The following is a 54,574-nucleotide window of genomic DNA, read 5'->3' on the forward strand; positions in this document are numbered from 1 at the left end:
GCACGAGGCGGTGGGCGTGCTCTCGCGGGAGGGCGTTCCCGACGGCACGGTCCTGCAGGTGGTGCGGCCCGGCTACGGGGACGGCGAACAGTTGCTGCGGCCCGCGCTGGTCGTGGTGGCCAAGGGGGCATGATGCCCCCCGACCGGGACTTCTACGAGATCCTCGGCGTGCGGCGGGGGGCGAGCCAGGAGGACATCCAGCGCGCCTACCGCAAGCTGGCGCGGGCCAACCACCCCGACGTCAACAAGGACCCGTCCGCCGAGGACCGTTTCAAGGAGGTCTCCGAGGCCTACAGCGTGCTGTCCGACCCCGGGACCCGGCGCCGCTACGACGCGTTCGGGCCGGAGTTCCGCCAGGTGCCCGACGACGTGGACCCGGAGACGTGGGCACGCGCCGGGAGACGCGCGGCGGGCGCGGGCCGGGGCGGGGCCGGTGCCCGGGGCGGGGGCGCGGGTTTCGGCGGCTTCCAGGAGGGGGTCGACCTCGACGACCTCCTCGAAGGGCTGTTCTCCGGCAGGAGAGGCCGGTCCGGCGCGAACTGGGGGCCGATACCCGGCGCCGACCAGGAGGCCGAGATCGTCCTGACCGTGGAGGAGGCCTACCGGGGCGGGCCTCGCTCCGTCACCGTCGGTTCGCGCGGGCTGCGGATCGACATCCCGCCGGGCGTCGTCGACGGGCAGCGCATCAGGCTGGCCGGGCAGGGCGGCCGGGGCGGCGACGGGGCGCCCGCGGGCGACCTCTACCTGATCGTCAGGATCGCCGCGCATCCCCGATACCGGATCGAGGGACGCGACCTCCACGTCCTGCTCCCGGTCACCCCGTGGGAGGCGGCGCTCGGCGCCCCCGTCGTGGTCGACACCCCCGGGGGCGAGGCCAAGGTCAAGGTGCCGCCGGGGACGTCCGGCGGCAGGCGGCTGAGGCTGCGCGGCCGGGGGATGCCCGGCCGCGGCGACAAGGCCGGTGACCTGTACGCCGAGGTGCGGATCATGGTCCCGGACCGGCTGTCGGAGGAGGAGCGGCGGCTGTTCGAGCAGCTCGCCGCGGTCTCCGCGTTCGACCCGAGGAGGCGGCGATGACCCACCCGTTCCCGGAGCGCGGAACGCCCCGTCCGGACCCGCGCCCCGCCCGTCCGCCGGCGGACCCGGCGGACGGAGAACGCGCAGGGCCCGCCTCCGGCGAGGGCGCGGCCTCCCGCCGGCGGGAGGCCCGGGGAGAGACCCGGCGGGAGGTTCGGGAGGAGACCTCGCGGGAGACGGCCAGGGCCTACCAGCTGGCCAGGCCCGAGCGCCTGGATCTGGAGACGTTCGCCAGGGCGACGGGAACCCACCCCGAGCTGGTGCGGCGCCTCGTCGTGCTGGGCGTGCTCGACGCCTGGACCGACGCCTCCGGGCACCTGTGGCTCCCGCCCTCCCAGGTGCTCGCCATGGCGCGCGTCCGGCGGCTGAGGGCCGGGTTCTCGATCAACTACGCGGCGATCGGCCTCGTACTGGACCTGCTGGACCGCATCGCCGACCTGGAGGCCGCTCAGCGCGGTCGTTCCCGACCCATCGGAGGCTCGCCGTGGACATGAACCGGCTGACACAGAAGTCGCAGGAGGCGCTGCACGACGCGCAGACCAAGGCCCTGCGTTTCGGGCACACCGAGGTGGACGGCGAGCACCTGCTGCTGGCGCTGCTCGACCAGCCGGAGGGGCTGACACTCCGCCTGCTCTCGTACGCGAACGTCGACACCGACCGGCTCAGGACCGAGCTGGAGGCGGAGCTGGGCCGGCGCCCCCGGGTGAGCGGCCCCGGCGTCTCTCCCGGCCAGGTCTACGTGACGCAGCGGCTCTCGCGCCTGCTGGAGACGGCCAAGCGGGAGGCCGACCGGCTGAAGGACGAGTACGTGTCGGTGGAGCACCTGCTCATCGCCCTGATCGAGGAGGGCAGCTCGGCCTCCGCCGGGCGGCTGCTGCACGAGCAGGGGCTGTCCAGGGACGGCTTCCTCAAGGCGCTCACCGCGATCCGCGGCAACCAGCGGGTGACGTCCGCGATGCCCGAGGTGGCGTACGAGGCGCTGGAGAAGTACGGGCGCGACCTGGTGGCGGACGCCCTCTCGGGCAGGCTCGACCCGGTCGTCGGGCGCGACGCCGAGATCCGCCGCGTCATCCAGATCCTGTCCCGCAAGACCAAGAACAACCCGGTCCTCGTCGGCGACCCCGGGGTGGGCAAGACCGCCATCGTGGAGGGCCTCGCCCTGCGGATCAGCCACGGGGACGTGCCGGAGGGGCTCAGGGGCAAGACGGTCTTCAGCCTCGACATGGGCTCGCTGGTGGCCGGGGCCAAGTACCGGGGGGAGTTCGAGGAGCGGCTCAAGGCGGTGCTCAACGAGGTCAAGGCCGCCGAGGGGCGGATCCTGCTCTTCGTCGACGAGATGCACACCGTGGTGGGCGCCGGAGCCGCCGAGGGCGCCATGGACGCGGGCAACATGCTCAAGCCCATGCTGGCCCGCGGCGAGCTGCACATGATCGGGGCGACGACCCTCGTCGAGTACCGCAAGCACGTCGAGAAGGACGCCGCCCTGGAGCGCCGGTTCCAGCCGGTGATGGTCGACGAGCCGTCGGTCGAGGACGCCGTGTCCATCCTGCGCGGCCTGCGCGAGCGCCTGGAGATCTTCCACGGGGTGAAGATCCAGGACAGCGCGCTGGTGGCGGCCGTCGTGCTGAGCCACCGCTACATCTCCGACCGCTTCCTGCCGGACAAGGCCATCGACCTGGTGGACGAGGCGTGCGCGATGCTCCGTACGGAGATCGACTCGATGCCCGCCGAGCTCGACGAGCTCACCCGCAGGGTGATGCGCCTGGAGATCGAGGAGGCCGCGCTCGCCAAGGAGGAGGACTCCGCGAGCGGGACCCGGCTGGAGGAACTGCGCAGGGAGCTCGCCGACCTGCACGCCGAGACCGACGCCATGCGGGCGCAGTGGGAGGCCGAGCGGCACGCCCTGCGCGCCGTCCAGGCCCTGCGCGCGGAGATGGAGCAGGTACGCGCGGACGCCGAGCGGGCCGAGCGCGGCTACGACCTCAACCGCGCCGCGGAGCTGCGGCACGGCAGGCTGCCCGAGCTGCTGCGGCGGCTGGAGTCCGAGGAGGAGCGGCTGTCCGCCAAGCAGGGCACGTCGCGCCTGCTGCGCGAGGTCGTCACCGACGAGGAGATCTCGATGATCGTCTCCCGGTGGACGGGCATCCCGGTGAGCCGGCTGCGCGAGGGCGAGCGCGAGAAGCTCCTGCGGCTCGACCAGATCCTGCACGAGCGGGTGATCGGCCAGGACGAGGCGGTACGGCTGGTGGCCGACGCCGTCATCCGGGCGCGCTCCGGCATCAAGGACCCGCGTCGCCCGATCGGGTCGTTCGTCTTCCTGGGACCGACGGGCGTCGGCAAGACGGAGCTGGCCAAGGCGCTCGCGGAGGCGCTCTTCGACACCGAGGACAACATGATCCGCATCGACATGAGCGAGTACCAGGAGCGGCACACGGTCAGCCGCCTCGTCGGCGCGCCCCCCGGCTACGTCGGGTACGAGGAGGGCGGCCAGCTGACCGAGGCCGTGCGGCGCAAGCCGTACTCCGTTGTGCTCTTCGACGAGGTGGAGAAGGCGCACGCCGACGTCTTCAACACGCTGCTGCAGGTGCTCGACGACGGCAGGCTCACCGACGCGCAGGGCAGGACCGTCGACTTCCGCAACACCGTCCTGATCATGACCTCCAACCTCGGCTCCGTGTACCTCCTCGACGGCGTCACGTCGAGCGGGGAGATCAAGCCCGAGGCGCAGCAGCAGGTCATGGCCGAGCTGCGCGCCCACTTCCGCCCCGAGTTCCTCAACCGCGTCGACGACATCGTGATCTTCAAGCCGCTCACCCCCGAGGAGATCGAGCGCATCGTCGGCCTGATGTTCGTCGAGCTGCGCAACCGCCTCGACCAGCGGGGCATCCGGCTGGAGGTCACCGAGGCGGCGCTGCGGCACATCGCCGAGCGGGGCTACGACCCCGTGTACGGCGCCCGCCCGCTGCGCCGGTTCATCGCCAGGGAGGTCGAGACGCGCATCGGCCGCGCGCTCCTGTCGGGAGAGGCGGAGGAGGGAGCCGTGGTCCGGGTGGACCTCGCCGGGGACGAGCTCGCCGTCACCTACGGATGAGAAGGGCCGGTCATGTCACCAAATATCGTGCGATGCCGGGACTGTGGGAAGAAGGAGCGGACGCCGGCGGGTGCCGCGCCGCGCGCGTGGGCGGAGGGCGCGATCACGCCGGTGGGTGAGAGGAGCGGCTGAGGTGACTCCTCCGCTCCCTGAAGGGAGCGGCTTCTCGCTAGGCCGCTTGCGCGACGTCGCGAAGGGCAAGCCCTGCCCTCAAGATGTTGATCGCCGCGTTCACGTCGGCATGCGCGGTGTGCCCGCACGCCGTACAGGCGAACTCGGCTTGGGTGACGCGGTTCTCCTGCGCGCAGTGCCCACATCGGGCGCACGTGCGGGAGGTGTTGGCGGGGTTCACCGCGACCAGCTCTCGACCGGCGCTTTCAGCCTTGTCCGCGAGGACTCGCAGGAACACTCCCCAACCCGCGTCCAGGATGCTCCGGTTGAGGCCGGATTTCTGTGCCACGTTGGTGCCGGGCGCTTCGAGCGTGCCGGACGCCGAGCGGGTCATGTTCGCGATCCGCAGGTCCTCGTGCACGATGACGTCGTAGTCGCGGACCAGCCTGAGCGTGGCTTTGTGCGCGCCGTCCAGGCGCTGCCGCCGGACCTTGGCATGCAGGGCGGCGAGCCGCGCCACCGCTTTACGTCGCCGCTTGGAGCCGCGCTTCTTGCGAGCCAGGTCTTGCTGGGCGGCGGCCAGCAGCTCGGCGGACGCGGTCAGGTGACGCGGGTTGGCCAGGTGCTCGCCGTCGCTGGTGATGACCAGCGAGGCGACGCCCATGTCCAGGCCGACGACCGCGCCCGCCGGAGGCAGGGTCTGGGCGGGCACGTCGTCGCACGACAGCACGAGGTACCAACGCGAGCCCTCCCGCTTGACACCGATCGTCTTCGCCCGGCCCTTGACCGGCCGGTGCTGGTGGACGCGGACGTGGCCGATGCCTTGAAGGCGGACGAACGTCACGGTGGGGTGCTCGGGCTGGGAGTCCCACCGGCAGCCGTCGCCGTCCTTCGGCCAGGTCACCGTGTCGAACCAGCCGCGCCCCTTGAAACGCGGGAAGCCCGGTGTGCGCCCGGCCTTGAGGCGAGCGAAGAACGCGGCGAACGCCGTGTCCAGGCGGCGCAGGGTGACCTGCTGGGAGGAGAACGACCACCGGCCCTGACCGTCGGCGTCGGCGGCGCGGATGTGCTTGAGGTCGGCCGACTGGACGCCGTAGGTGATGCTCACGCCCGCCCTGCGGTAGGCGGTGCGGCGGTGCTCCAGCGCGGCGTTGTACAACTGCCGGTGGTCCTCAAGGCATGCGGTGAGCGCCACCGTCTGCTTGACGGTGGGACGGAGCAGGAACTTGTAGGACCTACGCACGGCCCTGTCCCTTGGGTATGCGCTCGTACTGAGTCTCGATGGAGCGCTGCACCGTCTCGGCGGACACCGCGCCAACCGTGATCACGAAGTACGACCGCGACCACAGTGTGGGCAGTTGGGAGCGCAGGTGCGCAAACTCGGCGCGCAGGTGGTGGGAGGTGAAGCCCTTGAACTGGTTGGCCACGTACGACGGAGAGTTTTTCGGGTGCGGCTTGACGAACAGGCGCACGTGGTCGGGCATCACCTCAAGCGCCAGGATCTGCCGGCCGTGCTCGTCGACCTTGGCGTGGATCAACTCTTCCAGGCGGGTCTTCACCCGACCGTCCAGAACCGGGCGGCGGTACTTCGGGCACCACACGACGTGGTATCCGAGGTCGTACGCCGCGCCGGGGGAGGTGCGCACCTGACGAGTCACACGATTGTTATAACAGTGCCGCACATCTGCTGTGGCGACGAACGGAGAACTCTGATGCGCAAGTCAGACGGGTCGCTGCACGCTCGGGCCTTGGCGGCCCTCCCGCTCCCGATTCCCCCGTCGCCTAAAGGCGACGGTCCCCTCGGGAGGAACTGATGGACGCGCTCACCGAAACTTCGGACCACCAGGGGGCGTTTCCCCGCCTGGACGAGGCGCAGATCGCCACGCTCGCGGCCCACGGTGTCCGCAGGCCGGTCCTGACGGGTGCGCTTCTGATCAAGGAGGGTGAGGAGCACCCGGAGTTCGTCGTCATCCTCACGGGCAAGGCGGCCGTCGTCGAGGACGAGCGGGTCCTGTGGATCCACGGGCCGGGCCGCTTCCTGGGCGAGCTCGGGGTGATCACCGGCCGGAGGGCGTGCCTGACGTCGGTGGTCTGCGAGGCGGGCGAGGTCTGGCGGTCCCCGTCGAGCGGCTGAAGAGGACCGTTCCCGCCCGGCCGGGCCTCAGGCAGGATCTCGGAGGGGGCGCCGGTGGCCGTTCTCCTCCGCCGCGAGCCTGGCCAGCTCGACCCGCGAGCGGATGCCCAGCTTGCGGAAGACCTGCCGCAGGTGGAAGGCGACGGTGTGCTCGCTGATGAACATCTGCTCGGCGGCGTGCCGGTTCGTCAGCCCCTGGGAGACCAGGTCGCAGACGGCCTGCTCGGTGCCGGTCAGGCTGGCCCACCCCGACACGGGACGGTCGGTCCTGGCCCAGTGGCGGCGTCGCTCGCCCAGCAGCCGCAGCCTGCCACGTACCCGCGCCGCGTCCCGGGCGGCCTCCACGGCCCCGTAGCAGGCCAGCGCGGTCTTCAGGTTCTCCACGGCCAGGTCCCGGCAGCCGTCGCCCGCGCCGAGCAGCACGCCGAGATCCTCCGCGGCCGACCCCCTGGCCCAGGGGTCGGCGTGCCCGGCCACCGCGCGGCCCAGCGCCTCGGAGTCACCTTCCCGCAGCCCTCGCGCGTGGTCGGCGGACGCCGACGGGCCGGGCAGGGCGGGGTTGCGCCAGGCGATGTCCTCGGCCGCGCCGACCACGGCGTCGGCCCTGCGCCGGTCGTCCACCGCCATCGCCACCCGCACCAGCCACGCCGCCGACGTGGGCTCGCCGGTCAGCGCCCCGATGTGCCGGGGCAGCGCGTCGTAGATCCCGCCGAGCGAGCTCATACCGCCCGCCGCGCCGTCGCGCGCCTCGCTGATCCGCCCGGCCGCCAGTTCCGACCGCAGCCGGGTGCACGGCGGTATGCCGGGTGCCGACCTGACCAGGTCCCTCTCCATGTACCTGACGGCTCCCGGCAGGTCGCCCGACCGCAGCGACGCGGTGCCGAGCACCGACAGGGCCGAGGAGGCCAGGAGCGGGGCGTCCAGGGTCCCGGCGGCGGCCAGGCCGGCCTCCCCATGCTCGATCGCGCCGCCGAGCCGGCCCGCGGCCAGGGCCAGCCGGGCGCGCAGGACGGGGATCTCGGCGGCCCAGGCGGGCTCGCCCTCGGCGTCGGCCTCCTCGGCTGCGCTCTCCGTCGCCGATTCCGCCTCGTCCAGCAGCCACAGGTCGATCAGCATCGAGGCCAGCACCGCCCTCGGCTGCCGGCGCCGGCCGCGGGCCGGTCGCTCCACGGCCTCGCGCGCCAGGTCCAGCCCCCGCGAGAGCGCGCCCTCGTCCCAGGCGAGCAGGGCCAGGTCCACGAGCCTCCCCGTCCCGCCGGCGCCGCCGCGGGGCGCGAGGGGCCCGCGGGCCACGGCGGCGCGCTCGACCTGTTCCCGCAGGGCCCGCCGTACCGGCGCCGGCACCTCGTCGACGATCGACCGCCACACCAGCTCGTGCCGGAACGTCAGCTCGTCGCGGGTGGCCACGAGCACCCCGGCCGCCAGCGCCTCCTCCAGCGGGGGAAGCAGCGCGGCCGGGGTCTCACCGAGCATCTCGGCCACGTACGCCGGGGTGAACGAGCGTCCGAGCACCGCGACGGCCTCCAGCAGGTACCGGGTCCTGGTGCCGAGCTCGTCCAGGCGCCGCCGGACGGCGGTGTGCAGGCGCCGGGGCAGCACCGCCCCGGCGGGGGTGATCCCGGCCAGCCGGGCGACGCCGTCCTCGACCAGGATGGCGTCCTCCTCGCGCAGCCCGGTGAGAAGCTCGGCGAGCAGGAGCGGGTTGCCGCCGGCCTGGGCGGCCAGCGCCGTCAGCCCCTCCCCGGGGGCCGCGCCCAGGATGTCGGCGGAGACCTCGGCCACCGCCCCCTCGTCGAGGGGACACAGGACGATCCGGGTGGCCCCCTCCTCCTCCAGCAGGTCGAACAGCCGTCCCGCCTCGCCGCGTCCCGGGGTGTCGCGGCAGGCCAGCAGCCACGCCACGGGGTACGAGGCCAGCCGCGAGGGCATCGTCCGCAGGGCCATCACCGTGGCGGGATCGGCCCACTGGAGATCGTCCAGCACCACCAGCAACGGCCCCGAGGCCAGCCTCCGCTCCAGCGAGGTCCGGACCTGTTCGGCCAGCCACAGCAGCAGCCCCGGCCCGTCGGGGAAGGCGCTCCTGGTCACGGGCATCGAGGCCGTCGGCGACCCCTCGAGCGCGGCCAGCAGCGGTCCCAGCGGGGTCAGCCGTCCCAGCTCGTCGGCCCGCCCGCTCGCCACCGCCGTGCCCCGCGCGGTCGCGACGCTCGCGGCCTCGGCGAGCAGCAGTGACTTGCCCGTCCCCGGTTCGCCCTCGACGAGCATGACACTCCCGGTCGCGGACGTGACGCCTCCCAGCAGGGCGAGGACCGCCGCCCACTCATCTTTCCGGCCGCGCATAGTCTTGTCTCGGATCTGGGGTCATACGGCGGGCTTCCTGAGCAGTGAATACGCATATGACATCCCCAAGGGACGAATCATCACGCGTCGGGCACTGTCGCGCGCCGGTGGTTTGGGACAGATTTGACCTCGGTGATCCCCGCCGTCACCCACCCCGCGGGCGTGCTCTCCTCGCCCGGCCGGCGCTCGGTGAGCGTGACCTCCTCGCCCGGTCAGCGCTCGATGAGCGTGACCTCCAGGGAGTAGTGCGAGGCGCGGTAGACGTGGGAGCCGTGCTCGACGGCCCTGCCCTGGTCGTCGTAGGTGGTGCGGACCATCGTGAGCAGCGGGGCCCCGCGCCGCTCGCCAAGCAGCCTCGCCTCGGCCGCCGTGGCCGCCCGCGCCCCCATACGCTGGTTCGCCACGCGCATCCGCACCCCCGCGGCGCGGAGCATCTCGTACAGCCCGCGCTCCTGGAGGCCCTCGGCGGTCAGCGGCGCGAGCCCGGAGGGCAGCCAGTTGTGCAGCAGGGCCAGCGGCTCCCCTGCGGCGTAGCGGATCCGCTCCAGGCGGAGCATCTCGGTGCCGGGCGCGACGCCGAGGACGGCGGCGACCTCCTCCTCCACCGGGGCCGGCCCCAGGACCAGCACCCTGGTGGCCGGCTCCTGGCCGGCCCTGCGCAGGTCGTCGTAGAGGCTGGTCAGCTCGACGGAACGCTTGACCTGGCCGTGCACCACCTGGGTGCCGACGCCCCGCTTACGCACCAGCAGGCCCTTGTCGACCAGATACTGGATCGCCTGGCGGACGGTCGGACGCGACAGGCCCAGCCGGTCGGCGAGCAGGATCTCGTTGTCGAGCCGCGACCCCGGGGGCAGTTCGCCGCGGCGGATGGCCTCGGAGATCTGCTCGGCCACCTGGAAGTAGAGCGGGACCGGGCTGGACCGGTCGAGATCGATGGCGAGCTGCGCCGTCATTCGCCCTCCCGGTTGACACGCCGCGCCGTCAGGCTAGCGGACATCAGAATGTCTTGACAAAAACCGGCCAGGGTCCGTCGAGGTGCCCGGCGGACGCGTGCGGGGCCGGTGTCCTCGTACAGGATGGGAGGCGGTCCGCGCACCGGGTTCGTGTCACCGGGCTCGCCTCGCCGGGCTCGTATCACCGGGTTCGTACCATCGGGTTCGTACCACCGGGCTCGCGTCACCGGGTTCACGCGCCGGATTCGCGTCAATGGAGGAAGCATGGATCAGAGCACCGCAGCAGATCTCTCCGCCGTCGCGGTCGAGGCCGCCCGCGCGGTGGGCGACCGGCTCCGCGAGGCGTTCAGGTCGCGTCCCGCGGTCGAGACCAAGAGCGACTTCCACGATCCGGTGACCGAGCACGACCACGCCGCGGAGGCGACCATCCGGGAGGTCATCGAGAGGCGCGTCCCGGGAAGCACGATCATCGGGGAGGAGGGCGGCAGCATGGGCTCCGGCGAGATCCGCTGGTACGTCGACCCGATCGACGGGACCGCGAACTTCGCCGCCGGGCTGCCGTTCTTCTGCGTGTCGATCGCCGCCGCCGTCGGGGGCGAGGTGGTCGCCGGGGTGGTGTACGACCCGGTGCGCGACGACGAGTTCCGGGCCGACCTGGGCGGGGCCTGGTGCAACGGCGTGCGGCTGCGCAGCTCCGGTGCCACGCGCGACCGGGAGGGGGTGCTGCTGACCAGCTATCCCACCCCCCGGGAGCTGGCCGAGGTCGGGGAGGAGGCGCTGCGCAGGTTCGGCAGGATGGTGGAGGCGTTCGCCTCCACGCGCCGTCCCGGCAGCACCGCGCTCAAGCTGGCGCACGTCGCGGGAGGGTGGGCGGACGTCGCCTACGGCAGTAGGGTCAGTCCGTGGGACATGGCGGCGGGGTCGCTGCTGATCCGCCAGGCGGGTGGCGTCTTCATCCCGCTGGACGGATCGGTCTTCGAGCCCGGCGGCTACCTCGCCCATGTCGGAGGCTTCGACCTGGCGGGGTCGGTCATGAGCGACCTGCTCCTCCGCGGCCGCCCGGCCTGAGCGCCGGTGGGCGGGCGGGGGCACGGACGTGCCGGCACGGGAGACTCTCGCGCGGGCGGGTTCCGCGTGTCGGCCACCACATTACCTATTGATCCTGTAGGAAATACAGGTAAAATGATTGTCTCGCCGTACGAAGGAGCCGCCATGAGCCTGGAGCCGGAGGCCGAGAGCCCGCTGGCCACCGCGGTCGGGGCCGCGCGCTGGATTCGTTCGGCGGCGGTGGACGACGAGCGGGGGCGTCACTGGCGGGCCAACCCCGATCCCCGGGGCCGGGCCGCCATGCCCGACCACCCCCTGTCGCTGTACTCGGGGGCGGCCGGGATCATCCTGTTCTTCCTGGAGCTCGCCGCGGCCACCGGCGACGACGGCTATCTGGACGACGCCAGGGCCGGGGCCCGCTACCTCGCCGCCACCTGGCGGGAGCAGGCGGACCTCTCCCTCCACCACGGCCTGGCCGGAGTGATGTTCGCCCTGGCCGAGGCCGGATGGGCCACCGGCGACGGGGCCTTCGAGGTCGAGGCCGCCGCCGTCGCCGACCGCATCGTGCGCAGCGCCCGCCCCATCGACGACGGCCTGGGCTGGACCGGCGACCCCGCGCAGCGAGGCGACGGCGGGATCATCCTCGGCCTGCTGCACGCCGCGGGCATCCTGGGGGTGCCCGCCTACCAGGAGGTCGCCGTCGAGGCAGGCGCCCGCATCGCCACGCTCGTCGTCCCCGGCCACCGCTTCGGCGAGGGCGCCTGCGCGGACCTGCCGCTGGACGCGGTCACCCCGGGCTTCCTGTCCGGCACCGCAGGGACAGCCTTCCTGCTGGCCCGCCTGTACGGCGTGACCGGCGAGAGCGACTTCCTCGGCGCCTCCCGCAGGGGGGCCGACTTCGTCCGCGCGGTCAGCGCCGTCACCGAGCGGTGCGCGCTGGTGCCGCACCACATCCCGCAGGGCCGCGACCTGCACTACCTGGGCTTCTGCTCCGGCTCGGCCGGGGTCGCCCGGATGTTCTACGAACTGCACCGGGTGTCGGGCGACGCCGGAGACCTCGAGTGGGCCGAGCGGCTGGCCAGGGGGATCGTCCGCAGTGGCGCCCCCGCCAGCCAGAGCGGCGGATCCTGGAACTCGGCCTGCCAGTGCTGCGGCACCGCCGGTCTGGTGGAGCTGTTCGTCGGGCTCTGGGCGGCGACCGGCCACCGCCGGCACCTGGAGTTCGCCCGCACGCTGGGGGAGAACCTGATCGGCCGGGCCACCGGCCACGACGGCAGGGGCACCCGCTGGTACCAGGCCTACCGGCGGCTGCGCCCCTGGGAGGTGACCGCCGACACCGGCTACATGGTCGGCGCGGCGGGGATCGGGGCCGCCCTCCTGCACCTGGACGCCACCGCCCGCCCGCAGGAGGCCCGGCGGCTCGTCCTGCCCCCGGACAACCCGTTCCCCGCCATCCCGCTGCCGAGCGCGACGCTCCGCCGGTCCTGACGGTCGTGAAAGGCACGTCCCCGCACCCTGTACGGTCGGGCATCGAGGCCTCCATCGGGCCCGGCGCCACGGACACGTCTCCCGGCGCCGCCCCGGCACTCCGGACCGTGTCATCCCCCGATACGCCCGATCGTGCCGATCCGGTCGTGGAGGGGCGGCGGCCGCCGGTGCCTCTCGCGCCGGAGGAACGAAGGACGATGCGCCCTTTGGCCGTCAAGGGGTGTCAAAGCTCGTGATGATGATTGGTGATTCTCCGTGAGTGCTACCCAAGGCTTGCCTAATCTCGGTGTCGTGACAATCGAGGATTTCCTTCCCGACCCCGACCGTTCCACCGTCGCGATCGAACCGGCGCAGCCGGGTGCCGGCCACTGGGCCGGTGCCCCGAGCGCCGTGGCGAGCGACGGCCTGATCTATCTCGCCTACCGGCTGCGCCGCCCCCTCGGCGAGGGCCGAGGCTACGCCGTCGCCGTCGCCCGCTCCACCGACGGCGAGCGGTTCGAGACCCTGCTCACGATCGGCAGGGAGGAGATGGACACCGAGTCGCTGGAGCGGCCCACCCTGATCCGCACGCCCGAGGGGCGCTGGAGGCTCTACCTCAGCTGCGCCACCTACGACACCAAGCACTGGCGGGTCGAGGTGCTGGAGGCCGACGACCCGTCCGGCTTCCGGGCCTCGCAGCGGCAGGTCGTGCTGCCCGGCGACCCGAAGACCGGCGTCAAGGACCCGGTGATCGTGCTGCGGGACGACGTGTGGCACCTGTGGGCCTCCTGCCACCCGCTGGACGAGGCCGACGAGGCCGACCAGATGGTGACCGACTACGCCACCAGCGCCGACGGCCTCGAGTGGACCTGGCAGGGCACCGCGCTCAGTGGCCGTCCCGGCACCTGGGACTCCCGGGGCGCGCGGGTGGCGGCGGTCCGCTTCCTCGGCGACAGGGTGGTGGCCTTCTACGACGGCAGGGCCACCGCGTCGGAGAACTACGAGGAGAAGACCGGTGTCGCGGCCGGCACCGACCCGGCGGAGCTGACCCCGCTCGGCACCGAGCCCGTCGCGGTCTCGCCGTACGCGGGCGGCGGCCTGCGTTACCTGGACATCGTGGACCTGCCGGGCGGCGGGCGGCGGCTCTACTACGAGTACACCCGCGCGGACGGGGCGCACGAGCTCCGCACCGAACTGCGCTGATCACGTCACGTGGCCGCCCCGGCGCCGGCCACGGTACGGTCGCTCCCGGCCCGGCCCGGCCCGGCCCGTCCGTGTCCGGGGCCGGCCCGTCCGCGCCCGGGATCGGCTCGCCGGTCCCGGGAGATCGTTCGGTGGCGCCTGGAATCGCTCCGCTAGCTCTGGGGGCGGCCGTTGCGCGCCTGACGCTGGCCGTTGGGGCGGACGCCCACCAGCCCGCCGGAGCGCTCGCGGGGACGAAGCCAGTCGCTGAAGTCCTCTCCGGTCACCTGCTGCAGCAGTGCCACGTCCTCGGTGAAGTAGGAGATCAGCTTCTCCCGCTGATCCCAGGTCAGCGGCTGGCGGGAGCGGGCCCGCTCCTGCAGCCTGCGCTCCAGCGGGTCGGTCAGCGCCACGCTCATCCGCGCCGGCAGGAACTGCCCCACGGACGATCCCACGCGCAGCGCCCGCGACAGCACCCGGTGTCCGCGGGTCGGCTCCGGGTGGGCGGTCACGTTCTCCCGGGGGACCTCAGTGACCACGCCGGTCTCCACCCCGAGGAAACGGAAGATCCGATCGAGGGTTTCGGCGGGGCGGTCGACCAGGTCGCGGTAGCGGTAGACGAGCACCTGCTCGCGAGGGAAGAGGGTGAACAGGTGTTCGAGCTGTTCACCGTACTTGCCGAGCCCGCGATAGTGCCAGAACGGGGCCCAGCCCGCCCTGATCCGCCGCTCCTCCTCGGCGCAGGCCCGCACCACGTCGCCGATCGGTTCCAGCCCGGCCGACCACAGGTGCGTCCAGTTGGAGTGGGCGCGCTCCACCGGGTCGCGCAGCACCACGATGAGCCTGGCGTCGGGGATGGCGGCCCTGATGCGCCGCTGCGCCGCCAGATCGTAGAGATAGAACGGGGTCGACTCGCCGGTGAGCGTTCCCGGCGGTGCCGCGTCGAACAGGGCCTCGTAGTCCTCGCGTCTCCAGACGTGTTCGCGGTAGGTCTGCGCGTCGCCCGGTCCTCCCTTGGTCGGTGGAGGGCCGTCGCTGAGGAAGAACTTGGGTTCCTTCACCGGGGACATGAACAATCCCGGGTGCCTGGCCAGCGCGGCGTGCAGGGCGGTGGTCCCGGACTTGGGAGCACCGATCGTGAGGAAATTCGGCAGGGGCATCGTTATTACCCTTAATCCCTACTATGATTATTGGTAAATATAGCCCCTTCTCCGGCGAAGGCAAGCGCCCTGCCGTGTGATCGCCGTGATCCAAAAGGGCTTCCCGGTTGCGGGGATTCCAGTCGTCGGCGCCTATCTCCAGGTCGTGGATGCGAAGGGTGTTGTCCCGTTCAGTGAACGCTGAGTTCTTTTCCGCTATTTCATCGCTGGGGAAGAGTTTTGTCGCGTTATGAATAAACAGGATACTCGCGCCGTATTTCAGATTCGAGCCTCCCGCGTACCTTCGCCCTCGCTCTCCCGCGCCCTGCGGTGTGACGGCACGGTCTCCCGCCCGTACCGCCGTCAGGCGGCCTCCCGCGATGCCGTGACATGCCGCGACACGCCGTTGACATGCCATGACGTGCCCGTGCCGTGCCGGGGTGGGCGGCGCGGACGCCCCGGCGGGCCGCGCGGCGGGCCGTGCCGGCCCGCCGCGCCGACGAGCGGTGAAAGCCCCGGCCGTGGCGGGCGCGAATGTCATGGTACGAAGGGGAATCCCGGCGGGTGCGCGCCGTCGCCGCGATTTCATAAGTCCTAATGTCACGACAAATCATTGACATGTAGGTAATGCGTTGGTTACAAACCAGGGGCGGGGGAGATCCGGCGAGGCGACGCGCGGAGGTACCGATGAAGTGGACGACAGGGCTGGTCGCGGTGGCCGTGCTGGGCATCTCCGCCCTGACCGGCTGTTCGGCGGGGCAGGCCGGGGAACAGCCCTCCGGAGAGACGGCGGGCGCGGCGAGCGGCCCCGCCCCGGCGGCCGGCGGCGGCACCTTCGCCGTCGTCACCCACGCGAGCGCCGGGGACGCCTTCTGGGACGTGGTCAAGAACGGCGCCGAGGCGGCCGGGAAACGGTACGGCGTCACCGTGACCTACCAGGGCGACGGCGACCCGGCCAGGCAGTCACAGCTCATCGACCAGGCCGTCAGCCAGAAGGTCGACGGCCTGGTGGTCTCCATGGCCAACCCGGACGCCCTGAAGGAGTCCGTCGGCAAGGCCGTGACCGCCGGGATCCCGGTGATCACCATCAACTCCGGCGGCGACGTCTCCCGCGAGTTCGGCGCGATCACCCACGTCGGCCAGTCGGAGGACGTGGCGGGCCGGGGCGCGGGGGAGAAGCTCAAGGCCGAGGGGGTCACCAAGCTGCTCTGCGTGATCCACGAGGCCGGGAACGTCGGGCTGGACCAGCGCTGCAACGGCGCGACCCAGGGACTGGGCGGCACCGTCGAGCGGCTCCAGGTGGACGTGGGCAACCTCGCCGACGCCACCTCCAAGATCAAGGCGAGGCTCCAGTCGGACACCTCCCTCAACGGCGTCCTCACCCTGAACCCCGCGGTGGCCGTCGCCGCCCGCGACGCCATCGCCGACGGCGGCTCGAAGGCGAAGCTCGGCACCTTCGACCTGTCGGCCGACGTGGTCGCCGCCATCGAGGACGGCGAGATCCTGTTCGCGGTCGACCAGCAGCAGTACCTGCAGGGCTGGCTGCCGATCACGTTCCTGACCCTCAACAAGGAGAACCTCAACACCGTCGGCGGAGGGCTCCCGGTCAACACCGGTCCCGGCTTCGTCACCAGGGACAACGCCGCGAAGGTGGCCGAGCTGGCCGAGAGCGGCACCCGGTGACGGTGGCGGACGAGCGGCTGGCCGGGACCGGGGTCGCCCGCAGGCTGCTGATCAGGCCGGAACTCGGCGCGGTCGTCGGCGCCCTCGTGGTCTTCGCGTTCTTCGCGGGGCAGTCGGAGGTCTTCCGCTCGGTCGAGGGCATGGCCAACTGGCTGGACCCGGCCTCAACCCTCGGGATCATGGCGGTGGCGATCGCGCTGCTGATGATCGGCGGCGAGTTCGACCTGTCGGCCGGCGTGCTCACCGGCACCGTCGGCCTGGTCACGGTGATCCTCGCCACCCGCTACGACCTGCCGGTGTGGGCGGCGATGCTCGCAGCCCTGGCGGTGGCGCTGCTCGTCGGCTTCCTCAACGGCCTGGTCGTGGTCCGCACCGGGCTGCCCAGCTTCATCGTCACCCTCGCCACCTTCCTGATGCTCCAGGGCGTCAACCTGGGCGTCACCAAGGCCCTCACCGGGACCGTGCAGGTCGGCGGCCTGCGCCGGGCCGAGGGATACGAGGAGGTGAGGGCGGTGCTCGCCGGGACGATCCCGGTCGGCGGGACCGATTTCCGGGTGGCGATCCTGTGGTGGCTGGCCGTCACCGCCCTGGCCACCTGGGTGCTCACCAGGACCAGGGCCGGAAACTGGATCTTCGCGGTGGGCGGTGACGAGCGGGCCGCCCGCGCGGTCGGGGTCCCCGCGGAACGGACGAAGATCGCGCTCTTCATGACCACCGCCGCGGCCGCCTGGCTGGTCGGCTCGATCATGGCGCTGCGCTTCACCTCGGTGCAGGCGGGCTCCGGCGTCGGCCAGGAATTCGTCTACATCATCGCGGCGGTCATCGGGGGCTGCCTGCTGACCGGCGGCTACGGCTCCGCGATCGGCGCCGCCGTGGGCGCGGTGATCTTCGGTATGGCGGACAAGGGCATCGTCTTCGCCGGCTGGGACGCCGACTGGTTCACGTTCTTCCTCGGCGCCATGCTGCTGCTGGCCACGCTCGCCAACCGGTTCGTCCGCCGGTACGCGGAGGAGGTGAAGCGGTGACGGGAGACGAGACCGTGACGGATCGTGAGGCGGTGACGGGCCGTGCGGCGGCGACGGGAGACGGGACCGTGACGGGAGACGAGACCGTGACGGAGGGCGGAACGGACGCCCCGCCTCTGCTGGAGGTCCGCGACGTGGGCAAGACGTTCGGCGGCGTGATCGCGCTGCGGGACGTCTCCATGCGGGTGCGCGCCGGGGAGGTGAGCTGCGTCCTCGGCGACAACGGCGCGGGCAAGTCCACGCTGATCAAGATCCTCTCCGGCATGCACGCCCCCGACTCCGGCTCGTACCTGGTGGACGGCGCCCCCGCCGCCTTCGCCAGTCCCCGTGACGCGCTCGACAAGGGCATCGCCACCGTCTACCAGGACCTGGCGATGATCCCGTTGATGTCGGTCTGGCGGAACTTCTTCCTCGGCTCCGAGCCCGTGCTCGGCCGGGGGCCGCTGCGCCGCTTCGACGTGGCGGGGGCGAAGCGGACGGTCCGCGAGGAACTGCGTTCCATGGGCATCGACATCCGCGACGTCGACCAGCCCGTCGGCACCCTGTCCGGTGGCGAGCGCCAGTCCGTGGCCATCGCCCGCGCGGTCCACTTCGGCGCCCGCGTCCTCATCCTGGACGAGCCCACCTCCGCGCTGGGCGTCAAGCAGGCCGGCGTCGTGCTGCGCTACATCGCCCAGGCGCGCGACCGGGGCCTGGGCGTGGTCTTCATCACCCACAACCCGCACCACGCCTACCCGATCGGCGACCGCTTCCTGCTGCTGAACCGGGGGGCGAGCCTCGGCGAGTACGCCAAGGCGGACATCACCCCCGAGGAGCTCACCTCCCTGATGGCGGGGGGCGCCGAGCTGGAGCGGCTCGCCCACGAGCTGAGCCGGGGCGACCCTCCGGCCGGGCCGGCGGCACCGCCGCCCCGGTGAGCCGGGGCGGACCGGGCGGACCGCACCGCCACCCCGGCCAACCGCGCGCCGGTGGAGCCGGGCGAGCCGCTCAGAAGTCGAAGGACTCCACGTGGATGCGGCGGCCGGGGACGCCCGCGCGGCGCAGGGCGTGGCGTGCCGCGACCGTCATCCCTGCGGGGCCGCACAGGTAGACGTCGTGGACGGCCAGGCCGGGGATGAGGGTTCGCAGGGCGCGCCCGGTCAGCGGCACGCTCCGCCCGCCGGACGATCCGGTCAGCTCGTCCACGGTGTAGTGGATCGTGGCGCCGCGCGCGGCGGCGATGGCGTCCAGCTCGTGGCGGAGGATCAGCTCCTCGTCGCGGCGCGCCATGTAGACCAGGGTCACCTCGCCGGGCAGCGTCTCGAAGAGCGCGCGCAGCGGGCTGATGCCCACGCCGCCGCCCACCAGCAGCACCTGGGGCCTGCGGCGCCGCGCGGCGGTGAGAGCGCCGTAGGGACCTTCGGCCCACACCCGGGTGCCGGGCCGCAGCCCGGCCAGCGCGCGGCTGTGGTCCCCGACGCCCTTGACGGTGATCCGCAGGAATCGGGCGTTGGCGGGTGCCGACAGCGAGTAGGGGTTGGCCGTCCACCACATGCCGGGGGCGAGGAACCGCCACCGGAAGAACTGGCCGGGTTCCGCCCCCAGCTCGTCCAGGTGTTCGCCGGTCAGGTAGACCGACACCACGGAGGACGACTCCCGGCGCACCTCGGCGACCCGGAGCCCGTGGCGCAGGGCGCGGTGGACGGGGGTGAGGAAGCGGTACCAGACCAGCAGGGCGGCGACGGACACGTACAGCGCGTACCAGAACAGGCTCATGACGACGCCGCCGGCGAAGTCCGGGCCGGTGAGCTGGTGACCGAACCCGAGGAAGACGGCCCCGTAGGTGACGAAGTGCAGGTAGTGCCAGGTCTCGTACCGCATCCGGCGCCGCATCTCGCGCACCGAGACGACCGCGACGCCGACCAGCAGCAGGAGGGCGATCGTCGCCTCCAGCATGGCCGGGCCGTCCAGGACCAGCCCCGCGACCGCCTCCGGCGCGCCCGCGCCGGACCGTGCCACGTGGGCCGCGACGGCGAACAGCATGTGGGCCACCGACAGGACGACGGTGTGACGGCCGCCCGTCGCGTGCCAGCGGGCCAGCCGGTCGGTCCCGACCCCGCGGTCCAGCGCGGGAACGCGGGCCATCAGCCCCAGCAGGACGGCGCAGGCGTAGCCAGCGAGCAGGCCGGTGAGCCTGCCCGCCCAGGCCAGTGCCCCGGTGAGCCCGGAGACCGAGGTCAGGTCGGACCAGCACGTCGCGGTCGCCGCGACGGCTCCCGCGTAGATCAGGGCGAGGACCAGGGACGGCCGCGCCCGGCGCGCGGGCGGGCGGGCGGGGACCCTGCGCCGCCGGGTACGCGTGCCGGCGTGCGGGCGCGTACCGGAGTCGGGGGCGGCGCCTCTCACGGCTCCAGCCGGGTGAGCTGGCCGCCGTGGGTTCTCTCCAGGGCGGCGGCGAGCGCCTTGGTCTCCTGGTCGGCGCCTGATTTCTGCTCGCTCTTCGCGACCAGGACGGACTGCGTGAGGTACTCGCGCGCGTCCTTGGTGAAGAGCCGGTCGAACGCGGCGCCGTCGGCCCGCTTCAGGGCCGCGAAGTCGTCGGGAATCACCATGCCCGGGATGTCATGCCCCTCGTGCTCGTTGCTCTCCGGCACCCCGGACCGCCGCAGCAGGTCGCGCAGTTTCCGGAGTGTCGTACGGCGATCGGCGACGTGCTCCTCGGCGAACCGCTCGAGCCTCGGATCGGAGGTCTTGCCGGGAGCCAGTTCCAGCAGGCGTACCGCCTGCTCGGTCATCGGGATCATCAGCTGCAGCCACGCGATGTCCGTGCGGTTGAAGGAGCCCGACGCGCTTCCGGTCGGTGTGGGGAGCGCGGCGGGTCCGCTTCGCGCCGGCGGGTGGTTCGCGGCCGAATGGGTCTGGGGCTCGGCGGCGACACATCGCGAGACCAGCAGGACGGTGAGCACGACGAGTACCGACGCACCGATCGTGGACGCCTTCATGCCGCTCCTTCGCTCGCCGTTCCCGTGGTGAGGCGAGGCCCGGTATGCCGGGCCTCGCCCCGTTCAGGTCAGACGGTACGCTTCCGCCCGAAGACGGTCACCTGCCGTCTCAGGGGGTGCCGTCGGCGCCGCACTCGACGATCGGGCGGATGCGGTCGCGCACGCGCCGCTCCGTCTCGGCCCCGGGCCAGGCGTTGAAGAAGCCGGCGTGCATGGTGGAACCGGGGCCCGACGAGAGCCGGAACCCGGCCGGGTCGCCGCTGACCGGGTAGCGCAGCGCCTGGCGCCCGTCGATCGCGCCGGGGCGGACAGGTCGCTCTGCTCCAGCCGTGCGCGCCTGCCCCGCGCTGAGCAGGACATACAGTCCTGAAGCGGTGTCACCGCGCGTCTCCCCGATGCCATCGTCGCGAGCCTCCTTCGCCGTCACGCCCGGCGCCGGGCGTGTTCTGCTCCTGCACAGGAGACCGGCGGGGGGACGGGCGACAACACAAACGTGAAAAAAGACGCGAAGAAAAATTTTCGTTGTCCGCCTGACCTGCCGCCGGTCTCCATGGCGGGGGCTCATCGGTCTTCCGCTATGAGGAGTTATGGAGACAATCGTCCCTGCCCCGCGCCCGGCGTTGCGCGGGGACGACGAACCGTGGACGGCGACAGGAAGCGGAGTGCGATGCTCGGAACCGGTAGGGGCGGACCCGACTCGGCGATGGTGGCCGCCGCGCGCGACGGAGACCAGCAGGCGCTGGACGCCCTGGTGGCCGATTCCCTCCCGCTCGTCTACAACATCGTCGGCCGGGCGCTGAACGGCCACTCCGACGTCGACGACGTGGTCCAAGAGACGTTTCTCCGGGTCGTCCGCGCCCTGCCCGACCTGCGCGATCCGCAGGCGTACCGGTCCTGGCTGGTGGCCATCGCCGTTCGCCAGGTGCGCGACCACGAGCAGGACCGCAGGACCACCCAGCACCGCAGGGCCGACCTCGACACCGCCGAGGAGATGCCCGACCCCGCCTCCGACTTCGCCGCCGTGACCATCCTGCGGCTCGGCCTCACCGACCAGCGCCGCGAGGTCGCCGAGGCCACCCGCTGGCTGGACGGCGACGACCAGGCGCTCCTCGCCCTGTGGTGGCTGGAGGAGACCGGCGAGCTCGATCGCGCCGACCTCGCCGGAGCCCTCGGCCTGTCGGGGCGCCACGCCGCCGTACGCGTCCAGCGGATGAAGGAGCAGGTCCAGACGGCGCGCACCATCGTGCGGGCGCTGCGCGCCGAGTCCGGATGCCCCGAGCTGCGGGCCCTCACCGCGAACTGGAACGGCACCCCCAGCCCGCTGTGGCGCAAGCGCTTCGCCCGGCACATCCGTGACTGCGCCCTCTGCCAGGGGCGCACGGCGGGCCTGCTGCCCATCGACCGCCTGCTCAGCGGGCTGCCGCTGCTGCCCCTGCCCGTCGGCTTCGCCCTGCACCATCTCCAGGCCGTTCCCCCCGCCGTCGAGGCGGTGGCGCACGCCACGACCTGGGGGGCGTCCCACGGTGCGCACGCCCTCGAGACGACGCGGCCGGGCCTGCTGTCCTCGCTGCCCCCGGCCCCGATCACGATCGGCGGCGCGGCGGCCGTCGTCGTCACGGGCGTCCTGATCTTCGGGCAGCTCACCGCCCCCGCGCCCGAGCCCGCCCCGCCGCTGGCCGTGCCCGCGCAGACGGCCTCGCCGTCGCCTTCACCGTCGCGGACGCCCTCGGCGCGCGCCACGCCCAAGCCCTCGCCGTCTCCCACCCCCAGCCGCAGGCAGGCCTCCCGCACGCCCACCCCCACGCCGGCCCGGACGCCGCCCGCCTCCGTCGCGAGCTCTCCCAGGAAGGGCGTGGGCGTGTGGAAGATGCCCGGCCTCAGCACGGCCTTCGCGAAGTCCGGCGCGAGCTGGTACTACACCTGGTCCACGAGCCGCGAGGGGATCACCGGCCCCAGGGCCGACGGGTTCGTCCCGATGATCTGGGGAAAGGGCAGCGTCACCCCGGAGAACCTCGCCCAGGCCAGGAGCGCCGGACCCTACCTGCTCGCCTTCAACGAGCCCGACCTGCCCCAGCAGGCCAACATGAGCGTGGAGGAGGCGCTGTCGCTCTGGCCGAAACTCATGTCCGCGGGCCGCGTGCTCAGCAGCCCCTCCGTCGCGTTCGGCGCCGACACCCCGGGCGGCTGGCTGGACCGCTTCATGGCCGGCGCCAAGGAGCGGGACTACCGCGTCGACTTCATCGCGCTGCACTGGTACGGGGCGGACTTCCGCACCCAGCCCGCGGTGAGCCAGCTCAAGTCGTACGTCCAGGCCGTGTACAAGCGCTACCGCAAGCCGATCTGGCTCACCGAGTACGCCCTCATCGACTTCTCGAACGGCACCCGCTACGCGAGTGACGCCCAGCAGGCCGCGTTCGTCACCGCCTCCACCAAGATGCTGGCCTCCCTGCCGTACGTGCGGCGCTACGCCTGGTTCGGCCTGCCCTCCTCCGACACCGAGCCCAACAGCGGGCTGTTCCGCCACGACGGGACCGTCACCCGCGCGGGCCGCGCCTTCCAGGCGGCCCGCTGACCGCCCTGTCCGGGGGCGGCCGGCGGGTGGATAGCCTTGCCGGGTGCCCGACCCGTACCTGACTCCGCAGGACACCACGGAACACGAGATCGAGATCAAGCGCTCCCGGTTCCTGTGCGCGGTCGGCCCGGCCTCCTCGGAGGAGGCGGCGAGGGAGTTCGTCGCCACGCGCAGGCGGCTGTACGGTGACGCCACGCACAACTGCTCGGCGTACGTGATCGGCGGCGACCGCCTGGTCCAGCGGGCCGACGACGACGGCGAGCCCGGCGGCACCGCCGGGACCCCGATGCTGGAGACCCTGCTGCGCCGGGGCGTCGCCGACGCGGTGGCGGTGGTCACCCGCTACTTCGGCGGGGTGAAGCTCGGCGCCGGGGGCCTGGTCCGGGCGTACGGCTCGTCGGTCGGCAAGACGCTGGACCTCACGCCGCTGGTCGAGATGGTGCCCGCCAGGGTGATGACCGTGACCGTGGACCACGTCAGGGCCGGGCGGCTGGAGAACGACCTGCGCGCCTCGCCGTACGAGGTCAGGGAGGTCGTCTACGGCGAGGAGGTCGGCTTCCGTGTCGCGGTGCGCGAACGGGACCTGCCCGCCTTCCCCGGCTGGGTCGCCACGCTGACCGCCGGACGCGCCGGGATCGAGCCGGGCGAGGCGATCCACCTCGGAGGCGCCTGACCCGCGCCTGATCCGCGCCGGGCTCTCGCCGGGTTCCTGCCTGACCCGTGCCCGGCCCGCGCCGTGACCCGCGCCGGGTTCGGGTGCGAACCTGAGATCCTTCCCCGGGAGGATCCCGGATACGCGCCGGCCCCGGGGGCGGCGAATGTGGGATGGGTCACACTCGGCGAGGGGCGAGGGCGCCGATCGGCGGCCACGGCCGCCCGTCCCCGGGCCGTGACGGGCCCGGCGGGCGGCACCGCCATCCCCGTCCCGACCGCTCGACACCTCGCTGACGTGCGGGAATCTCGGAAAACGCCCGGCCGTCACGGCCGCGCCGCGGGCGGCTGTGGTTTTCCGCAGCCGCGCTCTGCGGCGCGTGCCAGGCGAGGCGGGGAGCGTTCCGCATCCACACCGTACGCGGCTCTCCGTAGCCTTGTCCCTATGAGTTCACCGAATGTCGACGGGATCGCCGGATGGGCGATCAACCTTATGGAAACCCTGGGTGCGCCCGGGGCGGGGCTGGCGATCGCACTCGAGAACCTGTTCCCGCCCCTGCCCAGCGAGGTGATCCTGCCGTTGGCCGGGTTCACCGCGAGCAAGGGGAACATGGGGCTGTTCGACGCCGTGCTCTGGACGACCCTGGGATCGGTGGTCGGCGCGCTGGCGCTGTACGCGGTCGGAGCCCTGCTGGGCAGGGAACGCGTGGTGTTCATCGCCTCCAAGCTGCCGCTGGTCAGCGTCTCCGACATCGAGAAGACCGAGGCGTGGTTCGCCAGGCACGGCAGGAAGACCGTCTTCTTCGGCCGGATGATCCCCATCTTCCGCAGCCTCATCTCGATCCCCGCGGGGGTCGAGCGCATGCCGATCCTGGTCTTCACCCTCCTCACCACCCTGGGCAGCCTCATCTGGAACACGGCCTTCGTGATGGCGGGGTTCCTGCTGGGTGAGCAGTGGGATCTGGTCGAGCGCTACATGGGGGTGGTGTCGAAGGCGGTGCTGGGCATCGTGATCCTCGCCGTGGTGGTCTTCATCGTGGTGAGGTTGTCCGACCGGCGCAAGGGCAGGCACCACGCGTAGCCGTGGACGCGCCGAAGGGCCTGCCGGGTCGCGGCGGGGTTCGCGCCGGGTCTCCTTCCCCGGCCGTTACCCCTCCTGCCCCGGCGGGCCCTTTCCCGTTCGTGACACGCCCGCCGGGCGACCGGTCCGGCGGCGCGGCCTCACCCGCCGATCTGGTCGGCGTAGTCGCGGGCGAACTGGGTGAACGTCCTGCCCGGACGGCCCGTCACGGCGGTGTACGTGGGCGTGGTGTAGTCGCCCCAGCCCGCGTCGTAGGCCTTCAGGTACTCCTGGGTGACCTCCGCGTCCCACTCCTTCATCCCGGCCTTCAGCAGCACGGGATAGGCGTCGTCAGGGTCCAGCGGCCGGTAGGTGAGCGGCCTGCCGTACACCTCCGACAGCGTGGCCGTCATGTCCCGCAGCCTGATCGTCTCCGGTCCCGTGAGCGTGTAGGTTTCCCCGTGGTGGGGTGCGGGGTCACGGAGCACGGCGGCGGCGAAGTCGGCGATGTCCCGCACGTCGATCATGCCGATCCGGCCCTCCCCGGGAGCGCCGTAGAAGGTGTCGCCGTCGACCGAGCCGAGAATGTTCTGCATGAAGTACGCCGGGCGGATGACGGTCCAGCCGAGGCCGGAGGCCGAGAGCTCGATGTCCGACAGGACGTGCAGCCGGCCGTTGCGGGTCGGGGCGTCGTGCCCCGCGCCGATGGCCGACATGCGGACGACGTGCCGCACGCCCGCCTTCTTTGCCGCCGAGAGCGCGTTGCCGCTGGCGTGCGTGGAGTCCGGGCCCATCGCGGTCAGCAGCCACACCGTGTCCACGCCCGCGAAGGCCTGGCCCAGCGTGTCCGGGTGGTGGAGGTCGCCGACCGCCACCTCGGCGCCTGACGGCGCCTTGGCCCTGTCGCGTACCAGCACCCGCAGGTCCGCCGTGCCCCGCAGTGAGCGCAGTACCTCCGTGGAGACGGTGCCGTTGGCACCGGTGATCAGGATGGTCATCGTGATGTCCCCTCTTCCGTGGAAACGAGTTCGTCGATCAGGGCGAAGAAGGCCTGGATTCCCGGCAGGTTGCCGCCCTTGGCGCGGGAGGCCGCGAAGTCGGCCGGCGAGCGCCACTCCACGATGTCCAGCCATTCGCCGCCGGGCAGTTGGACGAGCCTGGCGCCCAGAAACCCGTCCCGGTCGGCCTGGAAGTCCGCGATCATCCCGTCACGGGCGGCCAGAAGGTCCCTCGCGTGCTCCGGGGAGACGCGGAACCTGGTGATTTCCACTGTCGTCGTCACACCACGACAATATGGTCAAAATCAGTGACAGTCAAAATTAGTGACTAAATGGGAGGCGTGCGGTGTCGAGGAGCGAGCGCAAGCGGGAGCTGCCCGACCTGGGGATCCTGTCCAGCCGGACGCTGTTCAGCCTGCAGAAGGAGCTGTTCTCCCGGCTGGCGGAGATGGGGCACGCGCAGGTCAGGCCGCGGCACGGGGCCGTGCTGGCCTACCTGGACGTGGAGGGCAGCCGGGCGTCCGACCTGGCCGCGCAGTCGGGCCAGCACAAGCAGGTGATCGGCAACCTGGTGGACGAGCTGGTGGCGCTCGGGTATGTGGAGCGGCGGCCGGATCCCGCCGACCGCAGGGCCAAGCTCGTCGTGCCCACCGAGCTGGGCCTCGATCACATGGTGAAGTCGGACGCCGTCCTCGTGGAGATGGAGGCCGAGCACGCGCGGGCGGTCGGAGAGGAGGCGTACGCGGAGTTCAAGCGCGTCTTCCGGTTGGTCGCCGAGCGTCAGGCCGGGGCGAAGTGATCGTGGCCGGCCCTGCGGCGGGCCGGGTCTAACGGGGGCGTCACCGGGTGGTGCGGGGGAAGCCTCGGAAACGCACACAAATCGGTATCGTGCTACCGTATCGCCATGCCGATCGCATGACGGTCGGCTCGAACAGAACGCAGGGCGGTCGACCGTGGATCACGGATCGCATGCCGGGCAACCCCACATATGTGCCGGGCGGCGGACGACCGCCTCCGACGCGCCTGCGGCCATCGGCACCCGGTTCGCACCGGCTGCGCACAACAAGATCGGAAAGACATCCCCATGCCCCTCCGTTCACGTCCCTCGTTGCTCTCATCCGTCGAAGGGCCCGTCCTCTTCCCGGAGGACGACGGTTTCGCCGACGAGGCGTCGGTGTTCAACATGGCCGTCGCCCATCGCCCGAGCGTGATCATCGGTGCCACCGGCGTCGCGGACGTCCAGGCGGCGGTGCGCTTCGCCGCGGAGCAGGATCTCCCCGTCGCGGTCCTCAACACCGGGCACGGTCCCTCCGTGTCCGTTCCCGGGGAAGCCGTCATGATCACCACGCGTCGCATGACGGAGGTGCGCATCGACGGCGCGGCGAAGGCCGCCCGGGTCGAAGCCGGCGTCCGCTGGGGTCAGGTGGTGCAGGAGGCCGCCAAGGTCGGGCTCGCGCCCCTCGCCGGTTCCTCGCCGCAGGTCGGTGTCGTCGGTTACACGCTCGGCGGCGGGGTGAGCGTCGCGTTGGGGCGGGCCTTCGGCTACGCGGCCGACCATGTTCTGGCGATCGACGTCGTGACCGCGGACGGCCTGCTCCGTCATGTCACGCCGCAGTCCGACGCGGAGTTGTTCTTCGCCCTGCGCGGCGGGAAAGGCAACTTCGGCGTCGTCACCGCGATGGAGTTCGGCCTGTTCCCCGTAACGGAACTGTACGCCGGAGCGCTGCAGTTCCCGGGTGAGAACGCTCGCGCCGTGCTGCAGGCCTACCAGCGGTTCACCGCCGCGGCGCCCGACGACATGACCTCGTCGATCGTCTTCCTGCGTGCGCCCGACCTGCCGTTCATTCCCGAGTTCATGCGCGGAAAGCTCACCGTCTCCGTACGGATCTCCTACCTGGGCTCGGCGGACGACGGTGAGACACTGGTCGCCCCGTTGCGGGCGGCCGCGCCGGTACTCGCCGACACCGTGACCGTGATGCCCGCCGCGAACATCGCCGCCATCACCGATGACCCGGCCGAACCGGGCGCCGCCGTGGAGCACTTCACCGTGCTCGACGCACTGCCCCCCTCGGCCATGGAGGCGATCCTGGAGGTCGTCGGAACGGATTCCGGCACGCCTGTCACCATGGTCAACCTGACCCATCTCGGTGGCGCGTTCGCGAAGGCTCCGGAGCGGGCCAACGCGGTGGGACGGCGCGACGCCGCTTTCGCCGCGTTCACGTTGGCAGCGGTCGCGCCCGGCGATGTGAAGGACAGCGAGAACGTGGGCCTGGAACTGATCGACAGGCTCGTCGCGTCCGGAGGCGGCCGGAAGCACCCCGTTTACCTCTCGCCGGCCGACGCCTCCGTCGAGAGCGTGCGGCTGGCGTATGACGAGCCGACCTACGAGCGGCTGCAGGCGGCGAAGACCATGTACGACCCGCGCAACGTGTTCCGCCACAACCACAACATCCCGCCCCTGGCGTAGTCGCGGGACACCGTGCGCCTTTGTTTCCCCGCCGCTGTTTCCCCGCCGCGCGGCGGCGTCCGCCGCGATCGACCGGTCGCGCCGGCTCCGGCCGCACGGGCGGGGTGGCACCAGGGCATCGCCGCCCCGGATGCGAAGTTCCGGGGCGGCGATGCCGGACGTGCACACCTTTTGCATTGCGGGAATGACTCGCAACCGTCCGGACGCGCCTCTCCATGGTTTGACCACCACCAGGCATGAACGTATGGTACGGCCATGCCTATAGCGAACCGGAAAAGGCGTGCGGGCGGGGAGAAACGAACTCTCGTCCTGGATGCGGTAATGAATGTGCTCGCCGAACGCGGCTATGAAAACACCCGCTTCGCCGACGTGTCGGCTGCCAGCGGTGTCGCGATCAGCACGCTGCAGAATTACTTCGGTTCGCGTGAGGACATGGTCATCGAGGCCATGGGGCTCTCCGTCGATCGGGAGGTGGCGGCCCTGGAAGCGGCGGCCGCCGCCGAACGCGATCCGTGGGAGCGACTGGTCGCCATGATCGATCGGAGCCTGAACAATTCCGATCGCACGCGGCGGATGCTCGTCGAATTCTGGCGGTCTGCCATGCGGGACGACGAACTTCGCGCCTACAGCACGGAGGTGCAGCAGCGCTACCGGGCGCCCTTCCTGGCCGCCGTGAGGGAAGGCGGTGAGCAGGGCGAGTTCACTCTCGTCCATGGACCCGACGACGTGACGGACTTCCTGATCTCCGCTCTGATCGGAGTCATCGTCTTCAGGGTCCTGCGCCATCCCGCGCCGCCGGCTCCCGCCGACTTCCGTGGCGTTCTGCTGTCCCAGCTCCGCCTGATGCTGGGACTCCACGGTGCGAGCCCCGCGGCTCGCCGGTGAGAAACGCCGCGCGGGCGTCGGCCGCCCCCGGCGGGGGCAGGGGCGACGACGCGCCCGGGGCGGGATCACCGGCTCACGCGAGAACGAAAGGAATTAACGTTCCCGCGTGAACGACCGGAAGTTCTTCATCCCGTTATGACTGTTCTCGTACGGGCGGACATCGCTGTGGATCCGGCGTGTCATTGACGGTGACCGGCTCGCCGGAAATCACCGACACGACAGTTGTGAATTCCCGCAGTATCGTCCCGTCCTCATTTGATCGGCGATATGCCCATGGCAACGAATCGAGCGAGCATGAAGTGGACGGCGGGCTTCCGCACCGCGGTGATCAGTCCCTACGGGCGGATCCGGTTCACCGAACCACGCGGTTTCGCGGACCAGACGGTGCGTCAGGTGCTGCACATGGCCGGCGGAGGAGAGCTTCTCCGCGTGCGCCTGACGAACCGCTACGGCCGCGCCCCCCTGACCATCGCCGCCGCGGCGGCCGCCACCGAGCGCGGGCGGGTCGGCCTCACCGTCGACGGCGCCGCGAGGCTCACCATCCCGCCGGGAGAGGAGATCGTCAGCGATCCGGTGGATCTGTCCATCGCCTCCGGCGACGACCTGTTCCTCAGCCTCTATCTCCCCGAGGAGACGGGTCCGGCCACCTATTCCCACATGCCCATGGAGACCGCTCACATAGCCGGCGGCGACCACGTCACGTCTCCCGCGCCGCCCGAGGGCGAGCGGGCGGAAGCCAGGTTCTACGTCTCGGGCGTGGACGTGCTCACCCCGGACGACACCGCGATCGCCGTGGCGTTCGGAGACTCATGGTTCGAAGGCGTCGGCTCCACGACCGGCGCGAACAACCGCTCCGTGGACTTCCTCAACCGGCGCCTGAAGCGAGGATGGGTCGTCAACCACGGCATCGCCGGAAACCGCCTTCTGAGGGACGAGGTCGGCGAGCACGCGCTGGCGCGCTTCGACCGCGACGTTCTCCCGGTTCCCGGCCTGACCCACGTCCTGGTGCACTTCGGCATCAACGACCTCGTCCTCCCCGGCATGACCGGCGAGCCTCCCGCCACCTCCGAGGCGCTCATCGAGGGTTTCAGGACCCTGGCCCACCGCGCTCACCAGGCCGGCCTGAAGATCCTCGCCGCCACCATCGGCCCCTTCGCGGGCGCCCACCCTGGGATCAGCACCCCCGCGGGCCTCGCCGCTCGACGCGAGGTGAACGACTGGATCCGTACCACCGGCACCTTCGACGCCGTCTTCGACGTGGCCCGAGCCGTCGGGAACCCCGAGGACCCCGACCACATCCACCCCGCCCTGGACAGCGGCGACGGCATGCACCTCAACGACGAGGGCGCTCGGGTCATGGCCGACGCCGTGGACCTGGAAACCCTCGTCCTGTAGAGACCTCGTCCTTCGCCCGCCTTCGCCACCGGCGTGTTCCGGCCGCCCCCGGATCAGGGTGACGCCGATCCGGCGCGCCGCCGGTAGCGAGAGCGGGCCAGGTCGTGGGCCGTGCGGAGCAGTTCCCGGACCGCCGTTTCCGTCCGCGGCCCCGGGTTCACCACGGCCAGCCAGCCCAGCGTGCCGTACACGGGGTGCGCCATCACGGAGTCGGCCTCGCCCGGGTCGGCCTCGTCCGTGACCGCGTCGCGCGGCTGCCGGCCCGTCCAGCCGGCGAAGGCGTCCTTTCCGGCGAAGACGTTCAGGCGGAAGACGCCGGGACGGTTCAGCCGCGACAGCTCGTCGCCAGGGTAGTCCTTCGTCACGATCGTCGCGAAGGGCTGGGTCGCCTTCGGGACCTCGCCGTCGGGCGCGTAGTAGAAGAACGTGTCGCCCCAGCTGATCTCGGGTGAACCGTCGCCGCGGGCTGGCCGGAGGATCAGGATCCCGTCGAGGCCGGCGAGGAATTCGATGATCTCGTCGATACTCATGTGTTGTAGCGTGTCATTCACGTGCTTGTGGAGACTTTGCCCCGAACACGCCGAGGTGGACGGGTGGGAAGTCGCAAATCAGGAAATATGCGGACGATCGATGTCGCGCGGCATGCCGGGTGCTCCGTCCAGCAGGTGCGCAATCTCGAGCGCGACGGGGTGCTGCCTCCGGCGACGCGCACCGGCACGGGGTACCGGATCTACGACGAGGCGCATCTGCGTTCCGCGATGGCCTATCGGGCCCTCACGGCCGGCGCGGGGCCGGTCGAAGCCAAGAGGATCATGCGCGCGGCGCACGCGTATCCCGCCTCGGACCTGCTCGCCCTGCTCGACGCGGCACACGCCCGGCTCGACACCGAGCGGCGGGAACTCGAGCTGGCCCGGGAGGCCGCCGCGACGATCTCCGGGGAGTCGATCGGCGACGTACGCCCCTCGGACGTGATGAGCGTCTCCGAGCTCGCCGGCGCGCTCGGTGTGCGCCCCTCGACGTTGCGGCACTGGGACGCGGAGGGTCTCGTCGTGCCCCGGCGAACCTCCCCGGGGGGACCGCGACGGTACTTCCCGGACGATGTCCGGGACGCGCGGATCGTCCACCAGCTGCGCCTGGCCGGCCATCGCGTCGCCTCGCTCCGGGCTCTGATGCCGGAGCTGCGAGGCGCCCGCCGCTGGGACGAGGTGATGGCCACGCTGGCCGCCAGGGACGCGAGCGTCGACGCCCGGTCGAGAGCCCTCCTCGACGGTGCCGCCGCACTCGGCACCCTGCTCCCGCCGGCGGGCTGAGAGCCGCACTCGGTGCCCTGCTCCCGCCGGTGGGCTGAGACCCGTGCCCGTGCGTCCCCGCGGCTTCCGGCAGGGTGTGGTTTTCCGCAGCCCCGAAACGGCCACGTACCCCATTCCGGTCATGTCCCGATCGTTTGTAGCCTCTGGGGCATGTCAGATGGGCCGGTTGGACCGATGGAAGGCCGCGGGGCGCCGGGGGCGGGGCCGGTGATCGCGCCGGTGCCCCCGGCCGTCCCGGTGTTCGCGGGCGCCGGGCCGATCGAGCGGCACGAGGGCGGCATGCGTCCCGTCGCTGAGGGGCTGCGGCTGCTGTGCGCGGTGGTGCTCGGGGCGGTCACCGCCCTGCTCGGCGTGGTGTTCCTGCCGCTCGCGCTGCCGTTCGCCGGTCGCCCGGCCGTGCGGGGGGCGGCCCGGAGGCTGGCCGTGCTCGAAGCCCGCCGCCTGCGTCTCGATCCCGCCGCCCTCGGACTCGACGCGGATCGCCCGGACGGGCGGGAGTCGCGCTACCTGGCGGCCAGGGTGCCGGTGGGCGTGCTCGGCGGCCTGGTCGTCGCCCTGCTCGTCATCGGGGCCGGGGTGGCCGTCGTCCTCGTCTGGTCCTGGGGGAGGGGCCTGCCGGTCGACGGCATGACGCCGAGCGTGCCACTGCTCGCCTACGCCTTCCTGGCCGGTCTCGTCCTGCTGTTCCTGGACCTGTCGGGCCTGGTGGGGGTGTACGCGCTGGAGCGGCGGCTGGCCGTACGCATGCTCGGACCCGACCCCACCGAGGCGCTGCGGCGCCGCATCGCCGAGCTGGCCGAGAGCCGCGCGGGCGCGCTGGCGGCCGTCGACTCCGAGCGGCGCAGGATCGAGCGGGACCTGCACGACGGGCTGCAGCAACGGCTGGTGGCGCTGTCCATGCTGGTCGGGCGGGCGCGCAGAGGACGCTCCGAACTGCTCGCGCAGGCGCACGAGGAGGCGCAGCAGGCGCTGGCCGAGCTCCGCGAGGTGGCCTGGCGGGTCTACCCGTCGGGACTGGACGCCTTCGGGCTCGCCAACGCGCTGGCCGGGGTGGCCGAGCGCTCCGGCGTCCCGGTCAAGGTCGTCTGCGAGCTGTCCGCACGGCCGCCGACGGCGGTGGAGACGGCGTCGTACTTCGTCGTCAGCGAGGCGGTGACCAACGCGGCCAAGCACGCCCGCGCCACCACGATCACCGTCGAGGTTCGCGAACGCGACACGATGGTCGTCGTGCGGATACAGGACGACGGCGTGGGCGGGGCGAGCGCGGCGGGCGGCGGGTTGTCGGGGCTGGCGCGGCGGGTGGCCGCGCTGGACGGCCGCTTCGGCGTCGACAGCCCGCCCGGCGGGCCCACCGTGATCACCGCGGAGCTTCCGTGCGGGTGATCCTGGCCGAGGACTCGACCCTGCTGCGTGAGGGGCTGGTCCGGCTGTTGCTGGAGGAGGGCCACGAGGTGCCGGCCGCGGTCGGCGACGGCGAGGCGCTCGTCGCCGCGGTCGCCGAGCACCGGCCCGACGTGGTGGTCGCCGACGTGCGGATGCCTCCGACCCACACCGACGAGGGGCTGCGGGCGGTGCTGGAGATCCGGCGCCGCCACCCGGGGACGCGCGTGCTGGTCCTGTCGCAGTACGTCGAGAAGCGCTACGCCACCGAGCTGATGACCGGTGACGTGGACGGGGTGGGCTACCTGCTCAAGGACCGGGTGGCCCAGGTCGCCGACTTCCTCGACGCGCTCGACCGCGTCGGCGCCGGGGGAGCGGCCTTCGACCCGGAGGTGGTACGGCAGCTGTTGGCCAGGACCACCCACGCCGACCCGCTGAGCCGCCTCACCTCCCGCGGGCGCGAGATGCTCGACCACATGGCGCAGGGCCTGACCAACGCCTCCACCGCCGAGCGGCTGCACGTCTCCCAGAGCGCTGTCGAGAAACACGTCAACGCGATCTTCGACAAGCTCGGCCTGCTGCACGTCACCGGCTACAGCCGCCGCGTCCTGGCGGTGCTGCGCTATCTCGGCTCCTGAGCTCGACTTCCGACCTCCGGCGGGGCGGCACGGCCCGCGAGGCCCGGCGACCTCGGGTTCCCCACCGCCACGACAAGGTCCGCGGTGCGCTCGGGCCCCCGCCGAACGTGCGAACGCCCGGCCCAAGGTGCGTTTCAGGGCGCTCCGCGACGTCGGCGAGTGCCCCTGGAAGATCGGTGGCATCGTCGACGCGGCGCTCGTACGGGCCGTCGCTCCTTGGTCAGGCGACCCTGATGTCTATCTGCGGGGAGCGCTTCGGGTCCATCCAGCGCAGCAGCCGCAGCAGTTCGTCGACCGGCAGGCTGACGCAGCCACTGGTGGGCCCGCCGTTGCTGACGTGGAGGAAGATCGCGCTACCCAGGTGAGGTGTGCGGTTCTCGGTGTTGTAGGCGATCACGGCGCCGTAGTCGTAGGCCGGGGGGTTCATCATGTCCTCGGGAGTGGTCCCCGGATCGGCGTGGCGGGCGTCCACCCATGTGTTGTAGAGGGGACTGGCGGAATCGTCGTTCCACTTGTCGTGGGAGAGCGCCTGCCGGTAAGGGAATCTCACACCGGGATCGGGGTTGACCCCGAACATGAAGTCGAACCCGTACGTGCCGGACGGGGTGCGCCCGTCGCCCTCCCGCTTCTGGCCCGGCGGGGCGATGCCGCTCTCCCCGACGTTCGCCGTCCACGGCCCGTACGCCTTCACCCAGCGGCCGTTCTCCGCGGTGTAGGCGACCAGCGTGGCGGTGCTCCTCTGGTAGGCGTCGGCCGTCACGGTGATGAGCTGCCGTCCCGGCGACGGGGGTGGCAGGGCGGCGGCCGTGGAGGCGGAGGCGGCACGGGCACCGAAAAACCCGCCGAAGGCCATGACGAGTGCGAGCAGAGCGGCGCTCACGAGGGAGGCCGTTCTCAAGCTTGCGGGCGCTCGCCGGTCAACGTTGTCCATACGTGCAGGTTAGCCAGGTGAGAGGCGTGCTCGGTATGGCTAAGGGCCAGGTCACAGCCTTGCTCATGGTAGATTCCTGGCTCGCGTCGGACGTTCTCGGCCACGTCGCGCGGTGACGTCGGCCCCGGCTCATATCCGGCCAGGGCTCACCGTCCGGCGGTCCCGCGCCGTCGAACCGGCCGCCGGCGGCTCCCACCGTGGCACGGCATCGGGAGATCTCAGCGCGAAGGCGTCATCGTCCGTTCTGGGAGAAGTGCTGGTAGTCCTTCGCGGTCGACCATGATCCGCCCCAGCCCCAGCCGATCTTCTCGAACGCGCGAACTACGTCGTCACCGGGGTTGATGACTCCTGGCCGATCCAGGGGACGCCGGACGTAGCCCTTCGCGTTCGGGGGATCGACGGTGCCGCCCGGATAAGGATGGATGTAGGGATTCTCTCGGGTGTTGACATCGATCGCCAGGCCGTAGGCGTGTTGCGACCAGTTGCCGGTGGTCCCGACGCGCCGGCAGTTGAAGGCCGAGGTGTTGTCCGCCGCCATGGAGGCGTCGTCGCTGCCCTTGTAGACCTCCACCGGCTGCATCCGCCGAATGGGAAAGCGCTGACCGTACAGCTTCCTGAAGACCGAGACGACCTGGTCGGCCACCGATTTGTTGATCACCATCTTTCCCGTGTGGGGTCTGCCGTCGAAGCCCCAGTAGGTCATGCTGATCATCCTGAGGTCGCCGGGTTGCACCGGGCATCCCCGACGCCAGGAATACCGGAGCTGGTCCGGGGACACCGGCGTCACCGTGGCGGTGAACGCCTGTGAGGTGTCCGGGGCAGGAGTCACCGGCGGGGACGCCGCGACCGTCACCGCGGCGACGCCGGTCACGCTGAGTAGAGCGAGTGCCGTCGCGGCCGACGTGTGGCGTGGAATGAATGCCATCTCCCCAGATTAGAACCCTCAATCTGCCTGCTCTCATCGATACCCCGCCCTGACGAGGTGCCGGGAACCCGCATGGACGCGCCGACCGGCTGTTCCACGTACGGTGCCTGGTCGCTCAGGCCGATCTCGATGCGCCGCCGCAGGGCGGGATGGACGGGGTGGTCACCCAGGCCGGTGGGGGCCACCCGGCGCACCTCCCGCGCTTCGCGGGGGCTCGGCCGGGAGCACGCTCCGGGCCGACTCCGGCGCCGTTCCGTCAAGGGCAGATGCCCCGGTGTCCCCGATCTCCGCATCCCAGGATCTCAAGACCAGCCCAGCGACGTCGCCATCCCCCGAGTCGACCCCGACCACGGTCGCCGGGTGTTGTCAGCGAGGCGCTTCGGAGAGGTGCGACGCGCGTACCACTTGTCAGGGACTCCCCGCCCTCTTAAGCTGTCAGGGATATCCTGACACACGGGGAGGCGCTGTGACACCGTCCGACACCCTGGCCGAGCTCGCTCGGTGTTCCTTCTGCAGCAAGCCGGACACCGAGGTGGACAAGCTGGTCGCCGGCGCCGGGGTGTACATCTGCAACGAATGCGTGGCCCTCTCCGCGTCGATCATCGAGGGGGGCCTCGGCAGCCCGGCAAGGCCGCGCGTGCCCACCTGGGAGTCGTTGACGGACGGGGAGATGCTGAGCCACATTCCGCGCGTCGCCGCGCACATCGACCAGGCCGAGGCCGACCTGCGCTCGTGGGTGCACGAACTGCGGCGGCGCGGCGTCACCTGGGTCAGGATCGGTGAGGCGCTCGGGGTCACCCGCCAGTCCGCCTGGGAGCGGTTCTCCGGCGAGGAGTGACACGGACCTGGGTGACCGCCTGCGTCTCGTGGTCCTCCACCGGACCTGATGCCGGATTCCGCCTCCGGTTCCCGGCCGCCGGACAGATCCCCGATCTCCGGTCGATCACCCGCTCCCGCCGCCACCCGATGCGGCGGGACCCAGAGGGCAGGGGCAGGACATGGCTGGTAGGGAATGGGTTTCACCTGAGGTTTGGTACGCCTCGTTGTCGACGGCGTATGCCGCCACGGGAGGATTGATCACCAACGCGGCGGACCGGATTCTTCTGGTCAAGCCCAATTACCGGCCGTTCTGGCTCTTTCCCGGTGGAGCGCTCGACGCCGACGAGTTTCCCCACGAAGGGTGCGCCCGCGAGATCCGCGAAGAGCTGGGAGTGAATCTCAAGGTGGGTTCGCTGCTGGTCGTCGACTGGGTCCCGGCCCGAGACGATCGGCCCCGCCCGCTCATGTACTTCCTGTTCGACTGCGGAGTCCTTGACGAGGATCGAATCAGCCTGCAGCACGACGAGCTCGACGAGTACAGGTTCGTCTCGGTCGAGGACGGCCTCACGATGGTGGACCATGCCGCCGCACCTCGGCTCACAGCCGCTCTTCGGGCGCGCCGGAGCGGACACGCCGAATATCTGCCGGCACCGGTCCTGGATGACGGTGCGCCGTCATGCCGTCGCCGTTCCCCGGCCGCCGACCCGTCGCGGAGCGGCGATCACCCGGCGGCCGAGGCGGTGGCGCCGGGCGCGGCCGGCCTCGACGATCGCACCTGCCTGCGCGTGCGGAAGCTCGTCCAACGGGCCGGCGAGCAGGACGGGTGAGGCCGACGGCGCCGTCGCGTACGAAACGGCGCGTCGGCCGGTGCCCCTCAGGGCCGGAGCGGGTCCTTGTCGGCGGGGGAGAGGTCGCTCGGCCAGAGCCGGTAGACGTTGAGGCGCGTCTCGTAGTACTTGTCCGTCTCCCCGACCCACTGCATGCCGATGCGCTTGGCCGTTCCCGCGCCGCGGTCGTTGTTCACCCGGACGACCGCGACGAGCTCGTGGGCGCCGATGGAGAACGCCCACGCGGCCAGGGCGCGGCCGGCCTCGGTGGCGTAGCCCTTCCCCCAGGCGTCGGGGGCGAGCTGCCAGCCGATCTCGATGTCCTCCTCGTCGGGCGGCAGGTATCGCAGGGAGAGGCCGCCGACGACCCGCTGGTCGGAGTTGCGGACGATCGCCCAGCGGCCCAGCGGGGGCGTGAGGGCGCTGCGGCTGCGGGTCCAGGACTCCAGCGTGGCGCGCATCGCCTGCTCGCCTTCGAGCTGCGTCATCGTCGGGGACAGCCACCGGGTGACCTCCGGGACGCCGTAGATGTCGAGGGCCTCAGCGGCGTCGTCGGGACTCCAGTCACGCACCGTGAGGCGGGCGGTGGTCAGTAGTGCCATGTTTTCCTCTCCCTGACGAATTGGCCGGCCGTGCGGCGACGAGAGGACGCCGAGCTTGAGAAAATATCTGTTTCTTGCCGGAAATGTCCGATGTATTGCCCTTGTGAGGGTACGCCCATTCGCCGGGTGGTCACCAGACCACACGGAAACTGCCTGGTCGACGGCGCGTCAGCCCGGAGGGTCAGCCCTCCAGGGCGTACTGCATCACGCGGAGCTTGGCCTGGGCCTCCGCGAGCTCGGAGGCGGGGTCGGAGTCGCCCATGATGCCGCAGCCGGCGAACAGGCGGGCTCTGGAGCCCTCGATCTGGGCGCAGCGCAGCGCGATGCCCCACTCTCCGTCACCACGCGCGTCGATCCAGCCGACCGGCCCGGCGTACCCGGCCCGGTCCATGCCCTCCAGCTCCCGGATGACGCCGAGTGCCGCCCCGGTGGGGGTGCCGCCGACGGCGGCGGTCGGGTGCATGGCCGCCACCACGTCCAGGACCGAGGCCCCGTCCGACAGGCGCCCGCTCACCGGGCTGGCCAGGTGCTGGACGTTGGAGAGCACCAGGAGCTCAGGCTCCTCGGGGATCTTCAGCTCGGCGCAGAGCGGGTCGAGCGCCTCGCGCACCGACGCGACCGCGCAGGCGTGCTCGTGGCGGTTCTTCTCCGAGGTGAACAGGGCCGTGCCGCGCGCCACGTCGTCGGCCTGGTCGGCGCCCCGCGCGATCGTGCCGGCCAGCACCAGGGACTCGACGGTCTCCCCGGTACGCCGGACCAGCAGTTCGGGGGTGGCGCCGACCAGTCCGGCGCAGGAGAAGGTGTAGCACTCCGGATAGCGGTCGGCCAGGCGGGCCAGCAGCAGCCGGACGTCGATCGGCCGCTCCGCGACGGCGGTCAGGTCGCGGGCCAGCACGGTCTTCTCCAGGTGGCCCGACCTGATCCGCCGGACGGCCCTGGCCACGGCGTGCTCCCACTCGGGCGCGGTCAGGCTGCCGTCGCCGTACCGGATCCTGCCCGGGGTGCGGAGCGGGGTGACCGCGTCGAGCCGCCGTTCGCCGACGGTGGTCAGCCAGGCGCGGCCGTCGCGGCGGGCGAGGATGGTCTGGGGGACGACGAGGACCGAGCCGCGGGCCTCCGGGTCGAAGGTGAACGAGCCGAAGGCGACGGGGCCCGAGCCGGGCGCCACCACGTCGTCGTCGACGTGCGCCTCGCCGAAGAGATCCGAGAGCCGGTCACGGGCCCAGTCGAAACGCCGGGGGCCGGGCGGCACGGCCAGACGGATGGCCTCACCCCAGGCGACCAGGCCCTCCCCGTGCCTGACCCAGGCGTAGGGGGCGGTCTCCGGCAGTCGTGCGAACAGGTCACCGGGGTCGTCGACGGGGGTGGTCGTCACCACGAGAGGACGGGTTGATCCGAGCGCTACACTCACCCCCGCCACTCTATGCGTGAAACTGAACGTGTTCGACGGCGGTTCTCCCGGCAGCACACCCGCCACGCCGTGTCAAGAAAACCAAGGTACTCGGTCAACGGGCCGTACTGTCCTGGCCTGCGGTGATACATCCGAAGCAGACGCGATCTCTCAGCGGAGGTGTCATGCTTCGCACGACTGTGACAGCACTCACAGGGCTGAGCGCCCTCACGACCGCCTGGCTGGCCCCCGCCGGAGCCGTCCAGGCGGCGCAACCCTGGCGGCCGGTGGTCATGGCCGCGCTCGGCGACTCCATCAGCGCCGGGTTCAACGCCTGCGGCTGGTACCTCACCTGCACCTCGCGCTCCTGGTCCACCGGTGACCACCAGAGCGTCCGGAGCCAGTACGTGAGGCTGCGCGCCCTGGACGCGGCCGTCGCCGGGCACAACGTGAACCTCGCCGTCCCCGGCTCCACCAGCGCCGACCTCGCAGGGCAGATGGCCCGCGCGGTCGGCAGGCGCGCCGACTACGTGACGGTGCTGATCGGCGCCCAGGACGCCTGCGTGTCCGAGGAGCGGCGGATGACCCCGGTGGCCGTCTACGAGCGGCGGGTGGCCGAGGCCCTGGCGCTGTTCCGGGCCGGGCGGCCCGGCGGCCGGGTGTTCGTGGCGAGCATTCCCGACATCAAGCGGCTGTGGCAGATCGGCAAGGGCAACCCGGTGGCGCGCGGGTTCTGGGCGGTGGGCCGGATCTGCCCCACCATGCTGGCGCGGCCCACCTCGACCTCGGCGGCCGACCGGGCGCGCCGCGACCGCGTGCGCGCCCGGGTGGCCGCCTACAACGTCGCGCTCGCCAGGGTCTGCGCGGCGTACGGCCCCGCCTGCCGTTTCGACGGCAACGAGGTGTTCAGGCAGCGGTTCACGGTCGGCCACCTCAGCAAGTGGGACTTCTTCCACCCCAACGCCGCGGGCCAGAAGCTGATCGCGGAGAAGACCTACGCGATGATGCGCGACTGGCTCACCGAGGACGCCTCCGACCCCGACCCCGCTCCCGCGCCCGTTCTCTGACCTCACCCGGTCCTGGCCCTCGCGCCCGGCCCTTCACTCTCTGTGACCACTGTCTTCGCTGTTCGCCACCGCGTACGGCGACACCGATGGGACGGTCCCGCGCGGTCGCCACCGCGCGGGGCCGGCGGGACGCCGTGCCCGCGCGGTGCGGAGGTCACGCCTCCGGTCCCTGGGGCCGGAAGACGGCCCGCACGCAACCGTCCTGCTTGTCTTTGAAGAGCCGGTAGCCGCGAGGCCCCTCGTCGAGGCTCATCGGGTGAGTCTGCAGGTGGGCCGCGTCGATCTCGCCCTTGGCCATGCGCTCCAGCAGCATCGGGATGTAGCGCTGGCCGTGCTGTTGCCCGCTGCGCAGGGTGAGCGCCTTGTTCATCACGGCGCCCATGGGGAACTTGTCGACGAAACCGAGATAGACGCCCAGTACCGCGACCGTGCCGCCCTTGCGGCAGGCGTGGATCGCCTGCCGCAGCGGGATGCCGCGGTCGGTCTGCAACCGCAGGGCCTGCTTGGCCCGGTCGTAGGCGTACTGGGCGCCGGTGCCGTGCCCTTCCATGCCGACCGCCTCGATGCACACGTCGGGACCGCGGCCCCCGGTGAGTTCCTTGAGCGTGCCGAGGAGATCGGTGCGCTCGTAGTCGATCGTCTCGGCGCCGGCGTGGCGCTCGGCCATGACCAGCCGTTCGGGGAAGCGGTCGATGCCGATGACCCGCTCGGCACCCATCAGCGCGGCGGCGCGCATGGCCATCTGGCCGACGCCGCCGCACCCCCACACGGCCACCACGTCGCCGGGGCCGACCCCGCCGATGTCGGCCCCCATCCAGCCGGTGGGCACCGCGTCGGAGGCGAACACCGCGTTGGAGTCGCTCACCCCCTCCGGCACCACGAAGGCGTTGACGTCGACGAAGGGCACTCGCACGTACTCGGCGTGGCTGCCGGCGTACCCGCCCAGGGCGTGGGAGTAGGCAAAGATGCCCGCGCCCGAGTGACCGATCAAGTTCTCCAGGAACCCGGGATTGGGGTTGCTGTTGTCGCACAGCGAGTACATCTCCTGGCGGCAGTAGTGGCAGCCGCCGCACCCGATGATCGAGCACACCACCACCCGCTCGCCGACCCGGCGCTCGCGCACGTCGGGCCCGACCTCCACGATCTCCCCGACGAACTCGTGGCCGAGGACGTCGCCGGCCATCATCGTCGGCACGTAGCCGTCGAGCAGGTGCAGGTCGGAGCCGCAGGTGGCGCTGGCGATCACCTTGACCACCGCGTCGCGGCGGTTGAGCAGCCCGGGATCGGGGACGTCCTCGACGGACACCTCGTTGACGCCCGTCCAGCAGATGGCCTTCACCGGATTCCCCCTCGCATCAGTCGCTTGGCGAGGGGCAGCCCGAACCGGCCCGTCGCCGTCCTGCGGCCCTCGGTCTGGCCCTCGACGCGCAACACCTCGCCGGTCTCGATCCGTTGTTTGACCGCGCGCAGCCGCTCCCGATGATCGGCTCGCGAGGAACGTACGGCCGCCTCGGTCCCGCGCCCGCCCGGAGCGGCGGTCAGGCGCATCTCGCACTCCTCGGCCAGGCGCTTCAGCTCCTCCGGACGGTCGGGCCCGCTCAGGAGGGCGGAGGGACGGTCGATCGTGAGCGCGTACCACTCGGTGGGATTCGGTGACGGCGGGCGAGTCAGCACCCGTCCGGCCGCGGCGGCGGCGACGCCGGCGGCTGTGACCGCCAGCCCTTTGAACAGGAGATTCATGTCCGCGAACTCCTTTCTCCGGAAGGAAAAGGATCTTCCGGTGAGGCCCTCATCGGCGGGCGGGAGGTGAGGAGGCGTCCGGCCGGAGCGGGTCCGGCGGAGACGTCGTCAGTGGCCGGTTGGCGAGACCGCTCGGCGCGCCGGACAGATCCCGGCCGGTGAAGGTTCTTCCACGCACGAAAGTCCCTCGCTCACGACCACCGTGACGGTGCCGCCACGGAAATGGCCGGTTACCCGGTATGGGGGCGAGTACTCGGGAAAGGGGCAACGAATCCGCCGGAGTCGCCCCGAGGAGGGTCAATGTGACACGGGCGGCGCGTCACGCCCCTGCCGGGAGCCCGCGTACGCCTCCTGCCGCAGGCGGCGCAACCAGCCGGCCATGCGGAGCGCGGGATGGCCGTTCACGACCGGGTCGAAGGCCACATCCGGCATCCCGGGGCCGTCGTGGACGGTCAGCGTCGCCAACCTCCAGGGCCGTCTCCCGGCGGGGGCGGCAAGGAGATGGAAGGTGAACGGCCCGCGAGCCGGCGACCGGCGCAGGCGCCGCGGCTCGGCGGGCAGGGCGGGACCGGCCGGGGCGGCGACCAGGCGCACCCTCCCGCGCGGGTGACGGTAGGCCGCGAGAGTGGAGTACGGACCGGCGGTGAAGCTCGTGCGCGGCCACAGCAGCCGGTCCGCTCCCGGCCACCGGCCGCAGGTGGACAGCAGGAGGTCCAGGTTTCGCCCGTCGCCCGCGCCACCGGGAATCCGCAGCGCCAGCCCGAGGACGTCGGGCAGCGGCCAGGGAAGGGACATGGCCCTGGAGAGCCGGGTCGTCACCTCGGTGCGTCCTGGTTCGTCGAACACGCCGATCCCCAGCGGCCGGCGAGAAGGGGCGTCGACGGTCAGGACGCCGGGCAGGACCGCGCCGTCCGGGTGCAGGGCCCTGCCGCCGCGCCCACGGGCCACCGCTCGGAAGAGTCGTCGCGCCACCCCGCCAGAGATCAGAACAGAATTCGGTGAAGGCATGCCGGGTCCCTTCCCGGCATCGGCACCCTGACGCGCCGAGAGGCCGCCGGAGGCGCGGATCGTGGCTCGCCACGGGACGGGGAGCGGTGTAGGGCGGAATTTCCCGGGTAACACCGGGCAAGTCCGGGTCATCGGCTTCGGGGGAGGCGTCATGGACGCGCAGGGCACGCGCGGGCGCCCGTTCCCCTTGGCGGACGGTCGGGCGACGTTTCCTCCGACCGGTGCGCCACGTCCCGTCCCAGGCCGGACGACCGAGCACTGCTCACGAACCACCCCCTCCGAAGGCCGCTCCCGGCGGAACGCCGGACGAACGGGGAAAGGACGCACCCATGGCACTCGTCGATCGAGATCACGTCCGCGAACTGCTGGAGTCGCCGGAACCCGACACGACGCTGATCCTCGTTGATGGCACGTGCCGGGTGGTCCCCGCGGACCAGGTCGAGGGCCTGACCGTCATCAGCCGGCGCGAACTGCAGGACCAGTTCGCCGGCGAGGAGATGAGCGGGGAGATGAGCGGGGAGCGGCTTGATCAGCTGGCCCAGCGGCTGGACACCGTCGTCCGTGATCTCGGGGCCTGACCGGCGCCCCGCGAACGCGGCCTCAGGAGGAAACCGCTCGGAGGCTCGCCGAGGATGAGCAGCGACACCGTCCGGCCGGTTCCGCGCCGGTCGTTCAGAGCCAGCCGTTGTGCCGGGCGGCGCGGGCGGCCTCGATGCGGTTGCGGGTGCCGGTCTTGCCGATCGCGGCGGACAGGTAGTTGCGCACCGTGCTCTCCGACAGGTGCAGCCGCCGGGAGATGTCGGAGATCGTCGCGCCGTCGACCGCCGCGGCCAGCACGTCCCGCTCGCGATCGGTCAGCGGGCTGGCACCGGCGCTCAGCGCGGCGGCGGCCAGCGCGGGGTCGATCACCTTCTCGCCCGCCAGGGCCCGGCGGATCGCCGCGGCGAGCTCCTCCACGGGGCCGTCCTTGACCAGGAACCCCGCGGCGCCCGCCTCCATCGCCCGCCGCAGGTAGCCGGGCCTGCCGAACGTGGTCAGGATCAGCACCCGGCAACCCGGCAGCCGGTCCCGCAGCTCGGCCGCGGCGTCCAGGCCGCTGCTCCCGGGCATCTCGATGTCCAGCAGGGCGACGTCGGGGCGCGCGGTGAGCGCGGCGGGCACGACCTCGTCGCCCCGGGTGACCGTGGCGACGACCTCGAGGTCGTCCTCCAGGTCGAGGAGCAGGGCCAGCGCGCTGCGCATCATGCCCTGGTCCTCCGCCAGCAGCACTCTGATCATGGGAGCGTCAGGAGCGGTCATGGGAGCGTCACCCTCAGCAGGAAGCCGTCGCGGTCGCGGGTCTCCAGGGTCCCGCCGAGGGCGACGACCCGCTCGGTCAGGCCGCGCAGGCCGTTGCCGAAGGGGCTCCCGCCACGCCCCCGCCCGTCGTCGCGGATCTCCAGCATCGTTCCCTCCAGGGTGATCTCGCAGGTGCGGGCGGCGCTGTGGCGGACCACGTTGGTCACCCCCTCCCGCACGGCCCAGCCCAGCAGGGCGTCGGCCTCCGGGGCCGGCCGCTCCCCGGTGACGGTGACGGTGGCGGCGATGCCCGCGTCGGCCAGAACCGTACGCGCCGAGGCCAGCTCGGCGGCCAGCCCCCGGCCACGGTAACCGGTGACCGCGGCCCGCACCTCGGTCAGCGCCTTCCTGCCGACGGCTTCGATGTCGGCGGCCTGCCGCGCCGCCGCCTCGCCGTCGCGGGGGGCCAGCCGCCGTACGGCCTCGGCCTTGACCACCATCACCGACAGGGTGTGCCCGAGCAGGTCGTGCAGGTCGCGGGAGAACCGCAGCCGCTCCTCGGCCACCGCGGCGCGGGCCAGCTCCTCGCGGGTCTCCTGGAGCTCGGCGATCACGGAGAACAGCTTCAGGACGATGCTGACCACCAGGCCGCCGGTGGTCGTCCCCCAGGTGGCCAGGGAGATGCTCGCCCAGCTCGCCCCCGCGCGCCACATCACCACGACCAGCGCGAGCGTCAGGGCCGTGAGGAGGAGGTAGACGGACCTCCCGCGCAGCACGGCCCCGCAGGCGATGGTCATCAGCGGCGCGAGGTAGAACCAGTTGTGCGCGAACCCCGCCAGCAGCAGGAAGGCCACCACCAGCAGCCCGGCCAGCACCACGGCCGCCGCGCGCCGCCGGTCGCGGAAGGACAACCGGATGCACAGCACGTACAGGACGGCGAAGGCGGCGATCCCCAGCGCGGCGGGCGGCACCGGCCGCACCTGCCCCGCCACGAGGTCGCTGATCGGGGGGTAGACGAGCAGCAGCCACGGGTAGAAGGCGAGCTCTCCCGGCCCTCCCCGCCTGGCCCTCCCCGGTCCTCCTCGCCCGGCCGTCCCCGGCTCTCCCGGTTTTACCGTTCCAGGTCCTCCCCGGCCCGCCGCCTCCGGCGCCTCGGGTCCCCTCTGCCTCACCCGTCGCGCCTCTCGCGGTCCTTCCGGCTTCCCGCTCACCCGGCCACTCCTATCACGCGGCTCACCCCACGCGCCCGGACCGGCGGTAGCCGTGCACCGCCAGGATCCCGAAGGCGACCAGCCAGCCGGTCAGCATCAGCGCCGTGCCCACCTCGGGTGCCTCCCCGAAGGCGACCTTCCGCGACAGGTCGGCGTAGCCGAAGCTCGGCGTCCACTCCGCGACGGCCCGCAACCAGGAGGGGAAGGCCTCGGCGGGCAGCCACAGCCCTCCGATGACGGCCATCGACATGTTGGCCGCGATGTTGAGCACGGCGGCGGTCTGGCCGCTGAACAGGTAGCCGAAGGCCAGGCCGAGCAGGGTGAAGGGCAGCGAGCCGGCCCAGAGCAGGAGCACGATCGAGATCCACTGCCAGGTCTCCATCCGTACCCCGTTGAGCAGCGCCGCCGACAGGGACACACCGATGATCACGGGCAGTACCACGAGCATGCCGGTGGCCGCCTTGCCCGCGACCACCCGTGCCGGGGCCAGCGGAGTGATCCGCAGCTGCCGCAGCCAGCCCGCCGACCTGTCCTCGGCGATGCCGCCGCCGTTGTTGAGAGCCGAGCCGATCGCGCCGAAGGCGGCCATGTTGACCATCACGTAGAGGGCGGCCAGGACGCGGTCGTCGCCCGTCACGCCGAGGTTGGTGAAGAGGAGGTACATCGTCACGGGCATCGCGAAACCCATGATCACGTATCCCGGGTCGCGGAGGGTCCTGGTGAACTCCAGGCGGATGTAGCCGAGCATCACGCCTCCACCTCCGTCATCCCCGGTGCCCGCCGCGATGCCTGTCCCGGTGCCTGTCCCGGTGCCGGTCCGGATGTCGGTCCCGGTGTCGGCCTCGGCGCCGGTCCGGGTGTCAGCTCTGTCAGCGCGATGAAGGCGTCCTCGAGCGCGGCGGGGACGACCTCGAGGTCTCGTACGGCTCCCGCCGCCGCCAGCGCCACGACGGTGGCGTCGGCGTCGCGGGTACGCAGGTGGGCCCGCCCACCCCGGATCTCGGCCGAGACGACCCCGGGCAGGCGTTCCAGCGAGGCGGCCTCCCCGGTGGCGGTGACGCTGACCGTGGACAGCGCGACCAGGCGCTTGATCTCCCTGCTGGTACCGTCGGCCGCGATCCGGCCCCGGTCGATCACCACCACCCGGTCGGCGTACTCGTCGGCCTCCTCCAGGTAGTGGGTGGAGAACAGGATCGTCTTGCCGCGCGCGGCGAAGGCGCGCATGCTCTCCCAGAACTCCCGCCTGGCCCGCACGTCCAGCGCCGAGGTCGGCTCGTCCAGCAACATCAGGTCGGGGTCCCCGGCCAGTGCCAGCGCGAAGCGGACCCGTTGCGCCTGGCCGCCCGACAGCCGCTCCATCCTGCGGCCGGCCAGCCCTTCCAGCCCGGCGGTCGCCAGGACCTCCTCCAGCGGGAGCGGCGACCGGTAGGTCCCGGAGACGAAACCGACCAGCTCGCGGACCGTGGTCCGGGGAACGAGGCCGCCCTCCTGGGGCATCGCCGCCAGCCGCCCGCTCCGGACCGCGTTCTCGGGGGAGTCCCCGAAGACGCGCACCGTCCCGGAGCCGGGGGCCAGCAGCCCGAGCAGCAGCCCGATCGTGGTCGATTTCCCCGCGCCGTTGGGACCGAGCAGGGCGACGGTCTGCCCGGCGGGGATGTCGAGGCTGAGCCCGTCCACGGCGCGCACCGCCCCGAAACATTTGGTCACGTCCCTGAGGGACACCGCGTCGTTCACGTCGTTCGTCATGGTGAAGACGCTACGGAGAGCGCGTTATCCGGGGCAGATCCATCGATCCGGAACCACCAGTGACAAATGTCCTCCCGGAGCCCCGCGGTGCCCCGGCCCCTCAGCCCCCCAGCGCGGCCAGCGCGGCGGCGGTCTCCTCCGGCCTGGAGACCATCGGCCAGTGCCCGGTCGGCACCTCGGCGAAGCTCCACTCGGGCCCGGCGAGCGCGGCGAAGTAGGGGTGACCGGAGGCGATCATGGCGTGCACCCGCTCCAACGGGAACGAGCAGGTGACGAGCGTCTTGGGCAGCGCGGACGCGCCGCCCTTGAGCACCAGCGGCTGGGTCATCGTCCCGTACGGCTGCGGGGTCGCGCGGGAGGCGAGCCATTCACGCTCGGCCTCGCCCAGTCCCTCCAGGCCGGCCCCGGCCTCCTCCTGCTCCTCCCAGGAGGGCAACGGGTAGCGCACCCCGTCGCCCCGCTCGGCGACCCGCCTCTCGATGAACGCCCGCCACCCGGGCTCGTGGAGGTCCAGATGGGTCGTTCCGTCGGCCGTCGGCCCGCTCTCGACGTAGACGATCCGGGCGACGCGCTCGGGGATCCGGTCGGCCGCGCCGGTGACCGGGCCGCCGGCCCCGCTGTGGGCGACGAGGATCACCTCGGTCAGGTCCGCGAAGACGACGGTGTTGACGATGTCCTGGATGTGGGTCTCCAGGTCGACCTCGGGGCCCGCCAGGTGAACCCTGTCGCCGAGGCCGGTGAGCGTGACCGGGTGGACGTCGTGCCCGGCCTCGCGCAGCGGTCCGGTGACCTTCTCCCAGGCCCACGCGCCGAGCCAGAAACCGGGGACCAGGACGTACGTGCTCATCGTGTCTCTCCTCTGTTCGCCTGGCCTCACCCTAGAATCGAATCCGGACAGTATCGGTCCTGATTTTGAGGGGAATCCAGATGACCGCCGCCCGGGTGCTCGCGCTACTGGAGTTGCTGCAGGCCGTCCCCGGCCTGACCGGCCCGGATCTCGCCGCGAGGCTGGAGGTGGACGAGCGCACGGTCCGCCGCTACGCGGTGAGGCTGTCGGAGCTCGGGGTGCCGGTCCAGGCCGAACGGGGCCGCCACGGCGGTTACCGGCTGCTGCCCGGCTACAAGCTCCCGCCGCTCATGCTCACCGACGACGAGGCCACCGCCGTGGTGCTGGGGCTGCTGGCCGGGCGGCGGACCGGGCTGGCGGTGGGGGAGGCCGCGACCGAGAGCGCGCTGGCCAAGATCCAGCGGGTGCTTCCGCGCCCGTTGCGCGAGCGCGTCGACGCGGTGTCGGAGACGCTGGGCCACACCGGGAGGGCGGTGTCGAAGGTGAGCACCCCGAGGGCGGGACCGCTGCTCACCCTCGCCGACGCCGCCCGGCGCCGGGTCACCGTCCGGCTGGCCTACCGCTCCTGGCGCGGCGACGCCTCCGAGCGCGACCTGGACCCGTACGGCATCGTCTTCCACTCCGGCCGCTGGTACGTCGCCGGGCTCGACCACGGCAGCGGGGAGATCAGGACGTTCCGGGTGGACCGGGTGGCGGGCGCCGTGCGCACCGAGCGGGGCTTCCAGGTGCCCGACGGCTTCGACCCGGTGGCCCACGTGGTCGGGTCGCTGTCGGCGGTGCCCTACAGGCACGAGGTCAGGGTGCTGCTGGAGACCACCCTGGAGGAGGCCGCCGCGCGGATTCCGGCCTCCACGGCGACGCTGTCCGAGACCTCCGGCGGGGTGTCGCTGGACACCAGGGCCGAGCGGCTGGACGGGATGGCGCAGATGCTCGCCGGGCTCGGCTGGCCGTTCGTCGTGATCACTCCCGCCGAGCTGCGCGACGAGGTCAGGGCACTGGCCGCCCGCCTCGTCGCCTCCGCCGACGGCACCCCGCCCTGACCCCGGCCCTCGCCGGTTATCTCGGTCATCTCGGTCATCTCGGCCGCAAGGTCAAAGCGGGCGCCTGGCCGCCGACAGCCACGCGCGGGTCCTGCGCCTCCCGGTCACGGCGAGTCGTGAACAGCCGAACGCGGGCCGCGTGCCCGCCGATTCCGCCGATCGAACGGTGAAGAACCGCGCCTATCCTGTCCACATGCCGATCACGGACGAGGAACTGGCCGTCGCGGCAGCGCGATCGGGAGCCGCTGTCTTGGGAGCCATGTACGGTGCGTCGCTGAAGCGCTTCGAGAAATCCGCGGATGACTTCGCCACATCCGCTGACCTCGAAGCGGAGAGCGCCATCGTCGACGTCATTCGCGCGGCCCGGCCGGACGACGCCGTGACGGGCGAGGAGGGCGAAGGAAGAGGTCCCAGGTTCGAGTCCTGGTAGTCCTACCCAGCTCAGAGGTCGTTTCCCGGGCCGGGAAGTGGCCTTTTGATCTTCCGGGCGACCATGCTGCCTTGACCTCAATGGGGAAGATCATGTCCATCGCCTCGGCTCCATCGAGCGGCACCGGCCGAAGTCGCCTGCGGTGAACCTTCTGCGTCACACGGTGATGCTCTAACGAGCGGTCGAGAGCGCGTCGAGTCGTTCCAGTGTCGCTGTCATGCTGACGATCCACGCCCTGCCGTTGTCCATGTTCTTTCGGGTCTTTTCGGGGACACGGGAGCAGTCGTAGGTGTGCGTCACGGTTGTGGCGTTGGCTCCATCTGGAGTCAGGGTGAACCCCCATCGATGGCCCCAGCGTGCGGACGAGCTTTCAGGAAGGGAGTCGGGGTGGCCGAGCCCCGCTTCCGGTTCCCAGGCCAGGCGTCGGTTCGTCTCGTACTCAACTATGTGGTTGATCATCTCGTAGTCACCGAGCTCCCGATAGTGCATCTTCATCGTGAACAGGTCTCCGACGCCGGAGACGACCTGAGGGGAAACAGCGCCGCGCAACATGCCGGAGCCATCGAGATCGATGTGTTTGGCGGGGTCCGTCAGGATGTCGAAGATCCGGGACGCAGGCGCTGGGATTCGCCGTGACACCGAAACCGGTTCGATTTCACTCTCTGTCATCGCAATGTCCTCTGCATCGTGTTTGACTTATATAAGTTGGTCCTGAAATAGTTATCGAGCACATGTTCTAGGTTTTCGGCGAGTGTGGTGCCGGAGCCGCCGGTGAGCAGGTCGTCCCCGTCGCCGGGGGCATCCTCTTCTCTCACACCCCTGCCAGGAGTTCACCCGATGTCGCAGAAGATCACTACTTTCCTGATGTTCCAGGGCACCGCCGAGGAGGCGGTGACCTTCTACACCTCGTTGTTCGACGACGCCGAGATCCTCGCCATCGCCCGCTACGGTCCCGAGGGGCCAGGCGCGGAGGGCAGCGTGCAGCACGCCACGTTCACGCTGGCGGGCCGGGAGCACATGGCCATCGACAGCAACGTGCCGCACGCCTTCGGCTTCACCCCGTCGATCTCGCTGTACGTGCAGTGCGAGTCGGAGGCGGAGATCGAGCGCCTGTACGCGGCGCTGTCGGAGAACGGCCAGCCGCTGATGCCGCTCGGCTCCTACGGCTTCAGCAAGCGCTTCGGCTGGACCAACGACCGCTTCGGCGTCTCCTGGCAGCTGAACCTCGCCTGATCCCCGCACCGCGGTGACGGATCCCCCGCCGGACGGATCCCCGCCCCCGCCGGGGGGATCCGTCACATGCGAGCACGTGGCCATGCGTTCTCATGCGTTCTCATGCGTTCTCGTACGTGCTCACGGCGTCGTCGCTCAGTTCTCCTTCGGGACCTCGTTCTCCCGCAGGACCTCACGCAGCCTGGGGGCGAATTCGTCGGGGTCGTCGGCGAAGGCGATGTGGCCGCCGGGGAAGTACGTCGGCTTCGTGCCGAGCGCCGCGGCGAGTGCGGTCGACGCGTGGTCGCAGAGCTGGCCTGCCGACTCCTCCCCGATACCGACCACGATGGAGACCGGCCCGGCACGCAGGGCGGCGATGTCGGGCTCCCAGCGGGTGGTCGCGCGCATCTCGTGCAGGAACCAGAAGCGCTCGTCCGCGGCCTCCTGCGGATCGGGCTCGGCCGGCGCCTCCGCGGGACCGCCCGCCGGCTCCTCGGACTCGGGCATCGGGATGTTGGCGTTGATCATGAACTTGGCCCAGGCGCCCGCGACGTCGCCGGAGACGTAGGTGGCGATGATGTCCTCGACCGCGGCGTCGCGCTCCTCGGGATCGTCGAGCAGGCGGTTCAGCGGGGGCTCGTGCGCGATCACGATGCGCACCTGCTCGGGGTGGGCGAGCGCGAGCGCGGTGACGGCGCCGCCGCTGGAACCGAAGACCGCGGCCGGACCGGCGTCGAGGCGGGTCAGGAGCCGGGAGAGGTCGTCGGCGCGCATCTGCGGGGTCGAGTCCTGGCCGGGTTCGTCGAGGGAACTGCGGTTGACGCCCCGGGGGTCGGTGGTGAGCACGGTGTGGTCGTCGGCGAGCAGGCCGGCCAGCGGCGCGAAGTGCGCGGCGTGCATCGGGGCGCCGACGAGCACCACGAGGGGCCCCTGGCCCCGTACCTCGTAGTAGAGCGTGGCGCCGGGGACCTTGAGGTAATCGGCGGTGACGATCGTCGCGGGGTTCATGGCAATCTCCTGGAACAGTCTGGGCCAGTGCTGTGGTGCTCAGAAGAGAAGACTTCCGGCGTGAGGCAGAATCGTCGTTCGTGAGGAAGATTTCTTCGTGGTCCGTGGGCGAGGCGGCGGAAGACGCCGGGAACGCCGGCCCGGTCCGGGCGCGTGGCGCGGACACGGACGCGATCCGGGCACGTGACGGTGAGGACGACCTGACCCGGGCGCGTGGCGCGGACACCGAGACGGACACCGAGACGGACACCGAGACGGACGTGGAGACGGACCCGGTGCGGGCGCGTGACGGTGAGGATGATCTGACCCGGGCGCGCGACGGGGACGACGCCGCGTTCACCCGCCTCGTGGAGCCGTTGCGCCGCGAGCTGCACGCCCACTGCTACCGCATGCTCGGCTCCGCCCACGACGCCGACGACGCCCTGCAGGACGCCCTGCTACGGGCCTGGCGGGGACTCGCGCGCTTCGAGGGCCGCGGCTCGTTGCGCTCGTGGCTCTACACCGTGGCCACCCGCGCCTGCCTGGACATCGTCGCCACCCGGGGCAGGCGGGCGATGCCCGTCGACCTCGGCCCCTCCAGCGAGCGCGCCGTGCTCGGCGACGCCCCGCTGACCGACGTCGCCTGGCTGGGCCCCTACCCCGACGCGGGTCTCACCGACGATCCGGCCGGTCCGGGCGCACGCTACGAGCAGCGCGAGGCCGTCGAGCTCGCCTTCGTCGCGGCCCTGCAGCACCTGCCGGGCAACCAGCGGGCGGCGCTGCTGCTGTTCGAGGTCCTCGGCTTCTCCGCCGCCGAGATCGCCACCATGATGGACACCACCACCACGTCGGTGAACAGCGCCCTGGCGCGAGCGCGCAAGGTCGTCGCGGACAAGGTCTTCCCCCCGCACCCAGCAGCCGACGCTGCGAAAGATCGGCGACGCCCGGGTACGGGAGATCGTCGCCGGATACTCCTCCGCGCTGGAACGCGGAGACGCCGACGCCCTGGTCGCGCTGCTGACCGAGGACGTCACCTGGTCGATGCCGCCGATGGCGCACTGGTACCGCGGCCTGGAGGCCGTCACCGACTTCGCCGTACGTGTCCCGCTGACCAATTGCGGAAGCTGGCGGCACCTCCCGGCCGGCGCGAACGGCCAGCCCGGGGTGGGCTGCTACCGCTGGGACGAGGACGCCGCCGCCCACCTCGCCTGGTCGATCAACGTGTTCACCCTGCGCGGCGAGCGGATCGCCGGGATCACCTCGTTCATCGGCTCCGACCACTTCGTCCGCTTCGGGCTGCCCGCCTCGCTGCCCTGAGTCCGGCGCGCGCCACGGTCCGGGTGCGGTGGCGCGGTCGGCTCGGCTGGTTCAGCTGAACCGCTGATCGAGGTGGAACGTCACCTCGGTGCCGGCCTGGTCCTTGCCGATGAGCTTGCACAGTGCCGCCCTGATGGGAAGCCAGTGCGGACCGTTGCCCGACGGCATGAGGGTGGCGGTGAACGGGTGGCCGTCGATCGTCCCGCCGACCTTCACGGCCCGCCTCGTCCCGAGGATCTCGGCGGAGCCTGGCACGGTCACGAAGGTGGCGAAGGCCCCGTCCTTCTCGATCGGCGCGGTGAAGGTGTGGTCGAGCGGCTGCGCGGGCTTCTGCGCGGGCATCGTCGTCTCCTGGAGTGGTGATGGCCTGTCGAAGGGGGGACTCCCGTAATGGCAGGGAATCGTCGCTCGTGGGTGAGAATTCTCTGGAGTCTTCACCTCATCGGCGACAGGAGTGACGTGATGAATCGACACCGTCGGCGAACCCTCCGCAGGAGAGGGGGGTGGCTGCTCGCCCTGTTCGCCGTGCTGATCGTCGCCGCGACGGCAGGGATCGCGGTCGCCTTCCCGTCGGTCGCCGCCACGACCTGTCCCGGCTGTTATGGAATGGAGCGGATCAGGCCGGGCCTGTACGTCGAGCCGGACCTGCCCGCGGCGCGGCAACGACAGGTGGCGGAGGCGGTCGACGCGGCCGCCCGGCGGGTGGAGGACTTCTACGGCGGGCGCGAGAGCTCTCCCGGCGTGCTGGCCTGCGTGACCAGCGCGTGCTACCGGAGGATCGGCGGGGGAGGGGAACGGGGGATCGCGGTGCTGAGCCGCACGGTGATGCTGTCGCCGCGCGGCATCGACCCGGTGATCGCCTCGCACGAGATGTCGCACGTCGAGCTGCACGCCCGGCTCGGGTCGCGGCGGGTCCCGCAGTGGTTCGACGAGGGACTCGCCGTCCTGGTGTCCGGCGATCCGCGCTACCTGGCCCCCGAGACGGCCCGAGACCGGTGCCTGGTGGACTCGAAGGAGGCGCTGCCCGAGACTCTTGAGGACTGGCTGCGTGCCGCCGCCGCTGATCAGCGGCTCTACGCCAAGGCCGCGTGCCGGGTGAGCCGCTGGGCCGAGGCGAACGGCGGGCGGCAGGCCGTGCTCGAACTGATCGGGCACGTGGCGGGCGGCGGCGATTTCCCGGCGGCCGGATCGGCCGACGCCCCTTCCTGACCGCGCGAACGGGTGTCAGCGTGCGAACGGGCGCGAACGGGCGCGAGCGTGTGAACGGGTGCGAACGGGTGCGGCGGCGCCGGACGGTCCCTTCCCCCGGCCGGTGAACCGCGGAGGGCCGCGGCGGCGCCGGACGACGCCCCCGCGGGCCCCGACCGGCGACCGGGGGCCGCGTGCCGGGCCGCCCGCCACGCTACGTCGCGCCCGATGTGCCGCGTTTCCCGCGTTTCCCGCGTTCTCCGGCCTCCGGTCGCTCCCCGCTCTCCGGTCGTTCCCCGGCCTCGGCGACGCGTTCCTCGCTCCACAGCCGCCGCATCTCCGGGCAGCTCTCCAGCAGCTCGCCGAGCGGGCCCTGGCCGGCGACCCGGCCACGGTCGAGGACGACGACCTGGTCGGCCCGCT

The 54,574-nt window shown here is 71.9% G+C and carries 57 protein-coding genes and 1 pseudogene (2 of these 58 cut by a window edge); 31 read left to right on the top strand and 27 right to left on the bottom strand.

All coding sequences use genetic code 11. The annotated features are described in order from the left end of the window. The 4 genes in view from ACVCAG_RS33425 to clpB are tightly spaced (each overlapping or abutting the next) and all read left to right on the top strand, a layout consistent with a single transcriptional unit that may run on beyond the window. Positions 1-133, top strand: partial view of a nucleotide exchange factor GrpE gene (locus tag ACVCAG_RS33425; RefSeq protein ID WP_447191069.1) — the 3' portion only. Its footprint begins 665 nt before the window's first position; 133 of the gene's 798 nt are visible here — the last part of the coding sequence; its start codon lies beyond the left edge, outside the window; the stop codon is at positions 131-133. Continuing rightward, positions 130-1,077, top strand: a complete 948-nt coding sequence (locus tag ACVCAG_RS33430; RefSeq protein WP_447191070.1) for a DnaJ C-terminal domain-containing protein — start codon at positions 130-132, stop codon at positions 1,075-1,077. Before ACVCAG_RS33425 ends, ACVCAG_RS33430 begins: the two co-directional genes overlap by 4 nt. Then, on the top strand, positions 1,074-1,571 hold the full coding sequence (locus ACVCAG_RS33435) for a chaperone modulator CbpM (RefSeq protein WP_440087384.1): 498 nt from the start codon (positions 1,074-1,076) through the stop codon (positions 1,569-1,571). The genes ACVCAG_RS33430 and ACVCAG_RS33435 overlap by 4 nt, the downstream gene beginning before the upstream one ends. Further along, on the top strand, positions 1,568-4,168 hold the full coding sequence (clpB, locus tag ACVCAG_RS33440; RefSeq protein WP_447191071.1) for an ATP-dependent chaperone ClpB: 2,601 nt from the start codon (positions 1,568-1,570) through the stop codon (positions 4,166-4,168). Before ACVCAG_RS33435 ends, clpB begins: the two co-directional genes overlap by 4 nt. 169 nt (positions 4,169-4,337) lie before the next feature. Here the strand turns inward: clpB and ACVCAG_RS33445 are convergent, their stop codons facing one another. Next, complete coding sequence (locus ACVCAG_RS33445) at positions 4,338-5,522, bottom strand: RNA-guided endonuclease InsQ/TnpB family protein (protein WP_447191072.1); 1,185 nt, start codon at positions 5,520-5,522, stop codon at positions 4,338-4,340. After that, on the bottom strand, positions 5,515-5,937 hold the full coding sequence (tnpA, locus tag ACVCAG_RS33450) for an IS200/IS605 family transposase (protein WP_440087380.1): 423 nt from the start codon (positions 5,935-5,937) through the stop codon (positions 5,515-5,517). Before tnpA ends, ACVCAG_RS33445 begins: the two co-directional genes overlap by 8 nt. 155 nt (positions 5,938-6,092) lie before the next feature. On the opposite strand from tnpA, the gene ACVCAG_RS33455 reads away from it, so the two are divergent. Continuing rightward, positions 6,093-6,413 (top strand): Crp/Fnr family transcriptional regulator, encoded by a 321-nt coding sequence (locus ACVCAG_RS33455; protein WP_447191073.1) that lies wholly within the window; start codon positions 6,093-6,095, stop codon positions 6,411-6,413. Positions 6,414-6,440: 27 nt separating this feature from the next. Here ACVCAG_RS33455 and ACVCAG_RS33460 read toward each other — a convergent pair whose 3' ends face one another. Beyond that, positions 6,441-8,753: an ATP-binding protein gene (locus ACVCAG_RS33460; RefSeq protein WP_447191074.1), complete on the bottom strand. Its 2,313-nt coding sequence runs from the start codon at positions 8,751-8,753 to the stop codon at positions 6,441-6,443. A 212-nt stretch (positions 8,754-8,965) separates the two neighbouring features. Continuing rightward, the gene (locus ACVCAG_RS33465) at positions 8,966-9,706 is read right to left on the bottom strand and encodes a GntR family transcriptional regulator (RefSeq protein WP_447191075.1); all 741 of its coding nucleotides are present in this window, start codon (positions 9,704-9,706) and stop codon (positions 8,966-8,968) included. Positions 9,707-9,970: 264 nt separating this feature from the next. Here ACVCAG_RS33465 and ACVCAG_RS33470 point away from each other — a divergent pair, with 264 nt between their 5' ends. From ACVCAG_RS33470 to ACVCAG_RS33480, 3 genes are all read left to right on the top strand, one after another. Further along, a complete protein-coding gene (locus ACVCAG_RS33470) occupies positions 9,971-10,774 on the top strand; it encodes an inositol monophosphatase family protein (RefSeq protein WP_447191076.1) in 804 nt (267 codons plus the stop codon). A gap of 144 nt (positions 10,775-10,918) precedes the next feature. Continuing rightward, entirely contained in the window at positions 10,919-12,241 is a 1,323-nt protein-coding gene (locus ACVCAG_RS33475; protein WP_440087375.1) for a lanthionine synthetase LanC family protein, read from the top strand. 291 nt (positions 12,242-12,532) lie between these two features. Continuing rightward, positions 12,533-13,423 (top strand): hypothetical protein, encoded by an 891-nt coding sequence (locus tag ACVCAG_RS33480; protein ID WP_440087374.1) that lies wholly within the window; start codon positions 12,533-12,535, stop codon positions 13,421-13,423. A gap of 152 nt (positions 13,424-13,575) precedes the next feature. On the opposite strand, the gene ACVCAG_RS33485 is transcribed toward ACVCAG_RS33480, so the two are convergent. Further along, positions 13,576-14,562 (bottom strand): sulfotransferase, encoded by a 987-nt coding sequence (locus ACVCAG_RS33485; RefSeq protein ID WP_440087373.1) that lies wholly within the window; start codon positions 14,560-14,562, stop codon positions 13,576-13,578. 666 nt (positions 14,563-15,228) lie between these two features. Here ACVCAG_RS33485 and ACVCAG_RS33490 point away from each other — a divergent pair. The 3 genes from ACVCAG_RS33490 (at position 15,229) to ACVCAG_RS33500 (ending at position 18,166) form a co-directional block, all read left to right on the top strand. Next, positions 15,229-16,224: a sugar ABC transporter substrate-binding protein gene (locus tag ACVCAG_RS33490; protein WP_440087372.1), complete on the top strand. Its 996-nt coding sequence runs from the start codon at positions 15,229-15,231 to the stop codon at positions 16,222-16,224. Then, entirely contained in the window at positions 16,221-17,249 is a 1,029-nt protein-coding gene (locus ACVCAG_RS33495; RefSeq protein WP_440071463.1) for an ABC transporter permease subunit, read from the top strand. The genes ACVCAG_RS33490 and ACVCAG_RS33495 overlap by 4 nt, the downstream gene beginning before the upstream one ends. 68 nt (positions 17,250-17,317) lie before the next feature. Beyond that, positions 17,318-18,166 (top strand): ATP-binding cassette domain-containing protein, encoded by an 849-nt coding sequence (locus ACVCAG_RS33500; protein ID WP_440087427.1) that lies wholly within the window; start codon positions 17,318-17,320, stop codon positions 18,164-18,166. Positions 18,167-18,236: 70 nt separating this feature from the next. Here ACVCAG_RS33500 and ACVCAG_RS33505 read toward each other — a convergent pair whose 3' ends face one another. From ACVCAG_RS33505 to ACVCAG_RS33515, 3 genes are all read right to left on the bottom strand, one after another. Further along, positions 18,237-19,634, bottom strand: coding sequence for a ferric reductase-like transmembrane domain-containing protein (locus ACVCAG_RS33505; protein WP_440087371.1), 1,398 nt, complete (start codon positions 19,632-19,634; stop codon positions 18,237-18,239). After that, positions 19,631-20,230, bottom strand: coding sequence for a DUF305 domain-containing protein (locus ACVCAG_RS33510; RefSeq protein ID WP_440087370.1), 600 nt, complete (start codon positions 20,228-20,230; stop codon positions 19,631-19,633). Before ACVCAG_RS33510 ends, ACVCAG_RS33505 begins: the two co-directional genes overlap by 4 nt. 109 nt (positions 20,231-20,339) lie before the next feature. After that, the gene (locus tag ACVCAG_RS33515; RefSeq protein ID WP_440087369.1) at positions 20,340-20,657 is read right to left on the bottom strand and encodes a hypothetical protein; all 318 of its coding nucleotides are present in this window, start codon (positions 20,655-20,657) and stop codon (positions 20,340-20,342) included. Positions 20,658-20,897: 240 nt separating this feature from the next. Between ACVCAG_RS33515 and ACVCAG_RS33520 the strand changes: the two genes are divergently transcribed. The 3 genes from ACVCAG_RS33520 (at position 20,898) to ACVCAG_RS33530 (ending at position 24,534) form a co-directional block, all read left to right on the top strand. Next, complete coding sequence (locus tag ACVCAG_RS33520) at positions 20,898-22,802, top strand: sigma-70 family RNA polymerase sigma factor (protein ID WP_440087368.1); 1,905 nt, start codon at positions 20,898-20,900, stop codon at positions 22,800-22,802. A gap of 43 nt (positions 22,803-22,845) precedes the next feature. Continuing rightward, a complete protein-coding gene (locus tag ACVCAG_RS33525) occupies positions 22,846-23,475 on the top strand; it encodes a YigZ family protein (protein ID WP_440087367.1) in 630 nt (209 codons plus the stop codon). A gap of 423 nt (positions 23,476-23,898) precedes the next feature. After that, entirely contained in the window at positions 23,899-24,534 is a 636-nt protein-coding gene (locus tag ACVCAG_RS33530) for a VTT domain-containing protein (protein WP_440087366.1), read from the top strand. A gap of 140 nt (positions 24,535-24,674) precedes the next feature. On the opposite strand, the gene ACVCAG_RS33535 is transcribed toward ACVCAG_RS33530, so the two are convergent. Together ACVCAG_RS33535 and ACVCAG_RS33540 are read right to left on the bottom strand one after the other, a co-directional pair. Then, positions 24,675-25,511, bottom strand: a complete 837-nt coding sequence (locus ACVCAG_RS33535; protein WP_440087365.1) for an NAD(P)H-binding protein — start codon at positions 25,509-25,511, stop codon at positions 24,675-24,677. Next, on the bottom strand, positions 25,508-25,795 hold the full coding sequence (locus ACVCAG_RS33540; protein WP_440087364.1) for an antibiotic biosynthesis monooxygenase: 288 nt from the start codon (positions 25,793-25,795) through the stop codon (positions 25,508-25,510). The genes ACVCAG_RS33535 and ACVCAG_RS33540 overlap by 4 nt, the downstream gene beginning before the upstream one ends. Before the next feature lie 62 nt (positions 25,796-25,857). Here ACVCAG_RS33540 and ACVCAG_RS33545 point away from each other — a divergent pair, with 62 nt between their 5' ends. The 4 genes from ACVCAG_RS33545 (at position 25,858) to ACVCAG_RS33560 (ending at position 30,258) form a co-directional block, all read left to right on the top strand. After that, positions 25,858-26,310: a MarR family transcriptional regulator gene (locus ACVCAG_RS33545; protein ID WP_440087363.1), complete on the top strand. Its 453-nt coding sequence runs from the start codon at positions 25,858-25,860 to the stop codon at positions 26,308-26,310. 309 nt (positions 26,311-26,619) lie between these two features. Further along, complete coding sequence (locus ACVCAG_RS33550) at positions 26,620-27,978, top strand: FAD-binding protein (protein ID WP_440087362.1); 1,359 nt, start codon at positions 26,620-26,622, stop codon at positions 27,976-27,978. A 321-nt stretch (positions 27,979-28,299) separates the two neighbouring features. Further along, positions 28,300-28,863 (top strand): TetR family transcriptional regulator C-terminal domain-containing protein, encoded by a 564-nt coding sequence (locus ACVCAG_RS33555; RefSeq protein ID WP_440087361.1) that lies wholly within the window; start codon positions 28,300-28,302, stop codon positions 28,861-28,863. A 273-nt stretch (positions 28,864-29,136) separates the two neighbouring features. Beyond that, complete coding sequence (locus tag ACVCAG_RS33560) at positions 29,137-30,258, top strand: GDSL-type esterase/lipase family protein (RefSeq protein ID WP_440087360.1); 1,122 nt, start codon at positions 29,137-29,139, stop codon at positions 30,256-30,258. Positions 30,259-30,311: 53 nt separating this feature from the next. On the opposite strand, the gene ACVCAG_RS33565 is transcribed toward ACVCAG_RS33560, so the two are convergent. After that, positions 30,312-30,788, bottom strand: coding sequence for a DUF6194 family protein (locus ACVCAG_RS33565; protein ID WP_440087359.1), 477 nt, complete (start codon positions 30,786-30,788; stop codon positions 30,312-30,314). An 87-nt stretch (positions 30,789-30,875) separates the two neighbouring features. On the opposite strand from ACVCAG_RS33565, the gene ACVCAG_RS33570 reads away from it, so the two are divergent. From ACVCAG_RS33570 to ACVCAG_RS33580, 3 genes are all read left to right on the top strand, one after another. Beyond that, positions 30,876-31,568, top strand: a complete 693-nt coding sequence (locus ACVCAG_RS33570; protein ID WP_447191077.1) for a MerR family transcriptional regulator — start codon at positions 30,876-30,878, stop codon at positions 31,566-31,568. A 174-nt stretch (positions 31,569-31,742) separates the two neighbouring features. Next, positions 31,743-32,951 carry a sensor histidine kinase gene (locus tag ACVCAG_RS33575; RefSeq protein WP_447191078.1) on the top strand — a complete coding sequence of 403 codons (1,209 nt, stop codon included), beginning with the start codon at positions 31,743-31,745 and terminating at the stop codon, positions 32,949-32,951. Further along, positions 32,942-33,586: a response regulator transcription factor gene (locus tag ACVCAG_RS33580; RefSeq protein WP_447191079.1), complete on the top strand. Its 645-nt coding sequence runs from the start codon at positions 32,942-32,944 to the stop codon at positions 33,584-33,586. Before ACVCAG_RS33575 ends, ACVCAG_RS33580 begins: the two co-directional genes overlap by 10 nt. Positions 33,587-33,806: 220 nt before the next feature. On the opposite strand, the gene ACVCAG_RS33585 is transcribed toward ACVCAG_RS33580, so the two are convergent. Together ACVCAG_RS33585 and ACVCAG_RS33590 are read right to left on the bottom strand one after the other, a co-directional pair. Then, positions 33,807-34,517: a L,D-transpeptidase family protein gene (locus tag ACVCAG_RS33585; protein ID WP_447191080.1), complete on the bottom strand. Its 711-nt coding sequence runs from the start codon at positions 34,515-34,517 to the stop codon at positions 33,807-33,809. A 232-nt stretch (positions 34,518-34,749) separates the two neighbouring features. After that, positions 34,750-35,442 (bottom strand): M15 family metallopeptidase, encoded by a 693-nt coding sequence (locus ACVCAG_RS33590; RefSeq protein WP_440087353.1) that lies wholly within the window; start codon positions 35,440-35,442, stop codon positions 34,750-34,752. A gap of 466 nt (positions 35,443-35,908) precedes the next feature. Between ACVCAG_RS33590 and ACVCAG_RS33595 the strand changes: the two genes are divergently transcribed. Then, positions 35,909-36,280: a ClpX C4-type zinc finger protein gene (locus tag ACVCAG_RS33595; RefSeq protein ID WP_447191081.1), complete on the top strand. Its 372-nt coding sequence runs from the start codon at positions 35,909-35,911 to the stop codon at positions 36,278-36,280. Positions 36,281-36,515: 235 nt separating this feature from the next. Further along, complete coding sequence (locus ACVCAG_RS33600; protein ID WP_440087351.1) at positions 36,516-37,088, top strand: NUDIX domain-containing protein; 573 nt, start codon at positions 36,516-36,518, stop codon at positions 37,086-37,088. Positions 37,089-37,135: 47 nt separating this feature from the next. On the opposite strand, the gene ACVCAG_RS33605 is transcribed toward ACVCAG_RS33600, so the two are convergent. Next, complete coding sequence (locus tag ACVCAG_RS33605; protein WP_440087350.1) at positions 37,136-37,690, bottom strand: GNAT family N-acetyltransferase; 555 nt, start codon at positions 37,688-37,690, stop codon at positions 37,136-37,138. Positions 37,691-37,871: 181 nt separating this feature from the next. Next, the gene (locus ACVCAG_RS33610; protein WP_447191082.1) at positions 37,872-39,101 is read right to left on the bottom strand and encodes an isochorismate synthase; all 1,230 of its coding nucleotides are present in this window, start codon (positions 39,099-39,101) and stop codon (positions 37,872-37,874) included. Between the two features lie 179 nt (positions 39,102-39,280). On the opposite strand from ACVCAG_RS33610, the gene ACVCAG_RS33615 reads away from it, so the two are divergent. Further along, the gene (locus ACVCAG_RS33615) at positions 39,281-40,147 is read left to right on the top strand and encodes an SGNH/GDSL hydrolase family protein (protein ID WP_447191083.1); all 867 of its coding nucleotides are present in this window, start codon (positions 39,281-39,283) and stop codon (positions 40,145-40,147) included. Between the two features lie 154 nt (positions 40,148-40,301). Here the strand turns inward: ACVCAG_RS33615 and ACVCAG_RS33620 are convergent, their stop codons facing one another. The 3 genes from ACVCAG_RS33620 to ACVCAG_RS33630 form a co-directional block, all read right to left on the bottom strand. Continuing rightward, positions 40,302-41,486 carry a zinc-dependent alcohol dehydrogenase gene (locus ACVCAG_RS33620; protein WP_447191084.1) on the bottom strand — a complete coding sequence of 395 codons (1,185 nt, stop codon included), beginning with the start codon at positions 41,484-41,486 and terminating at the stop codon, positions 40,302-40,304. Further along, the gene (locus ACVCAG_RS33625) at positions 41,483-41,887 is read right to left on the bottom strand and encodes a hypothetical protein (protein ID WP_440087346.1); all 405 of its coding nucleotides are present in this window, start codon (positions 41,885-41,887) and stop codon (positions 41,483-41,485) included. Before ACVCAG_RS33625 ends, ACVCAG_RS33620 begins: the two co-directional genes overlap by 4 nt. Before the next feature lie 297 nt (positions 41,888-42,184). Then, positions 42,185-42,835: a hypothetical protein gene (locus ACVCAG_RS33630; protein WP_440087345.1), complete on the bottom strand. Its 651-nt coding sequence runs from the start codon at positions 42,833-42,835 to the stop codon at positions 42,185-42,187. A 389-nt stretch (positions 42,836-43,224) separates the two neighbouring features. Between ACVCAG_RS33630 and ACVCAG_RS33635 the strand changes: the two genes are divergently transcribed. Continuing rightward, positions 43,225-43,473 carry a hypothetical protein gene (locus tag ACVCAG_RS33635; RefSeq protein ID WP_440087344.1) on the top strand — a complete coding sequence of 83 codons (249 nt, stop codon included), beginning with the start codon at positions 43,225-43,227 and terminating at the stop codon, positions 43,471-43,473. 94 nt (positions 43,474-43,567) lie between these two features. On the opposite strand, the gene ACVCAG_RS33640 is transcribed toward ACVCAG_RS33635, so the two are convergent. From ACVCAG_RS33640 to ACVCAG_RS33660, 5 genes are all read right to left on the bottom strand, one after another. Further along, the gene (locus ACVCAG_RS33640; RefSeq protein WP_440087426.1) at positions 43,568-44,173 is read right to left on the bottom strand and encodes a response regulator; all 606 of its coding nucleotides are present in this window, start codon (positions 44,171-44,173) and stop codon (positions 43,568-43,570) included. Positions 44,174-44,190: 17 nt separating this feature from the next. Next, complete coding sequence (locus ACVCAG_RS33645; protein WP_447191085.1) at positions 44,191-45,345, bottom strand: sensor histidine kinase; 1,155 nt, start codon at positions 45,343-45,345, stop codon at positions 44,191-44,193. A gap of 61 nt (positions 45,346-45,406) precedes the next feature. Then, positions 45,407-46,132: an ABC transporter permease gene (locus ACVCAG_RS33650; RefSeq protein WP_440087341.1), complete on the bottom strand. Its 726-nt coding sequence runs from the start codon at positions 46,130-46,132 to the stop codon at positions 45,407-45,409. Beyond that, on the bottom strand, positions 46,132-47,130 hold the full coding sequence (locus ACVCAG_RS33655; protein WP_447191086.1) for an ATP-binding cassette domain-containing protein: 999 nt from the start codon (positions 47,128-47,130) through the stop codon (positions 46,132-46,134). The genes ACVCAG_RS33650 and ACVCAG_RS33655 overlap by 1 nt, the downstream gene beginning before the upstream one ends. 100 nt (positions 47,131-47,230) lie before the next feature. Next, complete coding sequence (locus ACVCAG_RS33660; RefSeq protein ID WP_440087339.1) at positions 47,231-47,977, bottom strand: alpha/beta fold hydrolase; 747 nt, start codon at positions 47,975-47,977, stop codon at positions 47,231-47,233. Between the two features lie 80 nt (positions 47,978-48,057). Between ACVCAG_RS33660 and ACVCAG_RS33665 the strand changes: the two genes are divergently transcribed. Further along, positions 48,058-49,017, top strand: a complete 960-nt coding sequence (locus ACVCAG_RS33665) for a helix-turn-helix transcriptional regulator (protein WP_447191087.1) — start codon at positions 48,058-48,060, stop codon at positions 49,015-49,017. Between the two features lie 193 nt (positions 49,018-49,210). Beyond that, positions 49,211-49,447: an inositol monophosphatase family protein gene (locus tag ACVCAG_RS33670; protein WP_447191088.1), complete on the top strand. Its 237-nt coding sequence runs from the start codon at positions 49,211-49,213 to the stop codon at positions 49,445-49,447. A gap of 171 nt (positions 49,448-49,618) precedes the next feature. On the opposite strand, the gene ACVCAG_RS33675 is transcribed toward ACVCAG_RS33670, so the two are convergent. Continuing rightward, entirely contained in the window at positions 49,619-50,116 is a 498-nt protein-coding gene (locus ACVCAG_RS33675; RefSeq protein ID WP_440087336.1) for a hypothetical protein, read from the bottom strand. 168 nt (positions 50,117-50,284) lie between these two features. On the opposite strand from ACVCAG_RS33675, the gene ACVCAG_RS33680 reads away from it, so the two are divergent. Then, the gene (locus ACVCAG_RS33680) at positions 50,285-50,680 is read left to right on the top strand and encodes a VOC family protein (RefSeq protein WP_440087335.1); all 396 of its coding nucleotides are present in this window, start codon (positions 50,285-50,287) and stop codon (positions 50,678-50,680) included. A gap of 135 nt (positions 50,681-50,815) precedes the next feature. On the opposite strand, the gene ACVCAG_RS33685 is transcribed toward ACVCAG_RS33680, so the two are convergent. Beyond that, positions 50,816-51,667: an alpha/beta fold hydrolase gene (locus ACVCAG_RS33685; protein ID WP_447191089.1), complete on the bottom strand. Its 852-nt coding sequence runs from the start codon at positions 51,665-51,667 to the stop codon at positions 50,816-50,818. A 347-nt stretch (positions 51,668-52,014) separates the two neighbouring features. Here ACVCAG_RS33685 and ACVCAG_RS33690 point away from each other — a divergent pair. Then, positions 52,015-52,494: pseudogene (locus ACVCAG_RS33690) on the top strand (RNA polymerase subunit sigma-70); the annotation flags it as partial. A gap of 109 nt (positions 52,495-52,603) precedes the next feature. Then, positions 52,604-52,963 (top strand): nuclear transport factor 2 family protein, encoded by a 360-nt coding sequence (locus ACVCAG_RS33695; RefSeq protein ID WP_447191099.1) that lies wholly within the window; start codon positions 52,604-52,606, stop codon positions 52,961-52,963. A gap of 51 nt (positions 52,964-53,014) precedes the next feature. Here the strand turns inward: ACVCAG_RS33695 and ACVCAG_RS33700 are convergent, their stop codons facing one another. Next, complete coding sequence (locus tag ACVCAG_RS33700) at positions 53,015-53,305, bottom strand: DUF1905 domain-containing protein (protein WP_440087332.1); 291 nt, start codon at positions 53,303-53,305, stop codon at positions 53,015-53,017. A 120-nt stretch (positions 53,306-53,425) separates the two neighbouring features. On the opposite strand from ACVCAG_RS33700, the gene ACVCAG_RS33705 reads away from it, so the two are divergent. Beyond that, positions 53,426-54,172, top strand: coding sequence for a hypothetical protein (locus tag ACVCAG_RS33705; protein ID WP_447191090.1), 747 nt, complete (start codon positions 53,426-53,428; stop codon positions 54,170-54,172). A gap of 193 nt (positions 54,173-54,365) precedes the next feature. On the opposite strand, the gene ACVCAG_RS33710 is transcribed toward ACVCAG_RS33705, so the two are convergent. Then, on the bottom strand, positions 54,366-54,574 hold the 3' end of the coding sequence (locus tag ACVCAG_RS33710; protein ID WP_447191091.1) for an ABC transporter ATP-binding protein. 1,666 nt of this gene lie beyond the right edge of the window; the window shows 209 of its 1,875 coding nt (coding positions 1,667-1,875); the start codon falls outside the window, past its right edge; it ends in the stop codon at positions 54,366-54,368.

The sequence above is a fragment of the Streptosporangium sp. G12 genome, assembly GCF_052983175.1.

Bases quoted from the DNA above. Each gene is read 5' to 3' on its own strand.
- ACVCAG_RS33430 (WP_447191070.1), top strand. From the start codon at position 130: ATGATGCCCCCCGACCGGGACTTCTACGAGATCCTCGGCGTGCGGCGG.
- ACVCAG_RS33435 (WP_440087384.1), top strand. From the start codon at position 1,074: ATGACCCACCCGTTCCCGGAGCGCGGAACGCCCCGTCCGGACCCGCGC.
- clpB (WP_447191071.1), top strand. From the start codon at position 1,568: ATGAACCGGCTGACACAGAAGTCGCAGGAGGCGCTGCACGACGCGCAG.
- ACVCAG_RS33455 (WP_447191073.1), top strand. From the start codon at position 6,093: ATGGACGCGCTCACCGAAACTTCGGACCACCAGGGGGCGTTTCCCCGC.
- ACVCAG_RS33460 (WP_447191074.1), bottom strand. From the start codon at position 8,753: ATGCGCGGCCGGAAAGATGAGTGGGCGGCGGTCCTCGCCCTGCTGGGA.
- ACVCAG_RS33465 (WP_447191075.1), bottom strand. From the start codon at position 9,706: ATGACGGCGCAGCTCGCCATCGATCTCGACCGGTCCAGCCCGGTCCCG.
- ACVCAG_RS33470 (WP_447191076.1), top strand. From the start codon at position 9,971: ATGGATCAGAGCACCGCAGCAGATCTCTCCGCCGTCGCGGTCGAGGCC.
- ACVCAG_RS33475 (WP_440087375.1), top strand. From the start codon at position 10,919: ATGAGCCTGGAGCCGGAGGCCGAGAGCCCGCTGGCCACCGCGGTCGGG.
- ACVCAG_RS33485 (WP_440087373.1), bottom strand. From the start codon at position 14,562: ATGCCCCTGCCGAATTTCCTCACGATCGGTGCTCCCAAGTCCGGGACC.
- ACVCAG_RS33490 (WP_440087372.1), top strand. From the start codon at position 15,229: ATGAAGTGGACGACAGGGCTGGTCGCGGTGGCCGTGCTGGGCATCTCC.
- ACVCAG_RS33510 (WP_440087370.1), bottom strand. From the start codon at position 20,230: ATGAAGGCGTCCACGATCGGTGCGTCGGTACTCGTCGTGCTCACCGTC.
- ACVCAG_RS33520 (WP_440087368.1), top strand. From the start codon at position 20,898: ATGCTCGGAACCGGTAGGGGCGGACCCGACTCGGCGATGGTGGCCGCC.
- ACVCAG_RS33530 (WP_440087366.1), top strand. From the start codon at position 23,899: ATGAGTTCACCGAATGTCGACGGGATCGCCGGATGGGCGATCAACCTT.
- ACVCAG_RS33535 (WP_440087365.1), bottom strand. From the start codon at position 25,511: ATGACCATCCTGATCACCGGTGCCAACGGCACCGTCTCCACGGAGGTA.
- ACVCAG_RS33555 (WP_440087361.1), top strand. From the start codon at position 28,300: ATGAATGTGCTCGCCGAACGCGGCTATGAAAACACCCGCTTCGCCGAC.
- ACVCAG_RS33560 (WP_440087360.1), top strand. From the start codon at position 29,137: ATGGCAACGAATCGAGCGAGCATGAAGTGGACGGCGGGCTTCCGCACC.
- ACVCAG_RS33565 (WP_440087359.1), bottom strand. From the start codon at position 30,788: ATGAGTATCGACGAGATCATCGAATTCCTCGCCGGCCTCGACGGGATC.
- ACVCAG_RS33570 (WP_447191077.1), top strand. From the start codon at position 30,876: ATGCGGACGATCGATGTCGCGCGGCATGCCGGGTGCTCCGTCCAGCAG.
- ACVCAG_RS33575 (WP_447191078.1), top strand. From the start codon at position 31,743: ATGGAAGGCCGCGGGGCGCCGGGGGCGGGGCCGGTGATCGCGCCGGTG.
- ACVCAG_RS33585 (WP_447191080.1), bottom strand. From the start codon at position 34,517: ATGGACAACGTTGACCGGCGAGCGCCCGCAAGCTTGAGAACGGCCTCC.
- ACVCAG_RS33590 (WP_440087353.1), bottom strand. From the start codon at position 35,442: ATGGCATTCATTCCACGCCACACGTCGGCCGCGACGGCACTCGCTCTA.
- ACVCAG_RS33605 (WP_440087350.1), bottom strand. From the start codon at position 37,690: ATGGCACTACTGACCACCGCCCGCCTCACGGTGCGTGACTGGAGTCCC.
- ACVCAG_RS33625 (WP_440087346.1), bottom strand. From the start codon at position 41,887: ATGAATCTCCTGTTCAAAGGGCTGGCGGTCACAGCCGCCGGCGTCGCC.
- ACVCAG_RS33635 (WP_440087344.1), top strand. From the start codon at position 43,225: ATGGCACTCGTCGATCGAGATCACGTCCGCGAACTGCTGGAGTCGCCG.
- ACVCAG_RS33640 (WP_440087426.1), bottom strand. From the start codon at position 44,173: ATGATCAGAGTGCTGCTGGCGGAGGACCAGGGCATGATGCGCAGCGCG.
- ACVCAG_RS33650 (WP_440087341.1), bottom strand. From the start codon at position 46,132: ATGCTCGGCTACATCCGCCTGGAGTTCACCAGGACCCTCCGCGACCCG.
- ACVCAG_RS33655 (WP_447191086.1), bottom strand. From the start codon at position 47,130: ATGACGAACGACGTGAACGACGCGGTGTCCCTCAGGGACGTGACCAAA.
- ACVCAG_RS33660 (WP_440087339.1), bottom strand. From the start codon at position 47,977: ATGAGCACGTACGTCCTGGTCCCCGGTTTCTGGCTCGGCGCGTGGGCC.
- ACVCAG_RS33665 (WP_447191087.1), top strand. From the start codon at position 48,058: ATGACCGCCGCCCGGGTGCTCGCGCTACTGGAGTTGCTGCAGGCCGTC.
- ACVCAG_RS33670 (WP_447191088.1), top strand. From the start codon at position 49,211: ATGCCGATCACGGACGAGGAACTGGCCGTCGCGGCAGCGCGATCGGGA.
- ACVCAG_RS33675 (WP_440087336.1), bottom strand. From the start codon at position 50,116: ATGACAGAGAGTGAAATCGAACCGGTTTCGGTGTCACGGCGAATCCCA.
- ACVCAG_RS33680 (WP_440087335.1), top strand. From the start codon at position 50,285: ATGTCGCAGAAGATCACTACTTTCCTGATGTTCCAGGGCACCGCCGAG.
- ACVCAG_RS33685 (WP_447191089.1), bottom strand. From the start codon at position 51,667: ATGAACCCCGCGACGATCGTCACCGCCGATTACCTCAAGGTCCCCGGC.
- ACVCAG_RS33700 (WP_440087332.1), bottom strand. From the start codon at position 53,305: ATGCCCGCGCAGAAGCCCGCGCAGCCGCTCGACCACACCTTCACCGCG.
- ACVCAG_RS33705 (WP_447191090.1), top strand. From the start codon at position 53,426: ATGAATCGACACCGTCGGCGAACCCTCCGCAGGAGAGGGGGGTGGCTG.